The organism is Prosthecobacter sp., from assembly GCF_044232965.1.
In the GTDB taxonomy this organism is placed as follows: Bacteria; Verrucomicrobiota; Verrucomicrobiia; order Verrucomicrobiales; family Verrucomicrobiaceae; genus Prosthecobacter.
On the sequence record NZ_JBIIKX010000017.1, the window covers coordinates 1 to 57,461 of the forward strand.

Annotated in this window: 51 protein-coding genes and 1 tRNA gene (1 of these 52 running past the window's edge); 23 read left to right on the forward strand and 29 right to left on the reverse strand. The window is 60.4% G+C overall.

The window, feature by feature from the left end; translation table 11 throughout:
• Positions 1-104 precede the first annotated feature (104 nt).
• The 4 genes from ACILSI_RS09385 to ACILSI_RS09400 are packed head-to-tail and all read right to left on the reverse strand — an operon-like array spanning position 105 to position 2,876.
• Entirely contained in the window at positions 105-470 is a 366-nt protein-coding gene (locus tag ACILSI_RS09385) for a hypothetical protein (RefSeq protein WP_395721613.1), read from the reverse strand.
• Positions 467-1,960 (reverse strand): type I restriction-modification system subunit M, encoded by a 1,494-nt coding sequence (locus ACILSI_RS09390; protein WP_395721614.1) that lies wholly within the window; start codon positions 1,958-1,960, stop codon positions 467-469. Before ACILSI_RS09390 ends, ACILSI_RS09385 begins: the two co-directional genes overlap by 4 nt.
• Before the next feature lie 44 nt (positions 1,961-2,004).
• Positions 2,005-2,589 carry a hypothetical protein gene (locus ACILSI_RS09395; protein ID WP_395721615.1) on the reverse strand — a complete coding sequence of 195 codons (585 nt, stop codon included), beginning with the start codon at positions 2,587-2,589 and terminating at the stop codon, positions 2,005-2,007.
• The gene (locus ACILSI_RS09400) at positions 2,586-2,876 is read right to left on the reverse strand and encodes a DUF3892 domain-containing protein (protein WP_395721616.1); all 291 of its coding nucleotides are present in this window, start codon (positions 2,874-2,876) and stop codon (positions 2,586-2,588) included. Before ACILSI_RS09400 ends, ACILSI_RS09395 begins: the two co-directional genes overlap by 4 nt.
• A gap of 753 nt (positions 2,877-3,629) precedes the next feature.
• Here ACILSI_RS09400 and ACILSI_RS09405 point away from each other — a divergent pair.
• The 3 genes from ACILSI_RS09405 to ACILSI_RS09415 all read left to right on the forward strand — a co-directional run bounded on the left by ACILSI_RS09405 (position 3,630) and on the right by ACILSI_RS09415 (position 5,665).
• Positions 3,630-3,974, forward strand: coding sequence for a helix-turn-helix domain-containing protein (locus ACILSI_RS09405; RefSeq protein WP_395721617.1), 345 nt, complete (start codon positions 3,630-3,632; stop codon positions 3,972-3,974).
• A gap of 169 nt (positions 3,975-4,143) precedes the next feature.
• Complete coding sequence (locus ACILSI_RS09410; RefSeq protein WP_395721618.1) at positions 4,144-4,773, forward strand: fibronectin type III domain-containing protein; 630 nt, start codon at positions 4,144-4,146, stop codon at positions 4,771-4,773.
• A gap of 295 nt (positions 4,774-5,068) precedes the next feature.
• Positions 5,069-5,665 carry a hypothetical protein gene (locus ACILSI_RS09415; protein ID WP_395721619.1) on the forward strand — a complete coding sequence of 199 codons (597 nt, stop codon included), beginning with the start codon at positions 5,069-5,071 and terminating at the stop codon, positions 5,663-5,665.
• Positions 5,666-5,913: 248 nt separating this feature from the next.
• Here ACILSI_RS09415 and atpC read toward each other — a convergent pair whose 3' ends face one another.
• The 8 genes from atpC to atpB all read right to left on the reverse strand — a co-directional run bounded on the left by atpC (position 5,914) and on the right by atpB (position 12,703).
• Positions 5,914-6,330 carry an ATP synthase F1 subunit epsilon gene (gene atpC, locus ACILSI_RS09420; RefSeq protein WP_395721620.1) on the reverse strand — a complete coding sequence of 139 codons (417 nt, stop codon included), beginning with the start codon at positions 6,328-6,330 and terminating at the stop codon, positions 5,914-5,916.
• Positions 6,331-6,419: 89 nt separating this feature from the next.
• Positions 6,420-7,880, reverse strand: coding sequence for a F0F1 ATP synthase subunit beta (gene atpD / locus ACILSI_RS09425; RefSeq protein WP_395721621.1), 1,461 nt, complete (start codon positions 7,878-7,880; stop codon positions 6,420-6,422).
• A gap of 45 nt (positions 7,881-7,925) precedes the next feature.
• Entirely contained in the window at positions 7,926-8,807 is an 882-nt protein-coding gene (atpG, locus tag ACILSI_RS09430) for an ATP synthase F1 subunit gamma (protein WP_395721622.1), read from the reverse strand.
• Positions 8,808-8,857: 50 nt separating this feature from the next.
• Entirely contained in the window at positions 8,858-10,387 is a 1,530-nt protein-coding gene (atpA, locus tag ACILSI_RS09435; protein WP_395721623.1) for a F0F1 ATP synthase subunit alpha, read from the reverse strand.
• Between the two features lie 50 nt (positions 10,388-10,437).
• The gene (atpH, locus tag ACILSI_RS09440) at positions 10,438-10,833 is read right to left on the reverse strand and encodes an ATP synthase F1 subunit delta (protein WP_395721624.1); all 396 of its coding nucleotides are present in this window, start codon (positions 10,831-10,833) and stop codon (positions 10,438-10,440) included.
• A gap of 24 nt (positions 10,834-10,857) precedes the next feature.
• Positions 10,858-11,397, reverse strand: coding sequence for an ATP synthase F0 subunit B (locus tag ACILSI_RS09445; RefSeq protein WP_395721625.1), 540 nt, complete (start codon positions 11,395-11,397; stop codon positions 10,858-10,860).
• A gap of 94 nt (positions 11,398-11,491) precedes the next feature.
• Complete coding sequence (locus ACILSI_RS09450) at positions 11,492-11,743, reverse strand: ATPase (RefSeq protein ID WP_395721626.1); 252 nt, start codon at positions 11,741-11,743, stop codon at positions 11,492-11,494.
• A gap of 75 nt (positions 11,744-11,818) precedes the next feature.
• Positions 11,819-12,703: a F0F1 ATP synthase subunit A gene (gene atpB / locus ACILSI_RS09455; RefSeq protein WP_395721627.1), complete on the reverse strand. Its 885-nt coding sequence runs from the start codon at positions 12,701-12,703 to the stop codon at positions 11,819-11,821.
• A 265-nt stretch (positions 12,704-12,968) separates the two neighbouring features.
• On the opposite strand from atpB, the gene ACILSI_RS09460 reads away from it, so the two are divergent.
• The 7 genes from ACILSI_RS09460 to gyrA all read left to right on the forward strand — a co-directional run bounded on the left by ACILSI_RS09460 (position 12,969) and on the right by gyrA (position 23,701).
• Positions 12,969-14,960: a sulfatase gene (locus ACILSI_RS09460; RefSeq protein WP_395721628.1), complete on the forward strand. Its 1,992-nt coding sequence runs from the start codon at positions 12,969-12,971 to the stop codon at positions 14,958-14,960.
• 1 nt (position 14,961) lies between these two features.
• Positions 14,962-15,327 (forward strand): 6-carboxytetrahydropterin synthase QueD, encoded by a 366-nt coding sequence (queD, locus tag ACILSI_RS09465; RefSeq protein WP_322281404.1) that lies wholly within the window; start codon positions 14,962-14,964, stop codon positions 15,325-15,327.
• 33 nt (positions 15,328-15,360) lie between these two features.
• The gene (locus tag ACILSI_RS09470) at positions 15,361-17,139 is read left to right on the forward strand and encodes a GMC oxidoreductase (protein WP_395721629.1); all 1,779 of its coding nucleotides are present in this window, start codon (positions 15,361-15,363) and stop codon (positions 17,137-17,139) included.
• A gap of 12 nt (positions 17,140-17,151) precedes the next feature.
• Entirely contained in the window at positions 17,152-17,808 is a 657-nt protein-coding gene (locus tag ACILSI_RS09475; RefSeq protein WP_395721630.1) for a gluconate 2-dehydrogenase subunit 3 family protein, read from the forward strand.
• A 152-nt stretch (positions 17,809-17,960) separates the two neighbouring features.
• The gene (locus ACILSI_RS09480) at positions 17,961-20,510 is read left to right on the forward strand and encodes a DNA gyrase subunit B (protein WP_395721631.1); all 2,550 of its coding nucleotides are present in this window, start codon (positions 17,961-17,963) and stop codon (positions 20,508-20,510) included.
• A 47-nt stretch (positions 20,511-20,557) separates the two neighbouring features.
• Positions 20,558-21,010, forward strand: a complete 453-nt coding sequence (locus ACILSI_RS09485; protein WP_395721632.1) for a four helix bundle protein — start codon at positions 20,558-20,560, stop codon at positions 21,008-21,010.
• A 54-nt stretch (positions 21,011-21,064) separates the two neighbouring features.
• Positions 21,065-23,701, forward strand: a complete 2,637-nt coding sequence (gene gyrA / locus ACILSI_RS09490; RefSeq protein ID WP_395721633.1) for a DNA gyrase subunit A — start codon at positions 21,065-21,067, stop codon at positions 23,699-23,701.
• Here the strand turns inward: gyrA and ACILSI_RS09495 are convergent.
• From ACILSI_RS09495 to thiD, 3 genes are read right to left on the reverse strand one after another with little or no spacing between them, the layout of a single operon-like run.
• Positions 23,696-23,908, reverse strand: a complete 213-nt coding sequence (locus ACILSI_RS09495; RefSeq protein ID WP_395721634.1) for a hypothetical protein — start codon at positions 23,906-23,908, stop codon at positions 23,696-23,698. The genes gyrA and ACILSI_RS09495 overlap by 6 nt on opposite strands.
• Entirely contained in the window at positions 23,905-24,969 is a 1,065-nt protein-coding gene (locus tag ACILSI_RS09500; RefSeq protein WP_395721635.1) for a S41 family peptidase, read from the reverse strand. The genes ACILSI_RS09495 and ACILSI_RS09500 overlap by 4 nt, the downstream gene beginning before the upstream one ends.
• Positions 24,966-25,778: a bifunctional hydroxymethylpyrimidine kinase/phosphomethylpyrimidine kinase gene (thiD, locus tag ACILSI_RS09505; protein WP_395721636.1), complete on the reverse strand. Its 813-nt coding sequence runs from the start codon at positions 25,776-25,778 to the stop codon at positions 24,966-24,968. The genes ACILSI_RS09500 and thiD overlap by 4 nt, the downstream gene beginning before the upstream one ends.
• Positions 25,779-25,864: 86 nt before the next feature.
• On the opposite strand from thiD, the gene ACILSI_RS09510 reads away from it, so the two are divergent.
• Positions 25,865-26,245 carry an ApaG domain gene (locus ACILSI_RS09510; protein WP_395721637.1) on the forward strand — a complete coding sequence of 127 codons (381 nt, stop codon included), beginning with the start codon at positions 25,865-25,867 and terminating at the stop codon, positions 26,243-26,245.
• A gap of 11 nt (positions 26,246-26,256) precedes the next feature.
• Here ACILSI_RS09510 and ACILSI_RS09515 read toward each other — a convergent pair whose 3' ends face one another.
• Positions 26,257-27,477 (reverse strand): hypothetical protein, encoded by a 1,221-nt coding sequence (locus ACILSI_RS09515; RefSeq protein WP_395721638.1) that lies wholly within the window; start codon positions 27,475-27,477, stop codon positions 26,257-26,259.
• 114 nt (positions 27,478-27,591) lie between these two features.
• On the opposite strand from ACILSI_RS09515, the gene ACILSI_RS09520 reads away from it, so the two are divergent.
• The 6 genes from ACILSI_RS09520 to ACILSI_RS09545 all read left to right on the forward strand — a co-directional run bounded on the left by ACILSI_RS09520 (position 27,592) and on the right by ACILSI_RS09545 (position 36,048).
• Entirely contained in the window at positions 27,592-29,283 is a 1,692-nt protein-coding gene (locus ACILSI_RS09520; RefSeq protein WP_395721639.1) for a 4-alpha-glucanotransferase, read from the forward strand.
• Positions 29,284-29,495: 212 nt separating this feature from the next.
• Entirely contained in the window at positions 29,496-30,815 is a 1,320-nt protein-coding gene (locus tag ACILSI_RS09525) for a DUF1552 domain-containing protein (protein WP_395721640.1), read from the forward strand.
• Positions 30,816-30,856: 41 nt separating this feature from the next.
• Positions 30,857-31,288: a hotdog fold domain-containing protein gene (locus ACILSI_RS09530; RefSeq protein ID WP_395721641.1), complete on the forward strand. Its 432-nt coding sequence runs from the start codon at positions 30,857-30,859 to the stop codon at positions 31,286-31,288.
• Positions 31,289-31,291: 3 nt separating this feature from the next.
• Complete coding sequence (gene pdxA, locus ACILSI_RS09535; protein ID WP_395721642.1) at positions 31,292-32,290, forward strand: 4-hydroxythreonine-4-phosphate dehydrogenase PdxA; 999 nt, start codon at positions 31,292-31,294, stop codon at positions 32,288-32,290.
• An 84-nt stretch (positions 32,291-32,374) separates the two neighbouring features.
• Complete coding sequence (locus tag ACILSI_RS09540) at positions 32,375-33,646, forward strand: DUF1552 domain-containing protein (protein ID WP_395721643.1); 1,272 nt, start codon at positions 32,375-32,377, stop codon at positions 33,644-33,646.
• Between the two features lie 2 nt (positions 33,647-33,648).
• Positions 33,649-36,048 carry a DUF1592 domain-containing protein gene (locus ACILSI_RS09545; protein WP_395721644.1) on the forward strand — a complete coding sequence of 800 codons (2,400 nt, stop codon included), beginning with the start codon at positions 33,649-33,651 and terminating at the stop codon, positions 36,046-36,048.
• An 11-nt stretch (positions 36,049-36,059) separates the two neighbouring features.
• Here ACILSI_RS09545 and ACILSI_RS09550 read toward each other — a convergent pair whose 3' ends face one another.
• The 6 genes from ACILSI_RS09550 to ACILSI_RS09575 all read right to left on the reverse strand — a co-directional run bounded on the left by ACILSI_RS09550 (position 36,060) and on the right by ACILSI_RS09575 (position 41,302).
• On the reverse strand, positions 36,060-37,601 hold the full coding sequence (locus tag ACILSI_RS09550) for a hypothetical protein (protein WP_395721645.1): 1,542 nt from the start codon (positions 37,599-37,601) through the stop codon (positions 36,060-36,062).
• Positions 37,602-37,625: 24 nt separating this feature from the next.
• Positions 37,626-38,567: a hypothetical protein gene (locus ACILSI_RS09555; protein ID WP_395721646.1), complete on the reverse strand. Its 942-nt coding sequence runs from the start codon at positions 38,565-38,567 to the stop codon at positions 37,626-37,628.
• 30 nt (positions 38,568-38,597) lie between these two features.
• Positions 38,598-40,019, reverse strand: coding sequence for a MotA/TolQ/ExbB proton channel family protein (locus ACILSI_RS09560; protein ID WP_395721647.1), 1,422 nt, complete (start codon positions 40,017-40,019; stop codon positions 38,598-38,600).
• A 213-nt stretch (positions 40,020-40,232) separates the two neighbouring features.
• Positions 40,233-40,308: transfer RNA gene (locus ACILSI_RS09565), tRNA-Ala, on the reverse strand.
• A gap of 58 nt (positions 40,309-40,366) precedes the next feature.
• On the reverse strand, positions 40,367-40,927 hold the full coding sequence (locus ACILSI_RS09570; protein WP_395721648.1) for a hypothetical protein: 561 nt from the start codon (positions 40,925-40,927) through the stop codon (positions 40,367-40,369).
• Between the two features lie 6 nt (positions 40,928-40,933).
• Positions 40,934-41,302, reverse strand: coding sequence for a HesB/IscA family protein (locus tag ACILSI_RS09575; protein WP_395721649.1), 369 nt, complete (start codon positions 41,300-41,302; stop codon positions 40,934-40,936).
• Positions 41,303-41,444: 142 nt separating this feature from the next.
• On the opposite strand from ACILSI_RS09575, the gene ACILSI_RS09580 reads away from it, so the two are divergent.
• The 6 genes from ACILSI_RS09580 (at position 41,445) to ACILSI_RS09605 (ending at position 48,596) form a co-directional block, all read left to right on the forward strand.
• A complete protein-coding gene (locus ACILSI_RS09580) occupies positions 41,445-41,765 on the forward strand; it encodes a hypothetical protein (RefSeq protein WP_395721650.1) in 321 nt (106 codons plus the stop codon).
• Between the two features lie 6 nt (positions 41,766-41,771).
• Positions 41,772-42,254: a hypothetical protein gene (locus tag ACILSI_RS09585; protein ID WP_395721651.1), complete on the forward strand. Its 483-nt coding sequence runs from the start codon at positions 41,772-41,774 to the stop codon at positions 42,252-42,254.
• Between the two features lie 95 nt (positions 42,255-42,349).
• Positions 42,350-43,717, forward strand: a complete 1,368-nt coding sequence (locus ACILSI_RS09590) for a Gfo/Idh/MocA family protein (protein WP_395721652.1) — start codon at positions 42,350-42,352, stop codon at positions 43,715-43,717.
• A gap of 85 nt (positions 43,718-43,802) precedes the next feature.
• A complete protein-coding gene (locus ACILSI_RS09595; RefSeq protein WP_395721653.1) occupies positions 43,803-45,644 on the forward strand; it encodes a hypothetical protein in 1,842 nt (613 codons plus the stop codon).
• Positions 45,645-45,768: 124 nt separating this feature from the next.
• Entirely contained in the window at positions 45,769-48,039 is a 2,271-nt protein-coding gene (locus ACILSI_RS09600) for a hypothetical protein (protein ID WP_395721654.1), read from the forward strand.
• Positions 48,036-48,596: a hypothetical protein gene (locus ACILSI_RS09605; protein WP_395721655.1), complete on the forward strand. Its 561-nt coding sequence runs from the start codon at positions 48,036-48,038 to the stop codon at positions 48,594-48,596. The genes ACILSI_RS09600 and ACILSI_RS09605 overlap by 4 nt, the downstream gene beginning before the upstream one ends.
• A gap of 160 nt (positions 48,597-48,756) precedes the next feature.
• Here ACILSI_RS09605 and ACILSI_RS09610 read toward each other — a convergent pair whose 3' ends face one another.
• The 7 genes from ACILSI_RS09610 to ACILSI_RS09640 form a co-directional block, all read right to left on the reverse strand.
• Positions 48,757-49,203, reverse strand: coding sequence for a MarR family transcriptional regulator (locus ACILSI_RS09610; protein ID WP_395721656.1), 447 nt, complete (start codon positions 49,201-49,203; stop codon positions 48,757-48,759).
• Between the two features lie 234 nt (positions 49,204-49,437).
• Positions 49,438-50,979, reverse strand: coding sequence for an MFS transporter (locus tag ACILSI_RS09615; protein WP_395721657.1), 1,542 nt, complete (start codon positions 50,977-50,979; stop codon positions 49,438-49,440).
• 121 nt (positions 50,980-51,100) lie between these two features.
• A complete protein-coding gene (locus tag ACILSI_RS09620; RefSeq protein ID WP_395721658.1) occupies positions 51,101-52,825 on the reverse strand; it encodes an SUMF1/EgtB/PvdO family nonheme iron enzyme in 1,725 nt (574 codons plus the stop codon).
• Between the two features lie 70 nt (positions 52,826-52,895).
• Positions 52,896-53,873, reverse strand: a complete 978-nt coding sequence (locus ACILSI_RS09625) for a tRNA dihydrouridine synthase (protein WP_395721659.1) — start codon at positions 53,871-53,873, stop codon at positions 52,896-52,898.
• A 111-nt stretch (positions 53,874-53,984) separates the two neighbouring features.
• Complete coding sequence (locus ACILSI_RS09630; protein ID WP_395721660.1) at positions 53,985-55,103, reverse strand: iron-containing alcohol dehydrogenase; 1,119 nt, start codon at positions 55,101-55,103, stop codon at positions 53,985-53,987.
• A gap of 67 nt (positions 55,104-55,170) precedes the next feature.
• On the reverse strand, positions 55,171-56,601 hold the full coding sequence (locus tag ACILSI_RS09635) for an aldehyde dehydrogenase family protein (protein WP_395721661.1): 1,431 nt from the start codon (positions 56,599-56,601) through the stop codon (positions 55,171-55,173).
• Between the two features lie 84 nt (positions 56,602-56,685).
• On the reverse strand, positions 56,686-57,461 hold the 3' portion of the coding sequence (locus tag ACILSI_RS09640) for a lysophospholipid acyltransferase family protein (protein ID WP_395721662.1). The gene runs 274 nt beyond the window's last position; only the last 776 of its 1,050 coding nucleotides appear in the window; its start codon lies off the right edge, out of view; the stop codon is at positions 56,686-56,688.

Here is a 57,461-nt window from a genome sequence, read left to right on the forward strand (position 1 = left end):
AAGAAGCCCTGTCACGCAGGGCGGTTTGCAGACTCCGGGTCAGTTTGTTGAACATGGCTCCTTCTCAACTCCCGCCCATTCCAGCACCTTGCCAGAAAGGCGTTTTATTTGCGAAGACACCGCCTAGAGCCTACCAGTTCTTTAGGCACGCGGGCTGTAGTTCCGATGTGACCGGACTGAACAGTCAGTATGTCGTTTTCTTCGAGTCGAGACTTGGGATGCGCGCGATCAAATTCAGCACTGACGTAGCTTTCGTTAATCAGCTCTATGCGATTTGGTCGGACATTGAAGCCTTGAAGGTAGCGAACTTTGTTCGCTGCGACCATAGTTTGGTGCTCAAGCACCGGGCCTACGTATCCATTGGTCACACGAGAAGCAACTTGGTCAATTTTTGAGACATTCCAGCCGTCAGGAATGGTGCCGACGTTCAAAGGCGTAAGCCTTGTATCCGAGGTGCGGTTCGCATTCATACCCCAAGCTCCTCCAAGAAAGCCTGCATTTTGGCCCGCACGGTGGCGAGTTCGGATTCGAGGCGGGTGATGTCGGCCTTCACGGTGTCGAGGTCGATCTCGGCTTCTTCCTCGAAGGTATCGACGTAGCGGGGGATGTTGAGGTTGAAGTCGTTGTCGGCGATCTCCTGCGGGGTGGCACGGTAGGCGTATTTTTCCACGGTCTGGAAGGCCGCGTAGGTGCTGACAATCTTCTGCACGTGCTCGTCGGTGAGCAGGCTCTGGTTCTTGGCGTCCTTGTACTCGCGGGAGGCGTCGATGAAGAGGACATCGCCCGTGGTGCGGGCTTTGTTAAAGATGAGGATGGCGGCAGGGATGCCAGTGCCAAAGAAGAGATTCGCCGGCAGGCCGATGACGGCCTCCAGCAGATTCTCCTCGATGAGTTTCTGCCGGATCTTGCCCTCTGCCGCGCCGCGAAACAGCACGCCATGCGGGACGACGACGCCGACGCGGCCCGTGCCCTCGCGGGCGGTCTCGATCATGTGGGTAATGAAGGCCCAGTCCCCTTTCGACTTTGGTGGCAGGCCGCGATGGTAGCGGTTATAGGCATCGCCTTTAATCGCGTCTTCCTGTCCCCATTTGTCGAGGGAGAAGGGTGGATTGGCCACGACGACATCGAACTTCATGAGCTGGTCGTGCTCGGTGAGGCGGGGATTCCGCAGGGTGTCTCCCCACTCGATGCGGAAATTATCCATGCCGTGGAGGAACATGTTCATGCGGCAGAGGGCATGGGTGGTGCCATTCATCTCCTGCCCGAAGAGAGCGAAGTCCCGCTCGTCGGCCTGAAGGCCCACTTTGATCAGCAAGGAGCCGGAACCGCAGGAGGGATCGCAGATGGTCTGGCCTTTCTTCGGCGCGAGCAGCCGGGCGAGCAGGCTGGAGACCTGGCCGGGCGTGTAGAACTCGCCCGCTTTTTTCCCCGCATCGGAGGCGAAGCGCTCCAGCAGGTACTCATACACATTCCCGATGATGTCCTCCTCCCCGACGACGGAGGGCCGGAGGTCGAGCCGTGGATCGGCGAAGTCCTGGAGGAGCATCTTGAGCCGGGTATTGCGGTCGCGGGTCTGGCCGAGCTTGGACTCGGAATTGAAGTCCACCTCGCGGAAGACGCCTTCCAGCTTGGCCTTGTTCGCCTCCTCAATGCCGGCGAGGGCGACATTCATGCGCTCGCCGATGTCGGGCTCATTGCGCTGGGCGTAGAGGCTGAGGAAGTCGCAGCCGTCCGGGAGCTGGAAGCGCTCGCGGGCAAGGCGGCGCTTCACGCGCTCTTCGTCGTTGTTGTATTCCTTCAAGTAGGCGTCGCGGTGGTCGCGCCACACATCGGACATGTATTTCCAGAAGAGCATCACGAGGATGTAGTTCCGGTAGTTCTCAGCATCGACGACGCCCCGGAAGGTGTCGCAGGCACGCCAGGCGACGTCGTTGATTTCGGATTGGTTGACTTTGGGCATGTTGGTTGAAGAAGAGGAGGCTTTAAGACGGGGAGAAGAGGAGACTAAGCGCTGGCGGCGCTGTGCATGACGCGTTGCATGTAGGTGGCGCGTTTCAGGGCGAGTTCGATGGAGAGCTGGCGCTCCTGGATGACGAGGGCGTCGAGAGCGATGATGCTGTCCTGCTTGGCAAGGGGCGGCAGGGGCAGCTCCAGCTCCAGCACGTCCTTTCGCTGTACGGTCTGGACGAGGGTGCCCTTCCGCCGCAGGGCGAAGTGGCTGGCAGCGACCTCCGTGCGGAGGAACCACGCGAGGTAATCGGCACGGACTTTGCCCTCATTCGGACGGATGATGTAGAACTGCGCCCCGACGAGGACATTCGTGAGCGGCAGATCATAAACATAGGCCGTGCAACGGGTGCCACGATTCGGCAGGAGGATGTCTCCACGGCGGAGGAAGTAGTCAGGCTTGATGTCATCTCCCGGCTCGAACTGGAGGAGATCCCGTGTGGTGAGATGGCCGTCATCGGACAGGTCGCTGATGCGGATCATGAAGCAGGACCCTTGAGGGACGGGACGCGTGGCGTCCCGTCCCCGCAGGGTGACCCCCATGCGGACATCGGCGATGCTGCTGAGGGGTGTGGAGGTCATGGCGGGCACTCAGGAAGGCTGAGCAGGTTGTTCGGCTGATCGCCGTCGTTCTGCGTCTTGAGGTATTTATGCCCCGATGCGCTGGTGGCCACGATGACCCAGACGGTGTCGTTGTTGACGTTCACGTAGAAGCGCCATTTGCCCGACTCGATACCTTGGATGGCCTGATCGAGGCTGAGTTTCCAGCGGGTGTTGTTTGGGTTGATGCCGCCGATGAACTTGATGCGCTCGTGCGCGCTCATGCGGTCGGATTTATTGATGCATTGGATGCGGATGTTGTCTGCCATTGGCTTATGTGGTTTTGGGGTAAAAACCCTCCAGGCCAGCCGCTGGAGGGAAGTTGTTGCACCGCTGCCGCCCAAGAGCTAAAATCCAGTTCTTCACGCTGATCGTCGCTCTCGAGCGGCCTCGGTTCAAAAAGACCCCGAATCGCTGCTCGCAGTGGTTCGGGTTCTTTTTGGCTGACATCAGTACCTCTATCCCACAGGTTTGTGGATTCAAGTTATTTAATCTTCATACACGCCAATCGTGCAAAAAGTTTCCGGCTTTGGGGTCATCTCAAGGGTGCTTGGGGCCGTTTTTCGCGGCTTTTGGGGTCTGGAAGGCGATCTTTGAGCTCAAACGGTGGTGCCTTTGACCTCAAAGAGAGGTGTCTTTGAGCTCAAACGGCCGTGCATTTGAGCTCAAAGAGAGTGAATATTGACCTCAAACGGTGGGCTCTTTGAGCCCAAAGAGGGGTGCCTTTGACCTCAAACGGAGAGCTCTTCGATCTCAAAGAAGGGTGTCTTTGACCTCAAACGATGGGCTCTTTAGGCTCAAAGAGCGGGGCCTTTGACCTCAAAGGGTGGGTTCTTTAGGCTCAAAGACCGGGGTCTTTGACCTCAAAGGGTGGGGACTTTTAGACTCGATGCGGCGGTCTTTGAGGTCTGGAGAGTATTTTACAGGTTGCATAAATCCTGCGTTTTAGGGTATTCTCCGGCTGGTTGTTCACCGGAGTGCACGATCACCCGGGGCGATCCAACCACCAACCACGCCCTGCCATGGACCGCTCTTCCGACGAAGACTTGGCGCGTCTCGACGCGGAGGTGGAGCTTTGTTTGAAGCTGTTTGGCACCTGGGCGAACCGGCGGCGCAATGCGCTGCGCCTGAGCCAGCATGAGACGGCCAAGCGGGGCGGCTTTTCCCGAACGGAGATGAGCCATCTGGAGGCTGGACATACGAATCTGACTCTGAGCACCTTCTTCCGCGTGTGCCGCGCGCTGAAGCGGGGCATCGGCGAGACGGCATCGCACCTGGAGCATCTGCTGGATCACCCGGAAGACCGGCCTGCGGAGGGCCCGCGCCGGTCCCAGCGCGGCAAGAACACGAGACGTGCAGCCCATTGACCATGATCCACGGGGAGAGGTGTGGTTCCATCACCGCCGAACCGACGAAGCCGTCATGCCCCTCCGCTACGACTCCACTCCGCCGCTCCGCATGGATACCGGGAGTTTGAGATTCGATGCCGCAGGGCCGGTGCCGTCACCTTACCAACCCATCAGGAGGAACAAAGCCGTGACTAAATTCAAATTGGAACTCTTCAAAAAGAAGACCGCCGACAAACTGACACTGGGGGCCACGCACATCGCCGCGATGACGGGGAATACCAGCTATCCTGCCGCCACCCGCGTGCCGACGGATGCGCAGGTGCAGACCGCGCAGGACGACCTCGCCACCGCGCAAGCGGACGTGGACAACGCCGAGGTGATCTGGAAGCAGAAGATCCAGATCCGCGACCAGAAGGAGGAGGTGTGGGACACGGTGATCACGGCCCGCGCGAACAACTGCGAGGCGGTGACGCCGAACGATCTGGCGGCGCTGCAAAGCACCGGCTTCCCGCTGCGCAGCGCGGGTGCTCCCATCGGCGACCTGCCAGGTCCGGGCGACCTGCGCGCCCAGGCAACGGCAAAGGAGGGCGAGATCGACTTGCGCTGCAACACGGTGAAGGGGGCGAGCAGCTACGAGTGGGAATGCCGCCCGCATGACACGCCGAACGCGCCGTGGACGGCCATCAAGTCGAGCACGGCGGCGAAGATCCTCGTGTCCTCGTTGACCCCGGGCACGCTCTACGGCTTCCGCGTCCGCGCCGTGGGTGCCGCCGGCCCCGGTGCCTGGAGCGATGAAGCCACGGAGCGAGCGCCGTGAGCGCCGGAGGCGCGGAGGCTCGCTGCGCGAGCGTTGGCGGTGGTTGGCTGTTGTTGAGGGCGCTAACGCGCCGTTGACGGTGGTTTTGCCAGACAGGCGCTGCGCGTCACATCCTACTCGTCCTCCTACTCCTACTCGATTCTGCCGCTGCTCCAGCCCCCAGAAGCTCCGCGCCACACTCCACACGCCCTGACCGAGGACGAGTTCGAGTAGGAGGACGAGGACGAGCCAGAGAGCGGACTCACGTCCGCTGCTACCGCCAACCAGTGCCAACCATCGCCAACAACTGCCATCTATGTTCGATCCCAACTACCCAGCCACGAACGCCTTGATCGAGTCCGCGCCGATGCGTGACCAGTTCAACGGCCTCAAAGATCTCATCGACGCCATTCCTGCCGGGCCGCAGGGGCCGCCTGGACCGGAAGGTCCCCAAGGGCCTCCGGGTGATCCTGGAGGACCGCCAGGACCGCAAGGCCCGCCGGGTTCCAACGGCATCGACGGTGCTGCAGGGCCGCCCGGAAATGATGGCGCTCCCGGTCCCCATGGCCCACAGGGAAATGAAGGGCCGGCGGGTGCCCCAGGCCCCCAAGGGCCGCCCGGAAATGATGGTGCGCCTGGACCGCAAGGCCCGCCCGGAGCCGATGGACAGCCAGGAGGACCTCCTGGCCCGCAAGGAAATGAGGGACCTCAAGGGCCGCCTGGACCGGATGGCCCCCAAGGTCCGCCGGGGGAGGTGACGAATGCCACGCTGAGCGTCGCCATCGCCGGAACCAGCGCCATCAGCAACAGCGTGGCCTTGCTGGGGCTGGTGGTGAGTGATCCACCGACGCAGAGCGAGGTGCAGCAGATCGTCAGCAAGCTCGATGAGCTGATCAATGCGCTGAGGAGGTAGGACTTATGGAGGGCCGACGAGTCGTCGGCTTTGAGGTGGGATGGCGACGAGTCGTCGCCACTCCCGAGGCGGTGCGGAGATGCTCCCGGAACCGCCGAAAGGCGGGACTACAGAGCGAAGAGGCATGATCAATGCGCTGAGGAGGTAGGACTTATGGAGGGCCGACGAGTCGTCGGCTTTGAGGTGGGATGGCGACGAGTCGTCGCCACTCCCGAGGAGGTGCGGGTGCTTCCAGCGCTAGCCGCTGATCAAACCGTGCGACGCTTGCGCTTGATGTGCAGGTGGGCGGTGGCGCGCTGGATGGCGGCCATGGCGGCGGCGACTTCTTCCTGGTGCTCGCCGGGCTTGAGATCTTCGAGCGTTTTCTTGGCTCGAGCGATGGCTTCTTCGGCGGCTTTTTCGTCGATCTTGTCGGCGTCGAGCGCCACATCGGTGAGGATGCGGGTGACAGTGCCGGTGACTTCGACCAAGCCTTCGCCGACGGCCATTTCGGTGGTCTTGCCGCCTTTGACGATGCGCAGCTCGCCTGGGAGCAGGGTGGTCACGAGGTTGGCGTGCGCCGGGAGGACGCCCATTTCGCCTTCGTAACCCGGAAGCACGACAGAATCGACCTCATCGGAGAAGATGCGGGCTTCGGGGGTGACGATTTCGAGTTTGAGGGGCATTCGGGGAAAGTTTCAGGTTTTTAAGTTTCAGGTTTCAAGTCAGGCTGCATGGCAACTTGGAACTTGAGACTTTAAACTTCTAACTGGCTTTAGGCCTTCTTCACGCTGTCGATGCCGCCCTTCATGTAGAAGTTGGCTTCGGGGACGTCGTCGTGCTTGCCGTCGAGGATTTCGGCGAAGCCTTTGATGGTGTCGCTCACCTTGACGTATTCGCCGGGGGTGCCGGTGAAGATTTCAGCAACGGTGAAGGGCTGGGAGAGGAAGCGCTGGAGCTTACGGGCGCGGAAGACGGTGAGTTTGTCTTCTTCGCTGAGTTCGTCCATGCCGAGAATGGCGATGATGTCCTGAAGGTCTTTGTAACGCTGAAGCACGCGCTGGACGCCACGGGCGACGCGGTAGTGCTCCTCACCGACGATGTCGGGGGCGAGGGCCTTCGACACGGAGGAAAGGGGATCCACCGCAGGGTAGATGCCCAGCTCGGCGAGGGAACGCTCCAGCACGACGGTGGAGTCAAGGTGGGCGAAGGTGTTGGCCGGAGCAGGGTCGGTCAAGTCATCGGCAGGAACGTAAACGGCCTGGAAGGACGTGATGGAACCGGTCTTGGTGGAGGTGATTCGTTCCTGCATGGCGCCCATTTCGGCGGCGAGGGTAGGCTGGTAACCCACGGCGGAAGGTGTGCGTCCAAGAAGGGCGGAAACTTCGGAACCGGCCTGGGAGAAACGGAAGACGTTATCGACGAAGAAGAGCACGTCCTGGTTCTTCTCATCGCGGAAGTACTCGGCCATGGAGAGGGCGGAGAGCGCGACGCGGAGACGGGCACCTGGAGGCTCGTTCATCTGGCCGTACACCAGGGCCACTTTGGAGCCGGAGGCGAGGACCGGGCGGCCCTGCGGGTCTTTCTTGGGATGACCTTTTTCGTCCTTCTCGGTGGCGATAACGCCGGACTCGATCATTTCCCAGTAAAGGTCGTTACCTTCACGAGTACGCTCACCCACACCGGCGAACACGGAGAAACCACCGTGGCCTTTGGCGATGTTGTTGATGAGCTCCATGATGACGACGGTCTTGCCGACGCCCGCACCACCGAAGGCACCGACTTTACCGCCCTTGGTGAAGGGGCAGATGAGGTCGATCACTTTGATGCCGGTCTCAAGGATCTGCGCGGAAGGGTTCTGGTCGGTGAGGGCAGGGGCTTTGCGATGAATGCCGTAGCGCTTCTCGGTCTTCGGGGAGGGCTGGTCATCCACGGCGTCGCCGGTGACGTTGAAGATACGGCCGAGGACTTCCTCGCCGACGGGAACGGTGATCGGGCCGCCGGTGTCGGCGACGTCCATGCCGCGCTTGAGGCCGTCGGTGGAAATCATGGCGATGGAGCGAACCCAGCCGTCGCCCAGGTGGCTCTGCACTTCGCAGATGAGGCGGATGGGCTTGCCGCCCTGCTCATAGTTGATCTCCAGCGCATTGTAGATGGCCGGGAGATTGCCAGTGGCGGAGAAATCCACGTCCACCACGGGACCGATGACTTGAACGATTTTGCCGATGTTGCTCATAGTATTGAAAAGGGGGTCAGAGAAGGGTCAAGGGGTCAAGAGTCGCTATTCAAGAGCCATCTTGGCGGTGGTGATTTCGAGGAGTTCGTTGGTGATCGCGGCCTGGCGCAGCTTGTTGTACTCAAGACTGAGGTCCTTGATCATCTGCTTGGCGTTGTCGGTGGCGTTCTTCATAGCCACCATCCGGCTGGAGTGCTCGGAGGCGCGGGATTCGAGCACCATCTGATACACGGTGTCGTTCACATACTGCGGCAGCACGGTTTCAAAGACGACGGCGGCGCTTGGCTCGAAGGTGTACTCGGTGGAGGCCGTGGCGGCGGGAGTTTCGATGGCGTGGCCGAAGTCACGCTTGCCGCCGAGGGTCACCGGATTGACGGGCAGGAGCTGCTCGACGGTCGGGACGATGGTGACGGTGTTGATGAAGTTGTTGAAGACGACGAGCACCTTCTTGTAATCGCCGGTGCGGAACTTGTCCTGCACGAAGCGGCCCACGGCGCGAACTTCGGCAAACTTGGCGGGATCTTTGATGGGGAAGTCGGCGAGGAGGTTGCGGCGCAGGCGGTTGATGGCCTGCACGGCCTTCTTGCCGATGGTGACGTAATCGACGTGGCCGTCGATCTGCGTGGTGATGAGTTTCTTGAACAGGTTGGTGTTCAAGGCACCGCAGAGGCCTTTGTCGCTGGCGATGAGGAGAACGAGCGTCTTGTCGCCTTTGCCTTCGGAGAAGAAGGGGTGCACACCCTCTTCCGCCTGCTCCTTGAGGTTCACCAGAACCTTGTTGAGCATCTCAGCGTAGGCGCGGCCGTTGCTGGCCTGGTCCTGCGCCTTTTTCATCTTCGCAGCCGCGACGAGCTGCATGGCCTTGGTGATCTGGGCCGTGTTTTTGACCGATTTGATTCGGCGTCGGATGTCGCGGGTGGAGGGCATGGAAGCTGGGGACTAGATTCTGGATGCTAGATGGCGGAAGCTCGAACGAGTTACTTCCAGCTCGCTTTGAAGTCGTCGAGGGCGGTTTTGAGGCCGGCTTCGACATTGTCGAGGGTCTTCTCATTGGCGAGCTGTGCCATGAGGTCGCCTTTGCGGGTGGAGAGGTATTCTTCGAGCTTGGCCTGGAATTCCTTCACGCGATCGACGGAGACGGAATCGAAGTAGCCTTTCTGCATCGCGTAGAGGCTGCTGACCATGATCGGCAGGCTCTTCGGCTGATACTGTTGCTGCTTGAAGAGTTCCACGATGCGAGCACCGCGGTCGAGCTTGGCTTTCGTGCCAGCGTCAAGGTCGGAACCGAACTGCGCGAAGGCGGCGAGTTCGCGGAACTGGGCGAGATCGAGCTTCGTGGTGCCGGAGACCTTCTTGATGGCCTTGGTCTGCGCGGCGGAACCCACGCGGGAGACGGAAAGACCGACGGAGATGGCAGGGCGGATGCCTTGATAGAACAAGTCGGTTTCGAGGAAGATCTGGCCGTCGGTGATGGAGATCACGTTCGTCGGGATGTAAGCGGACACGTCACCGGCCTGCGTCTCGATGATCGGCAGCGCGGTCATGGAACCACCGCCGTAGTTTTCACCGACGCGGCAGGAACGCTCAAGCAGACGGGAGTGGAGATAGAACACGTCACCCGGATAAGCTTCACGACCGGAAGGACGCTTCAAGATGAGGGAAACCTGACGATAGGCGACGGCCTGCTTGGAAAGGTCATCAAACACGATCAGCACGTCCTGGCCCTGGTCCATGAACCACTCGCCGACGGCACAGCCGGTGTAAGGCGCGAGGTATTGATTCACCGCCGAGTCAGAAGCGGAGGCGCTGACGATGGTGGTGTATTCCATGGCACCGGCGTCTTCGAGGGTCTTGACGACGCGGGCGATGTTCGACTGCTTCTGGCCGATGGCGACGTAGATGCAATAGAGAGGCTTGTGACCGGCGAGCTTGCCCTGTTCGGCAGCTTTGTTCTGCTGGGCCTGGGAGATGATGGTGTCCACCGCGATGGTGGTCTTGCCGGTGGAACGGTCACCAATGATCAACTCGCGCTGACCACGGCCGATCGGGATCATGGCGTCGATGCTCATGATGCCGGTCTGCACGGGGACGGACACGGATTTACGGGCAATGATGCCAGGAGCGAGTTTTTCGACCGGATACTGAGCTTCACCTTTGATGTCGCCTTTGCCGTCGATGGCCTGACCGAGGGCGTTGACCACGCGGCCGAGGAGGCTCTTGCCCACTGGAACGGAAAGGAGGCGGCCGGTCGTTTTGACTTCGTCACCTGCCTTGATGCCTTCGCCAGAGCCGAGAAGCACGCAGCCGACTTCGGTTTCTTCGAGGTTGAGCGCGAGGCCGAACACACCGCCAGGGAACTCGATCATTTCGTTGAGCATGACATCGCTCAAGCCTTCAATCTTGGCGGCGCCGTCACCGATTTCACGGACGATGCCCACATTGGACTTCGTGACGGCGGTCTTGAGGCCGGCGATTTGGGATTCGATCTCCTGGAGGATGTTGCTCATGGTATTGCGGGTTTGAAAAAGCTAAGGGCTGAGGGCGAAGGGCAAAGAATTTAGGAAAGGGCGGTCTTGAGGGCTTCGAGGCGGGCTTTGACGCTGCCATCCCATACATCGGAGCCGACTTTCACGCGGATGCCGCCGAGCAGCTCGGGATTGGTGTGGAAGACGAGATTCAGCGTGCGTCCGTACTTCTTCGAGAGGCTGGCTTGCAGCTCGGCCTGGGTCGCGGGTGTCAAAGCGCTGGCGCTTTCGACAATGGCGCGCTGGCGGTCCACTTCGTTCGCCACGAGTCGAGAGAATCCATCCAGGATGCCGATGAAGCCGCGCGGCTTGCTTTTGGCCACGCTGCTGACCACGATGCGCACGCGCGACTCGTCGAGCTTTCCATCGGCCATGCAGGCGCGGAAAAGCTGGCGGGAGGTGCGGCGGGCTTCCTTGGTGATCTTCATGATGGCGAAGCGTGAGGAGGAAAATTAAGCGGAGACCTGGGTGGCGGTTTCCTGGTTGATGCGGGTCTGGTCGTCGTTGTTGAGCACCTTGCCAGTAACGCGGCTGGTGGCGTCGGAGACCATGCGGCCGAACTCGCGCTTGAGCTGGGACATGAGCTGCTCTTTTTCGAGCTCAGCGGCTTCACGGGCCTTGGCGATGATGGTGTTGGCGCTGGCGACGGCGTCCTGCTGGCGGCGTTCCTGGAGAGCCTTGGCAGCGTCGTCGGCTTCCTTCACGAGGCGGGCTGCGTCAGCCTCCGCCTTGTCGAGGATGGCCTGGGAGCTTTTCGCGGCCTCAGCGGCGTCGCGGGAGATTTTTTCGAGCTTCGCCTCGCCATCGGCGATGCGCTGACGGCGCTGCTCCAGCATCGCGAGGATGGGGCCGAAGGCGTATTTCTTGAGAATGGTGAAAACGACCCAGAAAATGATGACCTGGGCGATGAACTTGCCCCACGCGAGACCGAACTTCTCGACAATGGCGTCAACCTTGCCTGCGGCGATGATGATAGGCGTGGCAGAGATCATAAGCGGAATGTGGATGGTCTAAAAAGGAAGCGGGGAAGTTGAGAAGAGAGAAAGAGCGGCGGGCCGCAGGGCGACCCGCCGCAGAGAGGTCAAATTAGAAGCCGCCGAGGTAGGCGATGATGCCCAGACCTTCAGCGAGAGCCATGGCGATAATGCCAAGGGTCAGGATGTTGCCGAAAGCGCCAGGATTGCGGCCCACGGCTTCCACAGCCTTGGAGCCGACCATGCCCACGCCGATCGCAGCGCCAGCACCGCCGATTGCCATGGTGAGGTTGCCGGTGATGCCAGCGGCTTCAGGGGCGTGAGCGGCAGCAGCCTGCGCCATCGAGATAAGTTCAAGTGTCATAGTATTAGTCGTGTTTGTTGTGTTGTGTCACCGGCGTCCACGCGTTGCGCATGGTCCCGCCGGCAAATTCAGATCCTAGTGGTGCTCCTCCTCATGACCGTGATCGTCATGCGTGGTGGAGAGCTGGATGTAAACCGAGCAGAGCAGGGTGAAAACGATGGCCTGCAGCAGTCCGACCAGCAGTTCCATGAAGTAGAAGGGCAGCGGCAGGGCGATGCTGCCGAGGAAGCTGCCCACCGGGCCGGTGTTGGCCATCAGATCGCTCATGGTGTGCAGCACGTTCTCACCGGCGAAGATGTTACCGAACAGACGAATCGAGAGTGTCACCGGACGGATGATGATCGAGACGATTTCAATGGCGCCCACAAACAAGAACACCAAGCCGACCGCGATGCCCATGAGGCCTTTCAGGCCGCCCTTGGGGCCGAAGGTGTGGACGATGAAACCCCAGACACCGACTTCTTTGATGGTGAGAAACAGCCAGACGAGGAAAGCGGAGACAGACAGGCCGATGGTGGCGTTCAAGTCAGCCGTTGGCGGGCGCAGCAGCGGATCGTGAGCCGCCTTGATCGAGAGAAGACCGGTGGACTCGCCCCAGCCGATGGTGCCAACGCCTGGCAGCAGGCCGAACCAGTTGGAAACCAGGATGTAGATGAAGAGCGTGCCGAGCAGCGGGAAGGCCAGCTTGGCCTGCTTCGGTCCCACGATGCCTTCCACCTGGCCGTAAAGGAATTCGACGATGAACTCGAAGAAATTCTGCGCCTTGTGCGGCACGAGGGTCATGTTCTTGGTCGCCTTGCGCGCAAACCAGAGCACCAGACTCAGAACCACCAGCGCCACGAGCACCGAATTGGTGAAAAATCCCAACACGCTGTCCTTCGCGAACAACTCCGACGCGTAGCTATGCACGTTGGCCAGCACGGGCGAGAAAGAGTGTGATTGAAGTGTGAAAATCGACATGTGGATAGGGTCTGTCGGGGAGGAAAGGGATAGCGCCTGTTGGGGATGGCGGGCAGCTTTTCTAGCAACACGAGGGGAGGGGAGCAAGCCCTATTTGTGAAAAATTTCACAAAGTCCCCGACTGCTTGATTTTCCGGGCTTGGAACGCCGTTTGAGTCATGCTGCGCGGTGGTCTTGAAGGCTCATGCAGACAAACTGTTCATCACTTGTTGCCGCACGACACCCCAACTCGACATTCCCTCCGCCCCGTGCGAGCTTTTTAGCAATGCTGTTTATTTCACGTCTCATCTTCCTGGCTCTTGCTGTGGCGGTTTCCTCCAATGCCATCGCCGCGCCAAAATCCCGCTCCGCCTACGGCAAGCCGAACGTGCTGTTCATCATCGCCGACGATCTGCGTGACTACACCGGCTGGCTGGGCGGGCATCCGCAGTCCGTGACACCCAACATGGACCGCCTGGCAAAGCTGGGCATGCGTTTCACCAACGCGCATTGCAACTACGCGCTCTGCAATCCCTCACGTACCAGCCTGATGACGGGCATGCTGCCGTCTTCGAGCGGTGTGTTTGGCAATGAGCAGGACTGGCGGCGCAGCGTGCAGATCGCGGGCAAACCGACGCTGCCGGAGTACTTTAAACAACAGGGTTTCCTCATTGCGGCGGCTGGCAAGATCTTCCATGCGAACCACGGCGGGCCGGAGGGCCGTCTGACCGGCTGGCATGGCGGCAGGCGCGGGTTTGAGCAGGACACGGCCTGGGATCAGCGCTTTCCGAGCGCGGGCGTACAGATCCCTGATCTGCCGGTCCACACCGGGCAGAATTTCAACGGCCTCAACATTTGGCATTGGGACTGGAGTGGTATTCCTGTCGAGGACGACAAGACCGATGACGGTCAGGTCGTGGCCTTTGCGGCCGATTTCCTCGGCAAGAAGCAGAAGAAGCCTTTCTTCTTCGCCCTCGGCCTCTACCGTCCGCATTCACCTTGGTATGTGCCGCAGAAATACTTCGACGCGCTTCCGCTGGACTCGATCAAGCTGCCTGAGGTGAAGGCGGACGATCTCGATGACCTGCCCGCCATCGCGAAGCCCGGCAAAGACGGTCATCACGCGGAGATCGTGGCGAAAAACCTCTGGAAGGAAGCCGTGCGCGCCTACCTCGCCAACGTGGCCTTTTGCGATGCCATGCTCGGACGCGTCCTCGAAGCAGCGGAAAAAGGTCCGAACGCAAAAAACACCATCATCGTCTTCACCTCCGATCACGGCTGGTATCTCGGGGAGAAACAAATGTGGCACAAAGGCAAGCTCTGGGAACCAGCCACGCGTGTTCCGCTGAGTGTTTACGCTCCAGGCGTGACCCAGCCTGACAGCATGTCCGCGCAGCCGGTCGCGCTCATTGATTTGTACCCCACGCTCTGTGATCTCGTGAAGGTGTCGAAGCCAGAACACCTCGACGGCACCAGTTTGAAGCCCTTGCTGGCCGATCCTTCGACGAAGAGCGACAAACCGGCCATCACCTGCATGGGCGGTGGCAAAAACGCCGGTTATGCCGCGCGTGACGAGCGCTGGCGCTACATCCGCTACTCCGATGGCAGTGAGGAGCTTTACGATCATCAAAACGATCCGAACGAGTGGGCCAACCTTGCCGCCAAACCTGAGCACACCGCTGAAAAGACCCGTCTGGCCGCCTTTTTCCCGCAGGAATTCAAGAGCGCCGTGCGTCCGGCCTCCGAGGTTGTGGTGGCCGCGAGTCCCGCCGGTTCCGCCGACTTGGTGTTGAAGATCGGCGACGAGATCAGCGCCGCCGAGGCACCAAAGTTGCAGGGCAGGGGAGTGTTCATCAATGCCGCCTTCGAATTCGATCCCGCCATCGACCAGGACAGCACGCTTCTCGCTCATGGCGATGCGCAGTCCGGCTACGCGCTGCATCTCGTCGCCGCCAAACCGACACTCACGGTCTTTGCCAATGGCAAGGAGTCGGTCATTGCTGGCGCACCGCTGGAAAAGGGCCGCATCAACCTCCGGGCGTTGATCGATCTCGGTGGTGTCATCTCGATCGCCGTCCCTGGACACAGTGAGGTGTTCGGCGTGGCTCCGTTTGAGAAAGGATTTCCGCAAGAACCCAAATCAGGCATCGCAGCCGGACAAAGTTTCGGCATGCTAGAGACCGCCAAGTATCCCAATAGCACTCCTTTTGATGGCATCGTCCATCGCTTGAACCTCACCATTCTTCCTCCGCAGGAAATCACCGCCAAACCGAACTGACATGCGTGCCCGCATCATCAAAGACTTTCGCTTCGAAGCCGCCCAGACACTTCCCAATCTTCCCGGTGACCACAAATGCACCAAGATGCACGGCCATTCCTTCAAAGTGGAGATCGCCGTCGAGGGCGAGGTCAATCCGCAGATCGGCTGGGTCTATGATCATGCTGAAATTTCCCGCGCGATGAAACCCATCATGGACCGCCTCGATCACTCCTACTTGAACGAGATCGAAGGCCTGGAGAACCCGACCATCGAATACATGGCCGCCTGGCTTTGGAAAAAGCTCGCCCCGCAGCTCCCCGGTCTCTGCGAGATCGTGATCCACGAAACTCCGAACGCCCGCTGCGTGTTTCGCGGGGAGTTCTGACTTTTGGCACTACGTCCTTAACCCTCTGCTTCGATGCCGCTGCTCACCAACCGCAAAACGCAGCCTCAGTATGATGTCATTGTCGTCGGTTCCGGTGCCGGCGGTGGTATGGCAGCGATGATTCTCGCTTTGAACGGCGTGAAGGTGCTCATGATTGAGGCCGGGCGGAACTACGAGCCGGTGAAGGAGACGCCGATGTTCAACACGCCGGAGATGGCCCCGCTGCGTGGCGCGGCCACGCCGGATCGCTTCTTCGGTTTCTACGATTCGAACATTGGCGGCTGGCAGGTCGCGGGCGAGCCTTACACGAACAAACCCGGCACCGAAGGCGACTTCTGGTGGTGGCGTGCGCGCATGCTCGGTGGGCGCACGAATCATTGGGGTCGCATTTCGCTGCGTTTTGGCGAGTTCGACTTCAAACCGAAGTCGCGCGACGGTCTTGGCGTCGATTGGCCGATCAATTATGGCGACATCGCGCCCTGGTATGACCGCGTGGAGCAGTTGATCGGCGTCTATGGCGAGAACGACGGCATCGCCAACGCGCCCAATTCATCGCCCGGCGTGCTAATGCCGCCGCCGAAGCCGCGTGTGGGCGAGTTGTTGGCAAAAAAATCTGGAAGGAAACTCGGCGTGCCGGTGGTTGCCGCGCATCGCGCCGTGCTCAGCCAGCCGCTCGACTGGAAGAACCTGCCGAAGACGCTGTTCCCGAACAATCCGAAGGCGCAGGAGATTCTTGGCAAGGACATGATGTCACGCGCCGCCTGTTTCTGGGCGACCCACTGCGTTCGTGGCTGCAGCATCCGTGCGAACTTCCAGAGCACGACCGTCCTGCTGCCTCCCGCGCTCGCCACAGGTATTCTCGACATCATCACGGACGCGATGGTGCGCGAAGTCATTGTCGATGGCAGCGGCAAGGCCACCGGCGTGCATTACATCGACAAAATCACGCGCCGTGATGCCATTGCGAAGGCGCGTGTCGTCATTCTCGCTGCGAGCACCTGTGAAACCTCGCGCATCCTGCTGAACTCGAAATCGCGTGATTCCGCCGGTCTTGCCAACTCGTCTGGTCAGGTCGGCAAGAACCTCATGGACAGCGTCGGCACACGTCTGGGCGCGCACATTCCCGCCATGGAAGACCTGCCGCCGATGAATGAAGACGGTGCCGGTGGTCTGCACACCTATGTGCCTTGGTGGCTGGTGAATGATCACGCGAAACTTGGCTTCGCCCGTGGTTATCACATCGAGATGGGTGGTGGCCGCCAGATGCCGGAGACGAAAAGTTTTGGCTATCTCGATTCGACTTCGCCCGGCGTCTATGGCCGCAAACTCAAGGAAGACGCGCGTCGTTACTACGGTGCGCAGTTCAGCTTTGCCGGACGTGGTGAGATGATTCCAAACAAGGACTGTTACAGCGAACTCGACCCCAATGTCGTCGATCAATGGGGCATTCCTGTGCTGCGTTTCCACTGGAAGTGGAGCGATCACGAAATCAAGCAGGCCGAGCACATGCAGCAGACCTTTGCCGCCATGCTCGAAGGCATGGGTGGCAAGGCCAAGCCTCTCAGCGGTGCCGAAGCCATCCAGAGGCCCGGCGAGATCATCCACGAGGTGGGCACAGCTCGCATGGGCGACAAGGCCTCGGAGAGCGTGACGAATCAATACTGCCAGACCTGGGACGTGAAGAACCTCTTCCTCATGGACGGAGCCGTCCTGCCCAGCAATCCCGACAAAAACCCCACCCTGACCATCCTCGCCCTCGCCTGGCGTTCCAGCGAGTATCTGATGGAGGAGATGAAGCGGGGGAATATCTAACAGAGCTGCGCCATGTCCGATTCTTCTTTCATCTCTCGCCGCAACGCCCTCAAAGGCCTTCTCAGCGGTGCCGCTGGCGCTACTGCGGTTCCGGCCATCGCCGCGCCGAATCACACCGAGCCGGCTCCGGCGGTGTTTCCTTCGCGGCATGTCTTTCAAGACCCCGATTTCACTCAACCGGTGAAGTTTCCGTGGGAAAAACTGCTCTCAGCGGAGGAACTCGCCACCACGCAGGCCTTGGCAGATCTGATCCTGCCCAAGGACGACACCTCGCCTGCCGCTTCCGAGGTCGGCGTGCCGGATTTCATCAACGAATGGGTCAGCGCGGACTACCCGCAGCATCACGAGGACCGCGAAGTCATCCGTGGTGGCCTTGGCTGGCTCAATACCGAGAGTTTCAAGCGCTTCGCTAAACGCTTCGAGGAGCTGAATATCGATCAGCAGTCTCAGATCGCCGATGACATCTGCGATCCTGCCAAGGCAAAGCTCGAACACCACATCGGAGCCGCGTTCTTCAAACGCTTCCGCCAGCTCTGCCTCGGCGGCTACTACACCCATAGCCAGACGTGGAAAAGCCTCGGCTATGTGGGCAATATCAGCGTTGGCGGGCCTTATCCCGGTGTCCCGGCGGAGGTCATCGAGAGGCTGGGTTTGCAGGACGTGGTTTGAAAGTTTCTGAGGGCTGAAAAAAGACTGCTTTTCGAGGTAAAATTCCCTTTGCTCGCCCCCCCATCTCGCTAGTCTCAGCGGGTCATCATCGAGCACGTTTCCGGTAGCGGTTTCATGGACGGATTCAGTCGATGGTCAGCCCTTCAAATCCTATGTCCGAACAGTCTCCTGAGCAGAACGCTGCTTTTAATACCGGTGTGGCCGAAAACCAGGCCTACGGTGCCGATCAAATCCAGAAACTCGAAGGCCTCGAAGCCGTCCGCCTCCGTCCCGGCATGTACATCGGCGACCCCGATGAACGCGGCCTGCACCACTGCGTGTTTGAAGTCGTGGACAACTCCATCGATGAGCATCTCGCCGGTCATTGCAAAAACGTCTGGATCACGATCCACACCGACGGTTCCATCACCATTCAGGACGACGGACGCGGCATCCCGGTGGAAATGCATCCCAAGGCGGGCATTCCGACGGTGGAACTCGTGCTCACCAGCCTTCATGCCGGTGGTAAGTTCGGCGATGGCGCGTATGAATTCTCCGGCGGCCTCCACGGCGTCGGTGCGAAGTGTACGAATGCTCTGTCCGACTGGTTCAAGTGCGAGGTCTTCCGCGATGGCAAAATACACGCCATCGGCTTTGAGCGCGGCAAAACGACTGAGCCACTGACTGTTCTCGGCGATCTCGATGATCCGAAGACAACAGGGACGAAGATTTCCTTCTTCCCTGATGCCACGATCTTCACGATCACGACCGCTTATGTGTTTGATCGACTGCTGGTCCGCCTGCGTGAACTCGCTTTCCTCAATCCTGGCATCCGCATCACGCTCACCGACGAGCGTAGCGATCCACTGCGTCAGGAAGTGCTTTTCTATCAGGAAGGCGTGAAGCAGTTCGTGCGTGAGATGGGCGCGGACAAGGACAAGATCCATCCTGAGCCAGTGGCGCTCGCCGGTCGCCGTGAAGTGCCGATCGATGACAAGAAGAAGTTCATCCTCGTCGATTGCGTGCTGCAATGGAACAAGGGCCTCAATGAGCAGACACTCTGTTTTGCCAACGCCATTCCGAATCCCGATGGTGGTACGCATTACAGCGGCCTCAAGACCGCGCTCACCAAGGCGGTGAAGCAGTACATCAACGCCAACCCGAAGGCTTTCAAAGAAAAGCTGCCCGACATCGAAGGCGATGATTGCCGCGAAGGCATGATTTGCGTCTTGAGCGTGAAGCTGACGAATCCGCGCTTCAACTCGCAGACCAAGGTGAAGCTGGTAAACGGCGAAGTCGAAGGCGTGGTGAACTCCATCGTTTATGAAGGCCTGCTGCGCTTCTTTGACGAAAATCCAGACACCGCCGTCGAGATCATCAAGAACATCATCATCGCAGCGAAATCACGCGAAGCTGCACGCAAGGCTCGCGAAGCCATCCGCAAGGACGCGATGAGCAGCGGTGGTCTGCCCGGCAAGCTGGCCGACTGCTCCGAACGCGATCCGGCGAAGACCGAGCTGTTCATTGTCGAGGGTGACTCCGCCGGTGGCTCCGCCAAGATGGGCCGCAATCGCCACAATCAGGCGATTCTTCCGCTGCGAGGCAAACTCATCAACACCGAGAAGGCCCGCCTCGAAAAGGTGCTCCAGAACAAGGAAGTGCAGACCATGATCACCGCCATCGGCACCGGCATCGGCGGCGACAGCGAGGTGGAAGGCTCCTTCAACATCGAGAAGCTCCGCTACCACAAGATCGTCATCATGACCGATGCCGACGTCGATGGCAGCCACATCCGCACCCTGCTTTTGACCTTCTTCTTCCGCCAGATGCCGGAACTCATGAAAGGCGGCCACATCTATGTCGCGCAGCCGCCGCTTTACCAAGTCACGCGTAAAAAGCGCGAGGAATACGTGCAGAGCGATGCCGAAATGGACGCCATCCTGCTCGAACTCGGCTCCGGCGAGATCAGCCTGCGCAACATCGCCGATGGCAGCAAGCTCGCGGCCGACCGGCTCAAGGCCATCCTCGATCTCCTCGTGCCCGTCGCCAAATTCGCCGACATCGTGCGCCGTCATGGTGGTGACTTCGAGCATTACCTCCAGGCGCGTGACGAAGCCACCGGCAACCTGCCGCATCATATCGTCGTCATTCGCGAGGGCAATGAAGTCAGCCTTCACTACTTCGTCACCAACGAGCAACTCGCGGCCTTTGCCCGGGAAAACAACGACCTGCATCTCTTTGGCAATCCCGCCGCCGATACCAACGGTGTCGCTGCCCCCAAGGCTCACCGCCGCGCTCGCCTCATCGAAATCCATGAGGCGCACGGTATGAAGAAGCGCTTCCAGCAACTCGACGAGCTGGGCTTGCATGTCGATCACTTCAGCAGCCAGGACAAGCCGCTCTTTGAAGTCATCGAAGGCGATGGCGAAAACGCGAAAGTCCATCCCGTCTTCAGCATCCCCGGCATCCTCGACAAAGTCATGGAAATCGGCAAACGCGGCATGGAGATCAAGCGCTTCAAAGGTCTCGGTGAAATGAACGCCAAGCAGCTCTTCGAGACCACCATGGACCCGAACAAGCGCACCCTCCTCCAGGTCAAACTCGACGAAACCAACTCCCACGAAGCCGAACGCATGTTCACCATCTTGATGGGCGACGTGGTGGAACCACGAAAGCACTTCATCGAAGAAAACGCCCTCAACGTCCGCAACCTCGACGTGTAAGCAGCGGTCAAGAGGTCAAGGAGTTGTCAAGAATCGTCAAGATTGTTATGGGAACGGTCGATCTACATGAACTGAGAGTCTATCAGCTCGCGATGCGAGTCGGGGAAGACGTGTGGTCGCTGACAGTGGGTTGGGAGTGGTTGGCGAAGCAGACCGTTGGCCTTCAATGGATTCGTTCGGCTGATTCCATCGCCGCCAACATTTCCGAAGGCTACGGACGCTACTCCTTCAAAGAGAACGCTCGATTCTGCTACTATGCTCGCGGTTCCCTCCGTGAGACCCAGACGTGGCTTGAAAAAGCCATCTCACGAAACCTCGTCACCGAATCCATCGCTGACGAGCTCTCGCTGAAACTCGAGACGCTCCGTCGTCAGCTCGACAACTACATCCATTCCTTCGGCCGCACTCAATCCAACAACGTCCGAGAGTCCTCTACTGACGACTCCACCGACCTCCCACCCCTCGAAGAGTTCCTAGCCACCTTCGACTCCCCGCCTTGACCACTCCTTGACCTCTTGACGGCGCTCCACCGCCAACCTTGACCCTTTCCGCCCATGCAAGACCCCAACATCCGCCCCATCTCTGTCGCTGAAGAAGTGAAGAACTCCTTCCTCGACTACTCGATGTCCGTCATCATCGCTCGTGCGTTGCCGGACGTTCGCGATGGTTTGAAGCCCTCCCAGCGCCGCATCCTTTACGCGATGCACGAGCTGTCGCTCTACCCGCCGAAGAAGCACATGAAGTGCGCGAAGATCTGCGGTGACACCTCCGGTAACTACCATCCGCACGGTGAAGCGGTCATTTACCCGACGCTGGTTCACATGGGCCAGCCCTGGGCCATTCGGGAGCCGTTGATCGACCCGCAAGGGAACTTCGGTTCGGTGGAAGGCGATCCTCCGGCAGCTATGCGTTATACGGAAGCCCGCATGACGCACCTGGGCGGCACTTTGATGTCGGACATGGAGAAGGAGACGGTCGATTTCGTGCCAAACTACGATGAACGTCTCACTGAGCCGACCGTGTTCCCGGCAGCATTCCCGAATCTCATCGTCAATGGCGGCACCGGTATCGCCGTCGGCATGGCGACGAATATGCCGCCACATAATCTTGGCGAAGTCGTCGATGCCGTGTGTGCGCAGATCGACAATCCGCAGATCACTTGCGGCGAGCTTCAAGCGCACATCAAAGGCCCCGATTTCCCGACCGGTTGCGTCATCCTCGGCACCAACGGCATTCGTGAATACATGGAAACCGGCCATGGCAGCGTGCGCACGCGCGGCAAGGCGGAGATTGTTGAAAACGGCAACCGCGAGCAGATCATCATCACCGAAATTCCGTTTAACGTGAACCGCGCTGAGCTGGTGAAGCGCATCGCTGAACTCGCGAACGAAAAAATCATCACGGAAATCAGCGGCGTCCGCGATGAGTCGGACGAAAACACCCGCGTTGTCATTGACCTCAAGCGCGACGCTCGCGGCCAGGTCGTGCTGAACAATCTCTACAAGCACACCGCGCTCGAATCGAGCTTCTCGATCCACATGCTCGCCATCGACGGCGGCAAGCCGCGTGTGTTGAGCATGAAGGACGCCATCGCGTGCTACATCGAGCACCGCCGTGAGGTCATCATCCGCCGCACTCGTTTCCTGCTCAAGCAGGCCGAGATCAAGGCCGAAAAACTCGAAGCCCAGCTCCTTGCGCTCGGTCATCTCGACGATTTCATCAAGATCATCCGCGACAGCAAGAACCGCGACGAAGCGCGTGAGCGCCTCAAGGCCTACAGCTTCGCCGTTAGCACCGCCGAGCAGCTCGGCATCATGATTCGTGCCCAGGCAAGTATCGTGGGTGACAAATACATCTTCACCGACAAGCAGGTCGAAGACATCCTCGAACTCCGCCTCTATCAGCTCGTCGGGCTCGAGCGCGACAAGATCAAAGCCGACTACGACGACGTTTTGGTCAGCATTCGTGACTTCATGGACATCCTGGCCCGTGAAGCACGCGTGCTTCAGATCATCAAGGACGAATTGATGGCCATCCGTCTCAAGCACGCCACGCCGCGACTCACGAGCATCGAAGCCGCCGAGGGCGAGATCGAAAACATCGACCTCATCCCGAACGACCCGACCGTCGTCACCATGACGCACTTGGGCAGCATCAAGCGTACCTCCACAGCCGAATACCGTGTCCAGAATCGCGGTGGCAAGGGCCTCAAAGGCATGGAGGCTCGAGAGGCGCAGGGTGAGGAGGAAGCCAGCGACTTCGTCGAGCACCTCTTCAGCGCCCATTTGCACGACTTCCTGCTCTTCTTCACCAACACAGGCCGCATGTATGTGGAGCGCGTGCATCAGATCCCCGAAGCCGCACGCACCGGCAAGGGCCGCAGCATCAAGAACATGCTCAATCTGCGTTCCGAGGAGAAAATCGCCGCCGTGCTCATTCTGGAAGCCCAGGGTCAGGAGGACGAGGCCATGTGGGCGGCGGACAAGTATGTGCTGTTTGCCACCAAGGACGGCACGGTGAAGAAAACCGCTCTCGAAGAGTTTAAGAACTACCGCAAAGACGGTATCATCGCGATCAAGCTCGATGAGGGCAACGATCTCGTCGATGTTGTGCTCACGGACGGCAACAAGGAGATCTGCCTGGTCACCCACGAAGGCATGTGTGCCCGCTTCCATGAGACGGGCGATGATCCTGAATCACCAAACCTGCGTCCGATCGGCCGCAACACCGCCGGTGTGCGTGGCATCACGCTCGATGACGGCGACTTCCTCGTGAGCTGCATCACGAACGAACCCGACACCATGGTGCTCGTTGTCAGCGAAAACGGCCTCGGCAAGCGCACCGCCTTCGACGAATACCGTCTCCTCACGAATCGCGGCGGCAAAGGCGTCACCACGATGAACGTGACCGAGAAAACCGGCAAAGTCGTCGCGGCGAAAGCCGTGCATGACAAAGACGAGCTCATGCTCATGACCACCAAGGGCCAGAGCGTGCGCATTCGCGTCTGCGACATCCGCGAAACCGGCCGCAATGCCCAAGGCGTCAAACTCATGGGGCTCAAGGACGGCGAGACCATTCAAGATGTGGCCACCGTCGTCGCAGATGACGCCGAACCTGTTGCTGAAGCGATTGAAACCTCCGCCGCCGAAGCTGTCACGGAAGCGCCTTCAGAAACGCCGCCTGCCTCATAAGGCTTCGAGCATTTCGCCACGCGAGAAATCGGCCACGTCCATCTGAGTGAGAACTCTTCCTCCTTCTCGAAGGGGGAAGGCTTCCGCCTTCTTGGAGACAAAGCCGAAGATGATCTTGCCGTTGGGCAGGGCCGCGTGGCAGGTGCTCGGGCTGATCACCTCGCGGATCGTGACGACCGTTTCGATTTTGTCGGGGATTTCCATCATTTCGTCACGGGAATGTCTTTGCGCTTCCAGTCGATCTTGGCGGACTGAAAATGTGCGCGTGTGTTGATGAGATCGACGGCGCGTTGCAGCACGAGGTCGCTTGGTTTGGGCGTGTCCTCGGGCAAGGATTCACCCGCGGAGCGGCGGATGTAGGCGTCGAGTTCGGGATTGGCGTTGGCGACGAGAGCCGCCTCGTTGAAACGGGCGCGTGGCTGGTCGGTGATGGTGCTTTTGACCGTCTTATTGGTGCCAGCCTCGAAAACCTGCCGCTTAATCGTGGTGGGCAGATCCACCACAAAGTCTGGTTTCAGCCCTTTTTTGAAGACGGAGCTGTCATCCACCAGCAGCACCTCGGCACGGGCAAAGCGCAGCGACCATTCGGCGTCCACCGGCACGGTTTCATAGCGCACCGCGCCGCCGCGAGTGGGAGCGCCGATCAAGAGCGCCTGCTTACGCTGCCGCAGCACAGCAGCGATGGTCTCTCCCAGATTGTTGGTCTCATCATCGACGAGGACGAGCAATGAACCTGCCCAGAGCGGCTCCCGCATGTTGGTTTCGGTTTCGGACGCGGACTGGTCCATCTGCTTCATCTTGAACAGCACCTCGCCCTTGGGCAGAAACAGGCTGAGCAGCTCCGCCGCCTCATTGAAGTTGCCAGGAGGAGCCGGGGTGCGCAGGTCGAGGATCAGATGCGCGGGCTTGGCGGCGATGAACTTGCCAAGCTGCTGCTCAACCTCCTTCGTCTCACGTTCCGTGAAGGCTTGGGGCCGCAGGTAGGCGATCTGCGGCGTGATCAGCTCCGACCGCACACCTTGCTGCGCCTCGCGCACGGATTCGAGCTTCCGGGGAATGAGCTCTGCGCCGAAGTCGAGCCGTTCGAGCAGTCCGGCCAGCGCGGCGCGGTTCAGCTCGTCAAAGGTGAGGTCGCCGCTGCGGATGTACTCCTTTTGCAGAATGCGAAACGCGGTTTGGATGCCCGCTTGGCTGATGTCCTTCGACTCCGGGGCGCTGGCGGCGAACACGGTGGGCGCGAGGGCCAGGATGAATGCGAATCGTCTCATGCGCCGGTCTGTTGAAGATGGTTGAGAGCATGTACGATGCCCGCGCTGCTGCTTTGCCACGCAAAATGCTGCGCGATGGCCCGGCTGACGAACTGCTTCGCCTGCGCCACGGCCGCATGCAAATCCAAGCCATGCGCGAGACCGGTGGCGATCGACGCGGAGAAGGTGCAGCCCGTGCCATGCGTGTGAACGCCCGCTGTGCGCGGTGCGGTGTGCCAGGTGAGAGCATTGTCGTGGCAGAGCACGTCCGCTGCATCGCCTTGCAAGTGACCGCCTTTGACCAGCACGGCAGTGCCAAAGCGGGCACTCAAATCGCGGGCGCAGGCTTCCATGTCCGCAAGACTCGTCACTTCGCGATCCCACAGCACGCGGGCCTCGTCCATGTTCGGCGTGATCAGGGTGGCCAGGGGCAGCAGCTCGTCGATGAGCGTGCGCACGGCCTCGTCTTCGAGCAGGCGCCCACCGCTGGTGGCCACCATGACCGGATCGACCACGAGCGGGACACGACCGTGGGCGAGCTGTTTCCATGTCTCAACCACCGCCTGAACCTGCTCGCGCCCGCCGAGCATGCCGGTCTTTGCCGCCGCGATGGGAAAGCCGCCAAATAGCACACGCATCTGGTCCGCGATGAATTCGGCATCCAAAAGCCGCACCAGGGAGACGATGCCGGGTGTTTCAGATACCACGCTGGTCAGTGCATTCAATCCGTAGCCGCCGAGGGCCGAGATGGCCTTCAAATCCGCCTGCACTCCGGCCCCGCAGGAGGAGTCCGAGCCTGCGATGGTGAGAACGACGGGGGGAGGGGGCATGGTTGAAACGTGGGCGGATGGTAGGGGCCGGGCGCGTTTTTGCAAACCCCGGCTTGTGGCAAACCGGGCATGAACTAGACTCCGCCATGCAATTCGACACCCTGCCAGGACTGACCGTCACGGTGGACAGCATCGCCTACGACCCCACACGGCCTGCTCCGCCGGATCGGCCGCATCCGTTTGTGTACCATCTTTCCATCCACAACGCCTCGGAAGACACGGTGCGCATCTTCGGCCGGAAGTGGATCGTCAAGGACACGGACGGTGACACCATGGTGGTCGAGGGAGACGGCGTGGTCGGCCAGTTCCCGAATCTTTCCCCTGGAGAAACCTTCAGCTACAATTCCTACCACGTCATCAAAGCGGAAAGCACCGCCACCGGTTCCTTCTTCGGCACCACGCCGGACGGACGCCGCGTCTGCACCCGCATTCCCGCCTTTGACATGCAGCCGCCGCTGATGGCGTGAGAGTGTTTTGATCACCGCCACCACGCGGGCAGGTCGTTCATCGTCTCCTTGAGGATGCCACGGATCGCCAGTCGTTCGGCGGGGGAGAGGTGCGCGTGTTGCGCGTCGGGTTGTTCACGAAGGTAGAGCGCCATGTGGTAGTAGATGCGCTCCTTCAGATCCTTCGGCGCCTGTTTCCAGGTGTCGGTGTAGAGCATGTAGCTGCAGCGGTGCTTGAACATGCGCGTCTTCATGTCGAAGTCCTTCAAAGACAGCCCCGCCTTGGTGACCTTGCGGTCGCGGAGGAAAGCCTGCGCGTAGGCTGGATCGCCCGTGATACCCCGGCTCGGGAACTTCGCCTCGTCGGCAAACATGATGTAGCGCGCCAGCTCCTGGGCGCGCTCCTCGATCTCTGCCTTCGCGGCAGCGCCCAGCATGCCCCGGTTCTCATGCTTGAGTTGCCGGGTGGTGTAGATCGCGTAAACCAGTCGGTTTTCGAAGCCGATCTGGTGCTCGTGGATGAGGTGCGGCAGGATGTCGCTGGTGGGCAGCAGGTGCAGGCCGAGGTCGGAGAACTGGCCCGGCGGCACCGGGGTCTTTTCGATCTTCCCGTTCCGCGCCAGGCCCATCACGTTCGCCTTGTGGCTGGAGAGGTTGTGGTCGCCCGTGAGGTGCCAGCCGCCAAAGCGGTCCTCCAGCGGGATCTGATGCCCCTGCACATCGCGGCGGTAGGTTTCCAGGCTGGAACCAGCCTGCGAGACCAGCAGCGATTCGGCGATCAGGCCCGGCAGCCGCCGCGTGGCATTGCCCGCGTGGCAGTTCATGCACTTGGTGGAGCGCTGCACGCCAGGCACCGGTCCGCCGGGCCGCAGCCGGTCATAGACGTAAAAAATGGGGCCCATCTCAGGATCGGCGGCGATGATCTCCACCAGCCCGTTCGGCACCCAGCCGAGGTAGGTGTCCTCATTGAAGTAGAGCGAGCGCGGATTGCGCGGATTGATGATCTCGCTTTGCAGGGAGCTGGCTGAGAAGACCATGATCTGCGAGCTGATCGGGATGTTCAGCGCCTCCAGCAGGCTGGTCAGGAAGGCCTTGTCATTGCTCGTGTCCAGCTTCACCTCGCCCTTCTGCACCTTCTCCTGGAGTTCGGCAAAGCGGTCCTTCGGCTGCGCTTCCAGGTAGGAATGCGGCGCGGCTTTGAAATCAACCACCCGTGGCTCTTTCGTCTCCGCAGCCGGGGCGGCGGAGATCATCAAAAACAAGGGTAACGTCAGGAATCGGGAACGCATCGTGCTCTATACGCTTGCCAAGCTATCCAAATCGCACCAGACAACCACGAATCATTCGCACATCTTCACTTTTCTCCCATGCCCTCCATTCAACCCCGCCGCGCTGGCGTTCTTGTTCCTGTCTTTGCCATCCGCACGCCGGATGATCTCGGCATCGGCGACATCGGCGGTGTGCGGCAGCTCATCGACTGGGCGGCGGACACGGGACTCGGATTGGTGCAATTCCTGCCGATCAACGCCACTGGCAGCGACAGCAGCCCGTACAACGCGATCAGCTCCGTGGCGCTGGATTACCTGACGCTGGATCTCACGCCGCAGGCGGTGCCGGAGCTGGATGAGAAGTTTTACGCCACGACCACGGGCATCCTCCGCGCCGACCTGCTGCGGCAGGGTTCGGTGAACTACCCGAAGGTGCGCCGCCTGAAGAACACGCTGCTGCGCCGGGCTTTCAGCCAGATCGAGACGCAACCGGGGCGCATGGCCGAGTTTGAGGCGTTTTGTGAGCGGGAGGCGGTCTGGCTGGATGATTTCTGCCTCTTCAAGGTGCTGATGGAGGAGCACGGGCATGAGGACTGGACGAACTGGCGCGACGACCTGAACACCGCCGCCAAAGCGCGTGCCTGGCGCGATGCGAACGGCGACGCTATCGACGACCGCATCCTGTTTCATGCCTATGTGCAATGGCTGTGCTTCAGCCAGTGGGGTGAGCTGCGGGCCTACGCGAACGGGAAGGGGATCAAGCTCATGGGCGACATTCCGTTTGGCATCTCCTGGTGCAGCGCGGATGTGTTTTTCCAGCCGGAGCAGTTCGATCTCGACTGGTGCGGCGGTGCTCCGCCGGAGACGTATTTTAAAGACGATTACTTCGTGCAACGCTGGGGCCAGAACTGGGGCATCCCGCTGTACCGCTGGGATGTCATGGAGCGCGGCGGCTTCCAGTGGTGGCGGCAGCGCACGCAGAAGCTCACCGAGGTCTTCGACATCTTCCGCATCGACCACGTCCTGGGCTTCTACCGCATCTACAGCTTCCCCTGGCGGCCGGTGCGCAACGCGGAGTTCTGCTACCTCAGCGATGACGAGGCCAAGGCGCTCACCGGCGGCCGCCTGCCGCATTTCATCGAGAACGACGATGACACGCCCGAGCACAAGGCCGCCAATCTCGCCAACGGCGACAAATACCTGCGCATGATCCTCGCCGCCGCCGATGGCAAGGCCGAGGTGGTGGCCGAAGACCTCGGCACCGTGCCGGATTATGTGCGCCCGCATCTGCTGAGCCTGGATGTGCCCGGCTTCAAGGTCAGCCATTGGGAGGACAACGACCAGGGCCGCGTCGTCATGGGATCCGACTACGACAACTGCGCCTTCACCACCTACGCCACGCACGATCATGAGCCGATGAAGACGCACTGGGAGCACCGCCGTCGCGATGCGCACAGCGTCGAGGAGGCGGATCGTGCTCTTGCCGAAAAAGAACTCCGCGCCCTGGCGGATTTCTCCGGCCTGCGGTTCTCCGGTGACGGCTGGCCGGAATACGACACGCACATCCGTCGTGCCCTGCTCGAAGCCTTGCTCGCCAGCAACGCCCGCTTTGCCGCTTTCATGCTCACCGACCTGTTTGGCCTGGAGGACCGCTTCAACGTGCCGGGCATCGCCGCCGACAGCAATTGGAGCGCCCGACTGCCCATGACCGTGGCCGAACTCCGCCACGCCGCGCCGTGGAAAGAGGAATCCGAGTGGCTCAAGAAGGCGATCAAGCGGGCCGGGAGATGAACCGTGCCGTGACGTTCAGACCCCCAGCCAGAACCTCAAATTCGCGTTTATTCGCGCTCATTGGCGGCCATTCGTGTTGAAAAAACTCAGGCATTCAATTCTCAACGCGAATGACCGCGAATATCCGCGAATGAGCACAAATAGAGCTGCCCCTGAATAATCACCTTTGCTGGAAATCCGCCGCGCTGCGCAAGCGTATGCTCATCACCCCCATGAAACCCCTTCAACGTCGCCAATTCCTGCGCGATCTCGGCATCTCCGCCGGGGCGCTGCCTTTCCTGACCGGACTGCCCAGCCTCACCGGCGCGCCCGCGCCGCAGAAGCGTCAGCGGTTGGTCATCATGTTCTCGCCGAACGGCACGCTGCCGAATGAGTTCTGGCCGGACCAGGAAGGCGCAGATTTCAGCTTCAAGTCGATCTTGAAGCCGCTGGAGAGCTTCAAGGACCGCATGCTGATCTTGCATGGAGTCGCCAACAAAGTGCGCGGCGATGGCGACAGCCATATGCGCGGCATGAGCTGCCTGCTCACTTGCGACGAACTCCTCAAGGGCAACATCATGGGCGGCGGCGGCAATCCGGCCGGCTGGGCCAGCAACATCTCCATCGATCAAGAGATCAAGAACTTCCTCCAGAGCCGTGCGGAGACGAAAACGCGCTTTGGCTCCCTCGAATTTGGCGTTGCGGTGCCGGAGCGTGCCGATCCTTGGACGCGCATGAGTTATGCCGGAGGGAACCAGCCCATCGCCCCCATTGATGACCCGCATCAGGTGCTGAAGAAGGTCTATGGCAAGATGAAGGACAAGGAGAGCCTGGTGAGCATCCTTGATGACGTGCGCAACGATTTGAAGCGCGTCTCCTCGAAGCTCAGCGCCCGTGACAAGGCGCTGCTGGACCAGCACATGACCCTCGTGCGCGGTCTGGAGCAGGATTTGGCGGAAGCCGACAAGCAGGGCAAGCTCAGCCATCCCGTGCCGCAGGTCGATCCGAGCATCGAACTGGTGAACGACAACACGCCGCAGATCAGCCGCATCCAGATCGACCTTCTGGTCAATTCGCTTTCCAATGACATGGCCCGTGTGGCCACGCTGCAATACATGCGCAGCGTCGGCATGGCGCAGATGCGCTGGCTCGGTGTCGAGGAAGGCCATCACAGCCTCTCGCACGATCCTGACGACAAGAAGGACAGCTACGAGAAGCTGATGAAGATCAACACCTGGTTCGCCGGTGAGTTCGCTTACATGGCGAAGCGTCTCAGCGAAACGCCCGAGCCTTCCGGCGATGGCAGCATGCTGGACAACACGCTGCTCGTGTGGACCAATGAGCTGGGGAAGGGGAACAGCCACACACTCGACAACATCCCCTACGTCATGGTCGGCGGTGGTTTTGGCTTCAAGATGGGCCGCAGCCTCAAGTTTGACAAAGCCGCGCACAATCGCCTGTGGATGTCCGTCGCGCAGGCGATGGGCCACAACTTGCAGACCTTCGGGAAGAAGGAGCTGTGTGAGGGCGGGGCTTTGAAGCTGGCATCATAGGGCATGCAATCGTTCCCCGGTCATGCTTGGATCGGCGCACCATGCGAACTGTGCTCGATCTGCCCTTCAACCATTTCATCGGCCTCCAGCCAGTGGAGGAGCCCCATCTGCTCTCGCTGCCTGCGGGCGGGCAGTATTTGAACCATCTAGGCACCGTGCATGCCAGCGCTTTGCTTGCGCTCGCGGAGGCCAGCAGCGGCGAGTGGCTGCTGCAAAATCTCAAGGGCATGGAAGGCATCATTCCCGTCGTGCGGCGGATGGAATCGAAGTTCCGCAAACCTGCGGGCGGTGGCGTGAGATCCACGATGAGCATGAAGCCGGAGGCGATCATGACCCTGAAACACACGCTGGAGAGCAAAGGCCGTGCGTTGATCGAAATTCTGGTCGAATTGCATGACGATTCCGGCCAGCATGTGCTCTCTGCCACGGTGGAGTGGTTCATCACCCGCTCCGCTGCCAGTTCCATTTCCTGATTCATGTCCAAACCCATCATCGCCGTCACCATGGGCGACCCTGCCGGGGTCGGTCCCGAAATCTGCCTGCAACTCCTCGCCAACGACGACATCCGTGCCATCGCCACGCCCGTTGTTTTCGGCGATGCACGGCTGCTGACTCGTTGCGCCCGGCAAACCGGTCTGCCAGCTCCCAAACGCATCCTGAGCGAGATCGATTGGGCCGAAAAATGCGGCAGCATTGATGAACCTGCGGTTTTGGACCTCTTTGGCTTCGATGCTGAAGGCTTCGCGCCCGGCACGGTTAGCGCGAAGACCGGAGCGGCAGGTTATCGCTATGTCGAAAAGAGCATCGAGGCCGCGCTCGCTGGACAAGTCGCCGCAGTGGCCACCGCGCCGCTGAACAAGGAGGCGCTGCATGCCGCTGGCATCACCTATCCCGGCCATACCGAGATGTTTGCCGAGAAAATGGCCGCTGCGCGGTCCTGCATGACGTTTTTCTCAGCGGAGATGATTTGCAGCCTCGTCACCGTTCACATCGGCTATCAAGACGTGGTGCCCGCCCTCACCACCGCGCGCATTTTGGACGTGATCGAGCTCACCAACGAGGCCGTGCAACGTGTGCGAGGGAAGGCTCCCAAAATTGCCGTGTGTGGCCTCAATCCACACGCGGGCGAGCATGGACTGTTTGGACGTGGCGAGGAGGAACGCATCATCGCTCCAGCCATCGCCGCCGCGCGGGCCAAAGGCATTACCATCGAGGGACCGCTGCCGCCGGACACCGCCTTCATCGCCACCAAGCGCCGCAGCGTGGACGCCTACATCTGCATGTATCACGATCAGGCGCTCATTCCGCTCAAGGCTCTCGCCTTCGACACCGCCGTGAACACCACCCTCGGTCTGCCCGTGCCGCGCACGAGTGTCGATCACGGCACCGCGTGTGACATCGCGTGGCAGGGCAAGGCGAACGGCAGCAGCCTGGTCGAAGCTGTGAGACTTGCGGCAAAGATGGGCTTGAAATGACCGCTTCGGCCGCATGATCGAAGTGCCAAAGGCGAGATAGATCCAAGCAAGAGAGCAGGCCTGAAATCGTTAAAGCAACCCATCATGAACATCGCCACCAAACGCCATCTTGATCGCCGTGCCTTGCTGCGTGGGGCTGGAGCCACTCTATCGCTGCCTTTTTTAGAGGCCATGGTGCCAGCCTTTGCCACACGGGCTCAAGCTGCCGTCGGGCAGCCTCCTCCACGCTTTCTGGCGATGTGCGCCACGCTCGGCTTTCACACGCCGTTTTTGTTTCCGCAGGAAACTGGCGTGGACTACACGCTCACGCCGTATCTGGAGCCGTTGAAGGACTTGAAAGACGATTTCTCGGTGATCTCGGGCCTCCAACATGAAGAGCAGAATGGTGCCAACGGCCACACCTCGGAAATGACCTGGCTGACGTCTGCGAAGCATCCCGGGCTGGCAGGATTCAAAAACACGATCTCCATCGACCAGTTCATCGCTGAGAGCATCGGCACACAGACGCGGTTTCCGAGCCTCATTCTCGGCACCGGCAGCGAATCCATGTCATGGTCCGCCAGCGGCGTGCCGCTCCCGGCGGAGCCTTCGCCTTCCAAGGCCTTCCAGCAGCTCTTTGTCGATGGCACGCCAGCGGAGACTGCGGCGCAGGTGCGCGGCTTGAAGCGCGGACGCAGCATCCTCGACACCGTCACAGGTCAGGCGAAAAAACTGCATGGCGAACTCGGTAAACGCGACCAGGAGAAGCTCGACGAGTATTTCTCCGCCGTGCGTGATCTTGAAGGCCGCTTTGTGCAGAACGAGGAATGGGCGCAAAAGCCCAAACCCAAGATTGATTCGAAGCCGCCGACCGACATCCAGAGCCGGACCGATGCCATCGGCAAGATGAAGCTCATGCAGGACTTGATCGTCCTCGCGCTGCAAACCGATTCCACCCGCACCGTGACCTTGCGTCTCAGCGGCATGAACGCCGTGCCTGAGATCGAGGGTGTCAAAAATGACTGGCACAACCTTTCCCACCACGGCCAGGACCCCGCCAAGATCGAGGAACTGAAAGTCATCGAAAAAGCCGAGTTCACCGCCTTCGCCGACTTCCTCACCAAGCTCAAGACTGCTTCTTTGCTGGAGAGCACTGCCGTTATCTTCGGCTCCAACCTCGGCAACGCCAGCGCGCACAGCACCGCCAATCTCCCCCTCATCCTCGCAGGAGGCGGCTTCAAACACGGTCGCCACATCGCCATCGACAAGCAGAAGCACGTCTTCTCGAATCTCTTCGTCTCGCTCGCTCAGCGTATGGGCGTGGAAGCGGACAAGTTCGGTTTCAGCACCGGCGTGTTGGACATCAATCAAGCCTGAGCATGAAGTCTTGTTTCCTTGCGGCATTGCCGCTGTTTGCCCTGGCATCACAAGCCGCCATTCCGGCCATCGGGCCGTTCCTCGATCAGAACTGCATGGACTGTCATGACGCGGAGATGAAAAAGGGCGGTCTTGATCTGGCAGCGCTGTCCACCGACGGCTCGGATGCCGCGTCTTTGAAAAAGTGGGTGCGTGTCTTTGACCGTGTCGCCGCAGGCGAGATGCCGCCGCCGAAAAAGAAGCAGCCGTCGCTGGATGCCGTGCAGGATTTCATGGGGGCGCTCGGTGGTGATCTGGTGGCAAAATCGAACGCGCAAAAGGGCACGGTGCTGCGTCGGCTGAATCGTCGAGAATATCAGAACACCCTCAACGAGCTGCTCGGTGTGAAGGTGAATGTGATTGATTCATTGCCGGAGGACGGGCGTGCGCACGGCTTTGACAACATCGGCGAGGCGCTTTCGATCTCCGGCATTCAGATGCAGCGCTACATGGAGTCCGCCGAATTGGCGCTCAACACCGCGTTGAACCAGGAAAGCCGCCCAGAGACCATGCTTCAGCGCGCCACGCTCGAAAGCGACCGCAACAAGGACAACCTCGGCAAGCACTGGCTCAAACGTGACGACGGCTCCATCGTTGTCTTCAACAATGGTGGTTTCCCCAGCACGGTGATCCCCAATCTGCGCACCAAGCATTCGGGCACCTACAAGCTGCGTGTCACTGGCTATGGCTATCAGATTGAGGAGCCGGTCGTCTTTGCATTGATTACCGGCAGCTTCAATTTTCGCAACGCAGACAACGTGACGCACAGCTTTCATGAGCTGCCTGTCGGTCAATCAAGCACCGTGGAGATCACGCTGCATCTCGATGCGAACAAAGGCATCTGGATCAGTCCTCAGGGCCTGAACGGCCCGGATGGGCATTCCCCCATCAAAGACGGTCCGGCCAAATATCCCGGTGAAGGCATGGCGATTCAGGAGGTGACGCTCGAAGGCCCCTTCATCAACGCATGGCCGCCACGGGGTCAAAAACTGCTGCTCGGCGATTTGAAGCTGCGGCAACTTCCGCATGGACTGCCCCCTTCGCAGGCATGGAAAGCGAAGAATCCCGACTTCAAGCACAAGTACACCGCCGACAGCGCTGATCCGGCGGGTGATGCACGCAAACTCCTGCCCATCTTCATCTCTGCCGCGTTTCGTCGTCCGGCCACGGCGGCGGATGTGGAGCCTTATGTGAAGCTGTTCGACGCCGAATTTGCCGAGAGCCAGGATTTCCTCGCGGCCATGCGCACAGCGGCCATTGCAGTGCTGTGCTCGCCTGAGTTCTTGTTCTTGAAGGAGCCTGCGGGCAGGCTCAATGACCAGCAACTGGCCTCGCGCCTCGGCTACTTCCTCACACGCAGTGCTCCTGATGCCGAGCTTCTCACCGCGAAGCTCACACAGCCCGAGGTGCTGCGCGCTCAAACGGAGCGTTTGCTCAAAGCGGCCACGCTGGAGCGCTTCGTCATCGATTTCACCGATGGGTGGCTGAATTTGCGTGAGATCGACTTCACCACGCCGGACAAGCAGCTTTACCCGGAATACGACGAGCTGCTGCTCGACTCGATGCTGCGCGAGACGCGGAGCTTTGTCGCCGAACTCATTCAAAACAACCTGGGGGTCGCGAACATCGTGCAGAGTGACTTTGCGATGCTGAACTCACGCCTCGCGCAGCACTATGGCATCCCTGGCGTGAGCGGACTGGCCATGCAGAAGGTCAAACTGCCGCCGGACAGCCATCGTGGCGGTGTTTTGACCCAGGCGAGCGTTTTGAAGGTCAGCGCCAATGGCACAAACACATCGCCCGTCGTGCGCGGTGTCTTCGTGATGGATCGCATCCTCGGCATGGAGCCGCCACCGCCGCCGCCCGGTGTCCCTGGAGTGGAGCCTGACATTCGTGGTGCCACCACGCTGCGCGAGCTGCTGGACAAACATCGCAACATGGAAAGCTGCAACGGCTGCCACCGTGTTATCGACCCTCCCGGCTTCGCGCTGGAAAGCTACGATGTCATCGGCGGCTGGCGCGAGCGTTTCCGCAGCATTGATCAGGGGGAGCAGGTCAAGCTCACTGTTCAGGGGCGCAAGGTGCGCTACCGCCTTGGCCCGCCCGTCGATGCCGCAGGCGAGCTGAGTTCAGGAGCCAAGTTCGCGGATCTGTCCGAGTTCAAGACTCTGCTGCTCGCCGGTCAGGATCGCGTGGCCCGTTGCATGATCGAAAAACTGCTCACTTTCGCCACCGGTCGTGCCATGGGTTTCTCCGACCGCAGTGAGATCGACAAAATCGTGGCGCAGTCGAAGGCAAAGAACCACGCGATGCGTGATTTGATCCATGCCGTCGTGCAGAGCGAGATATTTCGCAGCAAGTAAGGCGGCAAACGTCAATCCAGGGAGCGCTTGGGCGGCCCGATACGAACGCGTCCTGCATCCGTGGGGGTGGGAGCCTGCGGCGGCGTGGGGGTCAGGCGCTGGATCTCGTAGCCCGGAATGGTCAGAGTCAGATCGAGTTTCGCGAGGAATTCCCAAGTGGCGGGAACTCCGACTTCATCGGCCAGGCGACGCGCCTCGTGGTAGGTCTCGAAAGCGTCTGGCATGACTTGGAAAATGGCGACGCCGCCTGGGTCTTCCTTGATGTCGCGCATGAGGCGGATGTAGGGCGAGTTGGGCTGCTTCATGGCCGCCACATTTTCACCACCGCCACCCTTGGGGGTCAGGACGAGCTGCACGTTGGTGGCTTGGGGTTTCGGCTCGAAGGCGTAGGAGCCGCTGATGAGCGGATTGGCCGCCGCGCGCTGGATCATGGCGGCGATGCGGGCTCCGTCATAAATGGTGCGGGCCTTGCTGGCGTCCTCAATGCCCTTGAGCTTGCCAAGATCGCGGAAGTAATCTCCCACATCCTTGGGCGTGGCCTTCACCTCCTGGGTGTTGGCTCCCCAGGAGAAAGAAATTTTACCACCGGCCGAGGTGGCCTTGAGCACAGGTTTGAGCGGATCACGCGAAGGGTCCAGCTTGAGCCAGGGATTGAGGTCTCCCTTTGCGGCGGCAGCGACGGCCTGGGCCACGACGGCCATGTTCTGGCGGGTGGGAACGGCGATGTCGGCGAGCGCTCCGAGCAGTTGTTTGTTGGCGACGATACCAGCCTCGGTGAGTGCTTTGTAAGCCAGAGCGGCATGTTCTACCTGCACATGTTCAATGAGAGGAGAGATTTCCACCCAGGCTTTTTGGGCGTTCGCAGGCGAGCCGAGGAGGGTGGTGAGCAGCTTCACGAAGGGCTGCGCCTCGGTTTTTTGGTAAACGAGCTGCGACTTGACCTTGTCGAGTCCATCGAGAATCGGCTGGAGGAATTTGGTCTGGCTGAAGGTGATCACACCCTGCTTGGCGACGAGAACCCGGGTTTCGACCGGTTTTTCGGGGTAGGGACGGGGATTGGGGAGGCGGATGTAAGTCGGGGGTGGTGGCTTGAACTCGGGCGTCTGGTCAAGCAGTGCCTTGAGGCGTTCGACTTCGGCGAGCAACTTGTCGGTTTCAGCCTTGCTGAGATCGCGGGCTTTTTTGCGTTCCTCGACCTGCTTTTTGAAGGCATCGAGATCCATGAATTTCATCTTGGCCTGCATTTCTGAAGTGTCGATGCTCTTGAGCTGTTCGACGGCCTTCTTCATGTCTTCCTCGGCCTTTTTTTGGTCTTCCTCGAGTTTCTTAGGGTCAGCAGGCGGTGGGGGAAGTTGTTTCACCTGTTCCACCACCTTCTTGTGTTCCTCCTCGGTGACCGGGGGGAGGTCAGAGAGGATCTTCTGAACGACGCGCGCGGTGTTGAGCGCCATGACGACAAAGACGATCATGAGCACGCCCACGACGTTTGTCACGGCGTCCATGAGGGAGTCGAGATTGAGCTCTTCGCCGCCGCCTGCTTTTTTCTTCGCCATGGTCGTGTGAAGTCGGTGGAGGGGTTACTTGGTCGCAGGCGGTGGGGTCGCGCCTGGTGTTGTTGTTGCCGGCGGTGTGGCTCCGGGTGCCGCTGGCGGCGTTGGTGCTACAGCCGGTGGCGGTGGAATGGTACCACGGTATTTTTCAAACAATGCGAGATCGAGCACACCACGGCCTGGGATGGGCAGCTTGCCGACGCGGATGCTGTAATCGGCTTCGGCACGGCCGGCACCGTTGTTGAAAGCACCCGCGCCATCATCACGCACGAGGAAGAGGATGAGAGACTTTGGGTTTTTGGCGATCTCAGCAAGGAAGTGATTGTACTTGGCGTCTGCCACAACGACTTCCGGTGTGGCGCTGAGGCGGTATTCTTCACCCCAGGCTCCAAGAATTTTCAGTGCACCTCCACCCGCTTCGACGAAGAAGACCTTGGTGTCCTCCGGCATGCCGCTGCCGGAAGGCTGGACGACCACAGGCGGGATTTTTTTATCCTCAGGCACATGGCGCTTCTTGATCTCGGCCATGAGGGTGACGATCTCTTTTTTGCTCTCCACCTGCTGCAGTTTGAGGCCCTCAATCTCGGTCAGAAGATCATCCAGCTCCTTCTGCATCTGCTGACTGATCTTCATGTTCGCCTCCTGGATGTCCTTGGAGGTGGTGAGCAGTTTGCGCAGCTTGACGAACTGCTGCTCCTTCTCGTTAACCTGCTTCTGCATCTCTTCGAGCGTGGCGAGCTTATCCTTGAGGACGACATCCAGCTTTTTGCGATCCTCTATCTCCTTCTTGAGCTTGATGTATTCCTGCGAACGGCGGATGTCCTCCGGGTCGCGTCCCTTGGCCTTGTCCATCTGGGCCATGACGAGCACCACGATCATGAACACGAGCGCGCCAATGAGACAGGCTAGGATGCTGAGGAAGGGGAAAAGGGAAACCTCTCCTCCTTCAGATTGGCGACGCTGGGCCATGAGGTTTGCGGATTAAACGATGGGGGTGGCTCAATCGCGGCTGAACCAGCCTTTTTTCTTCACCTGATGGATGAGGATTTGCTTGCCGCCGAGTTCGGAGAGCAGGGTGTTGAGGCTCTGGATGCCGCTGGAAAGGGCGCGGGTGTAGTCGGTGGTGGTCTTGACGCTGTCTTTGACCGCGTTGGTGAGGTCGTCACGCATGCGGTTGAGCGCGGTGGCGAACTCAGCGTCCACCCGCTGCTGATGGGAGGCGGCGCGTTTGTCCAGATTGTCGGCTTGCTCCTTGATCTGCTTGGAGAGGGAGTTTAGATCGACGAGGAATTCCTTCTGCGAGCTGGCCACGGCTTTGACGAGCGTGTCCATGAGGCCGTTGGAGTCGCCGCCGGCCACGCCACCGCCGTCATTCAGGCGTGGCAGGAGGATTTCATTGCAGAAGGCGTCGATGTTATTGAGATTGTCGTCCTCCGACTTGGAGACGGCGTTCATGGGGAAGTTCAGGAACATGGCGAGCACGAGGCCGAGCAGCGTCGTGTCGAACGCGGTTCCGAGGCCGCTGGTCACGCTGCCAAAGGATTTCATGACCTTCTCCATGTCCGTCATGTCGCTGAGATCGATGCTGCCGATGGCAACCGAAAGACCAAGCACGGTGCCGATGAACCCCAGGATCGGAATGGCCCAGAGGAAGACCTTCACAAGAGAGTAGCTGCCTCCGATACGCGAACCGTCGATATTGGACTGGGCGCTCATCATGTTGCTGACCTCGCCGTTGCTCTGGCGAACCTCGAAGAGTTCCAGGCCTTTGCGAATGCGGTTTACCATGAGGCTGTCACGCAGGCGAGCGGGTAATCCGTAGAGGTGGTCGATGAATTGGCCAACATTCTCACGGTTGATCTCGGAAGCGATTTCCGCAGGCAACACATCGAGCAGCATGGCATCTTTTTGGTGCCGCAGCTTCTGCCCCTTGAGGTAGAGCAATGCCACCGCCCAGAAGAAGAAAAACGTCTCCATGTAGTTCACCCAGGTGCGCTCCAGAAACAGGTCGTGCATGTAGTCCATGGTGTCCACCGGCGTAGTGCCGTATGCGCCTTTGCCGAAGGGGAACATGATGCCGAACCAAGCCAGCGAAGCCACTGCACCGATGGCAAGTGCAAGCCAGGGATTCGGATTCGCCGGGTCTGTTTCCTCCCAACCACCGCGTTCCTTGGGCTGGTAAGAGTATGACTGTTCCTCTGAGTGTTGAGGGGCTCCGTGTTCGTGCTCATGTTCAGCACCGAAAGAATCCTCAGGAGTGGAAGAAGGAGGTGTGACACCGCTGGGAGCTGGCAGGCCTGAAGGGGGGGGCAAACCTGAAGGAGGCGGTGCGGCGACGCTGGCGGGAATGCTGAGCTTGGTGTTACAGCCGGGGCAGCGGACGACTTTGCCTGCCATTTCGGGCTCGGCTTTGAGCTGCATGTCGCATGAGGGGCATTTGAACTTCACGGGTGATTTCCTCCAGGGTGAATGAAAAACGAAAAATAGGGAGCGGACTACTAGCGGCGGTCACACTCATCCGACAAGGATTTTCTTGGGTGAGGCGCGGAAGAAAGCATTTTTTTTATCTTCAACCTCCAGAGCAGGCTAGTTCAACTCCGTTCCAATGGCCGTGCCTGCTCGTGTTCGCTGTCGTGGTGGAGCTAAGGGGATTCGAACCCCTGACCTTCTCATTGCGAACGAGACGCTCTACCAACTGAGCTATAGCCCCCTGACAACGGGGCGGATTATGACCGTCAAAAATGCTGCGGCAATGAAAAAGAATGATCTCACATCAGACTCAGCAGCGATTCCCGGACCTGCGTCTGCCACTTGGCGAGATAAGCGAGCTTCGCCTGCATCGTCTGCAATTCGATGAGGATGGCGGTGTCTCCCGATCCCAGCCGGGAGTCGAGCGCGGGCAGTTCTGCGAGCAAGGCGGATCGTTGCGCCTCCAACTGCGTGCCTAGTTCCTCAAGCTGCTCACGCAGGCGCATTTCCTCAGGTGCCAGCAGGGCTTTGGCGAGCGCGGAGGCGGCTGACTGGCGTCGCTTGAGGCTGGCGGCGACGTTTTGCAGCAGCGGACCGAGCTGGCTGAAGATCGCCATCATCGAGTCGTCGATCGGAACAGCACGCCACGGTGCTTGATGCAGTTCAAGCAGATGCTTGAGGCGTTTCTCGGGGGATTGCAGCGTTTCGTGCGCGGCGTTGACCTCGGCGGCATGCGCGGCATCGCCCCCAGGCTGGTCGGGATGCGCGGCGCGGCTGGCGGCCAACCAGGCTTGCTGCAAGGCCTCGGGATCAAGCGCGGCGGCGCGTGGCAGGCCGAGGAGGGCGAAAGCGTTTGTCATCGGGCGTCAGGCAGAAAAGCTTTCGCCACAGGAGCAGGTGACGACGGCGTTGGGGTTTTTCACTTTGAATCCGCCGCTTTGCAGATCATCGCTGTAATCAAGTTCCGAGCCGGAGACGAAGAGGGCGCTTTTGGGGTCAATGACGACGCGCACCTCGCTGGAGGTGACCATGATATCGCGGTTGGCGGGGCCATCGACGAGGTCCATTTTGTATTGAAGGCCGGAGCAGCCGCCACCGACGACGGCCACGCGCAGGGCGCCGTTGTCGGCCCGGCCCTGCTTCTTGAGGAGGCCCAGGAGGCGGTTCGCGGCATTGGGCAGCACTTTGATGAGCTTTTCATTGCCGACTTTGAAGCTGGGGGCGGTTGCGGTCATGCGGAGTGATAGCACGAAGAGCGCACATGAAACAGGGGACTTTGAACCCGCTGCCTGAGGAGGCTTTTTTGAGGCAGCCGTGCTTTGTGCTTGCCTCGCGGGCGGTTTTTTGAGACGAACAGGCTGCAATCTGATTTTTCCCATGAGCGCCACCGATGTTCCGCCGCTGCCTTTGCAGTTGTTCACCCTCAAAGACGGCCTTGTGGCCAGTGACAGCGGCCAGGAGGCCGTGAACAATTACGCCGCTGATTTTCAGGGCCTGCGCCACTTCGGCCTGAAAATTGGCGACTGCCTGGATCTCGGCGCTCCTTGGACCGGCACGCTGCAAGAAGAGGACTTCACCCTGAACTTCGCCTACTTCGACGCGGGCACGGAAGCGCAAGACCCCGGTGCCGGGGCGCTCATCGGGGAGCGCATCCCAATGTTTGAGCTGCTCACACGCGTGAACTCGATGGAGGCATAAATCACCATGGCTGCCACGATCACTCCTTCTCTACGCTCCGCACTCGAACGCCTCAAGCACGGCGGCGCCGTCAACGGCCTGCTGCTTGGCTGGCGGCGTCAGATCCTCATCAACTTGCTGCCCTTTGAAGAATTCCGCGCCGAGCGTCTGCTTCAGGCCGTGCATGACGCGCACGCGCATTTCTCCAGCGGCGGCGACCGCGATGTGAAAAGCTTCTGGTTCGGCTATGAGGGCGTCTTTGTGCTGGCCCTGCTCCAGGGCGAGTGCCTGCTCATCACCCTTCACACGCATGCCTCGGAGGTGGATTTTCTACGCCGTGCAGGTCTGACCTTCCTCGATGACACTCAACTGCTGGTGGAGGCGCTGTTGCACCCCGCCCCAGACGATGAAAACAGCCGCGAGGCCACGCAACCGCTGGGTCAGCTCGACACCGGCGATCATCCGCCCGAGGCCAGTGGTCCGACCAAGGTCATCCCGCGCCATGCGTGAGTTGGCGGCCTCAGCGCTGTGATTCCAGTCTTTGCTTGAAAGGATTGCCATCTCCATGGCGAAATCTTGGCTCTCGTTTTCCCCAACCCACACTCATGTCTGATCCTGCCGTCACTCTCTTTTCACGCCGTCGCTTTCTCAATGCCAGCGGAGGCACGCTGCTCGCTCCCGCTGTCATCACCGCCGCCACCTCCTTGAGCGCCCAGCAGAAGGCGGATTCCAACGAGACGTTGAAGATCGGTCTCATCGGCTGCGGCGGACGCGGCACTGGCGCGGCAGCCCAGGCTCTCGGCGCGGATTACAACGCGAAAATCGTCGCGATGGCGGACGCGTTCGACACGCAGATCGAGAACAGCATCAAGAACCTCTCCACGCAGTTCCCAGACCGCGTGGATGTGAAGCCGGACAAGAAATTCACCGGCCTCGACGCCTATCAGAAGCTCATCGACAGCGGTGTGGACGTCGTCCTGCTCGCCAGCCCGCCCGGATACCGTCCGCAGCATCTCACCGCCGCCGTGGAGGCCGGAAAACACATCTTCTGTGAGAAGCCGATGGCCGTGGATGCCGCCGGTTATCGCGTGGCGCAGGCCGCGGTCGAAAAAGCGAAGCAAAAGAAGCTCAATCTCGTGGCCGGCTTCTGCTGGCGCTACTCCACCAGCCGTATCGAGTGCTACAAGCGCCTGCACGACGGCCAGATCGGCGACATCACCAGCATTGTGGCCACTTACTACGCCGGTCCGGTCAAACCCATGCCGCCAGCCGCAGGCCGTCCTGCGGGGATGGGCGATGTCGAGTGGCAGGTGCGCAACTGGTACAATTTTTCCTGGCTCAGCGGCGACAGCATCGTCGAGCAGGCCGTGCACAGCCTCGACAAGATCTGCTGGGCCATGAAGGATCAGCCACCGGTCAGCGTGATCGCCACCGGCGGCCGTCAGCGCCCTGCGGAAGACGGCAATATCTTCGATCATTTCCACTGCGCCTACGAGTGGGAGGGCGGTACCATCTGCCACCTCACGAACCGCCAGATCACCGGCTGCCACAACGAGGTCATTGACAATATCCTGGGCACCAAGGGCCGTCTCGTCATCGGCAAAGGCTCCGCGCCCTTCATCGAAGGCGAAAAGCGCTGGCGCTGGCGTGGCGAGGAGAAAAACATGTACGACCTTGAGCATCAGGCGCTCTTCAATGCCATCCGCAAAGGCGAGGTCGTCAACGACGGCGACCGCATGATGAGCAGCACGCTCATCGCGATCATGGGCCGTGAGGCTGCCTACACCGGCCAGAAACTCGCCTGGAAAGACGACTCGGCTCCTGCCGCTGGCGGCAAAGGCGAGCCGGCATCGCAGCGGGTCGCCCTGGCCATGATGTCCTCCAAACAGGATCTCGCGCCCGACAACCTCAAGTTCGGCGACAAGTTTAATCCGGGTCCGCTGCCACAGCCTGGCATCACGAAGTTTGCGTAAGTGTTGTGGGGCGCTGTTTGAGCCGCCCCACACTTCCCGCCCAAAGTACTTGGCCCTGCCTGCGTTCTGAGGTGTAATGACTGCCATGAGCACGTCCATCACCGCTGATGCCGCCTTCGCCCTCGTGGCGCGGAAGGTGCAGGTGTGGGTGGTGCTGCGGCGCTGGCTGGCGGTGCTGCGCATGACGCTGATTCCGGCCTCGCTGGTGCTGCTGCTTTTGGCTTTGGCTCTGCTCCGTGGTTCAGCCGCGCTCATGCCGTGGCTTGGGCTGCTGCTATGGCTGGCGGGAAGTCTGGCCTATGCGTGGTGGCAGCGTCCGGGAGAGTTCAGCGCGCTTGCGTTGTGGGATCAGGCCGCAGGCAGGCGCGAGGCTTTCGCCTCCGCGTGGTGGTTTGAGCAACGTCGCGAAGACGGAGACGCTGCTCGCGCGCACATCGCTGTGCAGCGTGAGATTTTGCCGCAGGCGCTGCCTGGGTTGCGGAAAGATCTGCCACTGCGGCCGGACCGCTGGCTCGCACTGCCGCTGGGCATCGCGATTCTCGGCAGCTTGGTGAGCATCGTCACCGCGCCACCTTCCGAAGCCATTCCGATGGACGCGGAAATGACCCGCAAGGCCGCCGAGGAAGCCAAAAAAATCACGCAGACCGACTGGGAGAAGAAGAAACTTGCTGGCCTGAAGGATGAGGAGCGCAAGCAGGTGGAAGACTTGAAGCAGAAAGTGCAAAAGACCGCCGAAGACCTCGCCAATGCCGCAGGCAAGGATGCTCGCAGCGTTTTGGCCGAACTTGAACGCCGTGCTCGTGATGCGGAAAAACTCGCCGACGAGCTTGGCAGCGGCAAGGAAGCCTGGGCGTCCGAAAAACTCATCGAAGAGCTGCGCAAGCATGCCGACACCGCCGACCTCGGCGATTCCGTGGCCGCCAAGAACACCCAGGCCGCCGCCAAAGCCGCTGAAACGCTCGCCAACCAGCTCAAATCACCGCAGCTCAGCAGCGAGACGAAGGAGCGCATGAATGAAACACTCAAGGACGTGAAGCAGCAGTCCGAGGAGGCGGATCGCAAACGCACTGTCGGTCAGAACGTCCTCGCCGCTGGTGATCAGATGCAGCAGGGCAACGCAGCAGGCGCTGGCGATGAATTCCAAAAGCTCGCCGAGAAACTGAACGATCTCGCCTTGCGGGAGCAAACCCGCGACGAACTGCAGCAACTCGCGCAGCAGTTGCGTGACTCCGGCAGCAGCATCGCCGGTCAAAACGATAGCGGGTCGATGCAGCAGATGAGCCAGGCGGGCCAGCAAGGACAAAACAGCCAGCAAGGGCAGCAGGGCAGCACGTCCCAGGTCGGACAGACGCAACAACCACAGCAGATGCTCACACCGCCCGGTCTGGGCCAGCAAGGTCAGCAGATGCAGCAGCAACAGCCGCAGCAAGGCAATGGACAGCCGCAACAAATGACGATGGGGCAGGGACAGCCCGGCCAGCCTGGTCAAAACAACCCGCAGCCGAACGGCCAGCCCATGCTTTTCGCGCCCGTGCCTGGGGCATCGAAACCTGACGACAAAGCACCCACCTTCATCATGCCTGGCGACTCTGACCAGCCACCCGGCGGCGCGAGCATTGCTATGCCGGGTTCAGGCCCAAAGCCCGGCGTCGGCAAGGCCGATCTCAACAACACTCCCACGCAGAAGCAGGATAGCGGCACACAAAGCGTCGTGCAGGCCCAGCAGAACAACGAGGGACGCAGCACCGTGCGCAGCGTCGAAGGCGGCCCACGCACCGAGCAAAGTACCCGCGCCGCCACCCAGACCGCCCTGGACGCCATTCAAGCCGAGGAATCTGCTCTCGATGAGGCTGCGCTGCCTCCCGCACGTCGTGAGCAGGTGCGCCGCTACTTCAATGAACTGCGGAAACGGTTTGAGCAGAAGTAGCGCGATGGAAAACGGACAGGGCGTCACATAGACTGATCATTTCGGGTATTCAGGAACGAAACGCTGGATTGAACCCCATAGGCATGGCAGGATTGATTCGCATCACCCTTCTCCCAGCGCCCCCATGTCGGAGCCGAGTCAATTCAGGCATTATCAAATCATCCAGGACGCCGACGGCAACAACGTCGAGCTGGTGCGCAATGCCGAGCAGGTGGCCGTGCTGGCCTTCGACGTGCAGCGACTCGAATACGTCCACTGCCATGTACTGCTGGAGCCGCTGGCCAACCGCGCTGCGTTCGAGGAGGCGTGCAAATCCCTGCAAAAGCGCGGCCATCCCACGCTGGCGCGGCTGATTGAGTTTGGCGAGGACGAGGGGAACCCGTTTTACATCACCAGCAACATCGACGGCGAGCCACTGCGGCCTTACTTGGCACGACAGCAGGAGATCCCCGGCTGGCTGGCCATCATGATCGCCTGCCGGGCGCTGGAGACGGCGGTGGCGGTGTGCGAGCGCGGGGAATACCTCACTGAGTCGCCCTTGGACAGCCTCCGCATCGTGCAAAACGCGCCGCAGGCGGTGCAGGTGCTGGCGGCGGACTTTCGCGTGCTGGACAACCCCGCCGCCAAGAAGCGAGCGTTGAAGACCAACTTTGAAAAGCAGGCCAAATTTCTCAGGAGCTTTCTCTCCGAGCAGGGCGGGGGACCGACGCTGCCGGACCAGTCGATGCCTGCGGCGGATTTCACCGAACTGCTCGGCTCCTGCCTTGCCAGCGCGGCCGTGGGCGTCATCGCTCCGATGCGGGAGTTGCGCAATGCCCTGCAAAAACTCGCGCCTGATCATCTCTCCGGTGAGATCCCGACCGCGCAGAAGCCGCGCGCCTTGCTGGCACCGCTGCTGGCCAGTTATCAGGAAGTCGCGCGCGGGCTGGTGAATCTCGTGCGCATTCAAAGTCAGCGCCTCGATATGGCGAATCCCTACAGCATGCGCGGCACGCTGACCAAGACGGGCCGCTCGGTGCTCATCGAGCAGGTGCCCTCTGCGCGTACTGCCTCCGCCCGTGTGAAGGAGGCTGATGATTCCGCCATCAAGATCACCAAGCAGCGGGACAACTCCGGTCTCGTCACCCTGGCGCTTGTCAACGAGGCCGAGGACATCACCTGCCTGGCCGAGGAGATCGTCGAGGGCATCAGCCTGGCCGATTTGATGCGCGAGCGCCGCTGCCTGGAGGTTCAGGAGGCTTATCTGGTGCTTGCTGGGCTCGATTCCGCGCTCACACAGCTCGAAAACTCCACCTTGCCGGTCAGCAAACTGCGGCTGGAGGATATTTTTCTGCTGACCGGTTTTGCGCGTGAGGATTCGCGCAGCACAAAACTCCTCGTGTCAAAGCTGAACGAATGGCCCGCCTTCAACATCATCGTGCGGGCGCACCCAACGCTGGCCTCGATGTCAGGACGAGGCACCGACCCCGCCGTGCTGCTGCCACCGGCCAAGTCCAACGCCCCAACCACATGGCATGCCGGCTGGCTCGCTGGCCTGTGCAAATTTCTGCTCGGCCTCGAATCGCCCGCCGGTCTTATTGTGGAGCCGGAAGGCGGGGCGCGTGAGCGCGAGACCGTCGAGCGCCTGCTTAACGACGAGATCGCGAAGGTGGCGGAGTCAAAGCCTGCGCTGCGAGGCGATTTTCTGGCCCGTTACGCCCGCATCATTCAACATTATGACTTGGTGAAGACGGCGCCTGAACCTGCCATGCGGAAGAGCGGCACGGAACTTGCGCCTGAGATAGGCTTGAAGCCTCGCTCCAAAACGCTTCCAGTCACCCAGCCGTCGCCTGTGAAGCGTGAGTTTTCCGCATCGCTGGCGGGGCAGAAGGCGGTGGTGCCGCTCACCACCGGTGGCGCGGCACGCGCCACGGAAGAGGCCAACATCGGTTTTGCCGAACTGCTGTTTAAAAACGCGGGAGGCGAACCCACGCCGCCTGATGCGCCTGACTGGGCGCGCGCCGCCGCCAGCGCGCCGCCAACCTCGGCTGAATATCTCATGCCGCGTGAGGATGTGCCGATGTGGCTGAAGGCTGCTGTTTTCATCGGCGGATCAATGATCATCGGAGCCATGAGCGCCCATCTCTCCGGCTCCGCTCTTTGGCAGAAGAAACGCACCAGTGTTCCAATTGAGGCCGCCAAGATCAAATCGTCCGCAGTCGTCCCCGCACCCGCTGCGGCACCTGAAAAAAACGTGCCCAAGGCCATTCCCATCATCAAGTCGCCGCCGGTCGTGACCGCGCCTGCCGAGAGCGCTCCTCCAACCCGTGGTGTCACGCTTTCGCCGCCTTCCGGCGCTGGCACCTTGCGCGAGCAACTGGCCCCGGAGGCGAATCCGCCCAAACCCCCGCCATGAACACCCCGTTTCTTCGATTCTGCGCCTGCGGACTGCTTGCCTGCCTCTTGAGCGGCTGCCCCGAGACCACGGTGAGTGAAGATTTCGGCCTAAAACCTTTGGAATTGAAGTCAGATGACTGGAGCGGCCTTTGGATGCCTTTGGATGACGATGGCAAGGTTCAATTCACGGTAACCGATGCGGCGAAGGGTGTTCTTAAAATGACCGAGCCGGATGAGAAGAAAGACAAGCCCATGAGCTTCCAAATGCGTCGTGCCAGCGATGACAACAAGGTAAAACTCTGCTTCGCTCTCGTGGGTGAAGCGAACGACAAAGAGGGTAAACCACAGGTCATCCTCATGCGCTTGCCTGAAGAGGGCGTGATCCTGGCCTGGATGATCAATGACTTGGCCGTCGAAAAAGCCATCAAGGCCGGCCAGCTCAAAGGCACCACCCAGCGCGTCAAAGACGATCCGCACAACCACATCGACTCCGCTTCCTCCAATTACGAGCGGTTGCTGGAGCCGCAGTTCTGGAACTGGTCGGAGCCTTCGGTCCTGAAACGCACGCAGCCATAGGCCGCTGCGGAATCTGACGTCCCATTTGGATCAGGCCCGCGTTTCACCTTCAAGGCGTGCTGTTTTGCCGGATGTTGGGAAAGGAAGTGCTGTTCGACCCAACAAAAAGGCACGCGGATGAAGCCGCGTGCCTTTTCGTTGGGCAAAAACTATGGCTGACTTATCTCGCCACCGAGGTGTCCAGCGTGCGATAGGAGGTCATGAAGCTGGCGGCGTCCTCGGAGGACGTTTCGCTCATCGCAGCGGCCACCTGGTTTTGCAGCTCGTCACGCAGACGGCTCACAAGCTCAAGTCCGCGGGAAGTGATGCGAACGAGCACCTTGCGGCGGTCGTCGATGGCGTGGGTGCGCTCCATGTAGCCGAGTTTTTCCAAGCGGTCCACGAGGCCCGTGGCAGCAGCTGTGGAGTGGCCCATTTTACGAGCGATGTCCGTCATGGTCAGCTCCTTCGATGTGGCGAGGTAACCGAGCAGGAAGAACTGAGCGAAAGAGATATTATCCCGATTCAGCTCGCGGGAGAGATTCAGCAGGAACTCACGCTGACTGAACAGAATGAAATCTGCCAGTTTGGCGTGGTCTTTGGCTGGGGTGGTGGTTCCGGTGATCATGAAGTTGGTTCCTTAGAGCTATGGGTTCCGAGAAAGTCTCGAACTATGGGTAATGTAACGAATACCAAAGATAGGATCAAGATAAATTCATAGAATCCATAAATTTATACTGATTCGGGGTGGAGTTGTTCTTATTTGTGAGAGGTTAATATGCCTGAATTATTATCCTCGAAAGGTCTGGATGGCAAGAAATTTCATTTCAGCCGACTGCTGCCCTTTTGGAGCTTCCCGCCCCTATTGCAGCGAGCGCCCCTTGGTTTCCGGTGCAAGCCAGATGACCACCATCCCGACGAGGTAAACGCAGGATAGGATCGAGTAGGCGTTTGCCGCCGCCTGCACGGTGCTGACTTTGTCACTGGCGAAAATGCTCATCAGGTTGCCAAGCTGCAAGGCACCGATGGCGGCGATCAGACGGCCGAAATTGAAGCAAAAGCCTTGGCCCGTGGCACGCACGCTGGTGGGGAACAGTTCCGGGAAATAGAGCGGGAAGAAGCCGTAGAACGAGGCGGTGATGCCGCCCAGCAGGAACGAGCTGATCAGCAGGCTCGATGGGATGCTGTTACCCAAAAAGGGCACGTTGATTCTGAAAAAGCCGAGCGAGGCGGCCAGGCTGGCAACGCAGAGCAGGGTGTAGGTGACGCGGCGGCCGAGCTTGTCTGCCACCAGCGGCGTGATGAGCGTGACTAGGATGGCACCCAGCGCGGTGGCAATGACGACGTAGTCGATGATCGGCAGCGTGCTGCCCTTGGGCGCCAAGTCGGAGGCCCAACGTGCTGCCTGCTGCGCGGAACCCCAGGTTCCCAGCAGTGCCACGGCCGCCAAACTCGCGCCAACCAGGAGATTCCGCATGATCGTGCCGTGCTCGGCGGCATCCGTGCTGCCCGCCGCCATGGAGCGGCTCATGTATTGACGCACCGGGTGCAAATAACCCCACAGGGCGATCCCCAGACCGGCGACAGTCACGATGGCAGCGATCCAACCGCCCCACGAGCACATCGGCGACCACACATAGATGATGCCCAGCGCCGCCACGCAGGCGATCAGCACGCCCAGCAGGTCCATCGTGGCCCAATGAGACGTTCCACCCGATTTTTTCTCCGCCTCCCATTTGTGGGACTCCGGCACGAAGATCAGGATGAAGAAGTTGATGAGCGCTGGCAAAGCGCTGCTGACAGCGATGAAACGCCATGCGCGGTTGTGGAGCAGGTATTCCGTGTTTTCCGGGGACAGGCCAAAGGCGTGAATCCAGCCCGTGACGATGTCCAGGCTGGCGTTGAGCTGCCAACTGATGAGACCGGTCAGCAGGAAGCCAATGTTGGACGCCGCGCCGATCATGCCGGCAATCCAGGCGCGGTTCTTACCGCCCCAGATCTCATTCACCAGCGCCACGCCGAGCGCCCACTCGCCGCCCATGCCGAGCGAGGCGATAAAGCGCAGACCGGCGAAGTGCCAGGCCTCTGTGACGAAGGCGCAAAGGCCGCTGAAGATGGCATAGGTGAAAATGGCCAGCGTCATGGCCTTCACGCGGCCCAGTTTGTCCCCCAGCCAGCCGAAAAGCACGCCGCCCGTCGCCGCACCGACGAGGAACACCGCGATGATCACTGTGAACCACTGCCCCTGCACCAGCACCGACTCTTTTGGCAGCAGATCCTGCAGCGCCGGTTTGCCGATCAGCGGGAACAGCCCCATTTCAAAACCATCAAAGAGCCAGCCGAGAAACGCGGCGATCAGGGCGGCGACAGCGCCTTTGGGAGCAGGGGAGGAGGGAGTGGACATGGTGAAAAAGAAGTCGAAGCAAACGGCAGCATGAGCGCACTTCTACAATGATGGCGAGCAAAAAAACGGGCCGCTGAAAATCAGCGGCCCGCAGAGAGTCTAAAGTGGGATGACTAACGAGTTATTCCTTTGCCACGCCGTTGTTCCAAGCGGCGAACATTTCTTCCACGGTCGGAATCTCCAGCGGACGCACGATGCGGAAGCCCAGCCACGTCGCGTCGGTCAGGTACCAGATGCTTTTCGGCAACTGCGGGTCTTGCTGCTTCCACAGAGCGTCCGAGGCCTTGCGGGCGGAGCTGCGGCAGAGCTCAGGATCATCATCGTAGGTGCCACCACGAGCCACATGAGGGTAGGGGGTCTTCGAGGGCACCCAGGCGTTGCCGAGGATCGCGGCGGCGGGTGTTGTCGGCGTGTATTGGTCCAGGCACCACTCACACACGTTGCCGTAGATGTCGTAAAGCCCCCAAGGGTTCGGCTTCTTCGCACCCACCTTCGAATACTGGAAGTTCGGCGCGTTGTCGAAATACCACGCATATTCTTTGAGCTGTGCGGGATCATCACCAAAGAAATACGCGGTCTTCGTGCCGGCGCGGGCGGCATACTCCCATTCCGCCTCAGTCGGCAGGCGATAAAAATGCCCGGTCTGGGCGCTGAGCCACTGGCAGTACTTGTTCGCTGCGTGCTGCGTCATGCAGATGGCAGGCATGTGCTCGCGGCCCATGCCGAAATCCATCGGCTGATACGGCGGCGTCGGCTGGGAGATCAGATCTTCCGGCTTGTCGGTCGGTTTCCACACCTGGCGGGAGCCGTCCTTGTTGCGGCCGATGCTGGTGAGCTGGAAGGGCTCATACTCATCCCACGTCACCTCATACTTGCCCATCCAGAACGGCTTGAGCGTCTTTTTCACCTGCGGGCCTTCGTCATCGCCACGATTTGCCTCGCTGTCTGGGCTGCCCATCAGGAACTCACCGCCCTTGATCGCCACCATGCTGAAAGGAATGCCCGTCTTTGGAATTTTCGAGTCGTAGGGTTTCATGTCGGCCTCGGCCTTCTCTTTCGAGGTCTGCACGATGAACGCGTGGATCTTCTTCACCAACTCCAGGTTGTCCGGGTTGTTCGTCCCTGGGGCTTTCTTCTCCTTGGCCGTCAGTTTCAGATCATCCGGCCACGGTGCGCCTTGCTGAATCCACAGCTTGAGGAAGTTGATGTCTTCCTTGCTCAAGGGGCCGCCGCTCTTCTTCGGCGGCATCAGATCATCTTCGTCCGCCGCCAATGCGGTCAGATGATAAATCGCGCTCTGCTTCAAATCGAAGGGCACGATGTTGGGTGCGTTCTCGCCGCTCTCGAAGGCTTCCTTCTTGGTCGTGATGATCCAGTCGCCCTTGGCCTTCTCCTTGTTGTGACAGGACACGCAGTTCATCTCCAGGATTGGCTGGATGTGCTTCTCAAACTTGATGCGCGGCGTCTGCTCCAGCACCACGCCGGCAGGCCAGTCGGCACCTTGCTCGATCCAATTTTTGAGCACCTCGATCTGGCTCTTCTCCAGCAGGCCTTCCTTCTTCGGTGGCATGACCATGTCATCTTCCGCATCCAGCAGCAGCGTCGCGTAAATCGCGCTTTTCTTCAAATCTCCGGGGACAAGGCCCGGACCGTTCTCGTTGCCCTTTTTGATGTCTTCCAGCGTGTGCATGCGGAAGTCACCTTTGTCTTCTTTGGCACCGTGGCAGTGCGTGCAGGCGCCTTCGAGCAAAGGCTTCACCTGCTTGTTGAAATCAATCTTCTCCGCAGCGCAAAGCAGCGCGGGAGCCAGAGCGAGGACGGAAACGAGGGTTCGGGCGGGAAACATGGGGCGTGCGGATAGCATAAGCTGGCGAAGATGTCCAATGCGAGGTCAGGGTCGTCAAATGACGGTTCATTCAGACCTTCAAGAATCGTGAACAAACCTCCAGCAGTCCGGATCGGGTCGTGCACCGCCGCATCTCATTCAGAAACCCCTCTGAATCCTCCAGCCCAGGGCTGAAGAAGTTGAGGTGCTTCTTGAGGCGGTTCACCTGGTCGAGTTCACGCGTGTTTGGAAGGGTGACGGTCTCGTACAGTTCCTCAACGTACGCCAGTTTGTCAGCGGCGCTGGGCTGGAAGACGGGCTCGCCGCGAACGTGCTGGCGGATCTGATCAAACAGCCACGGATTTCGAATGGCCCCGCGCCCGAGCATGTGTCCGCGTACGCCCGTCTGCCGCGTGACGGCCTCCGCATCGAGATGGGAGCCGATGTTGCCATTGGCAAGCACGGGGCAGGGGAGATTCGCCGTGGCGGTGCCGATCAAGTCGTAGCGCACGCCGTCGCGATACATCTGTGTGACCGTGCGGCCATGGATGGTGACGAGATCGACGCCGTGCTTTGCAAACAACGGCACCAGCGCGTCGATGGTCTCGGTGTCATCAAAGCCGAGGCGGGTTTTCACCGTGAACTTCACCGTCACCGCCTCCCGCAGCGCGCCGAGGATGCCCTCGATGCGCGGCACATCACGCAGCAGGCCGCCCCCGGCGCATTTTTTGTACACGATGGGTGCGGGGCAGCCGAGATTCAGATCCACCGCTGCGATCTCGTGATGTTGCAGCTCTTTGGCACTGCGCACCAGGGAAGGGATGTCATTCCCGATCATCTGCGCCACCACCGGCCTGCCCGTGGGATTCTGCGTGATGGAAGCGAGGATCGGCTTGTCGAGATGCGAGTCGGGATGCACGCGAAAGTACTCCGTGTAATACACATCCGCACCGCCATAGCGTGCCATCAGCCGCCAGAAGGCCAGATCGGTCACATCCTGCATCGGTGCCAGCGCCAGCAGGGGCTCCGGCCGGGCCAGCAGTTGATCGAGATGTTCGGTGGGAGTCACAGCCGTCTCTTAACCATGAATCCGTATTTCAACAGGAGATAACAAAGGTAACGGAGGATTTCTGAGACTCCGTTCTCTTCGTTATCTCCTGTTCCATTCCTTCTGCTGGATTCACAACGCCGCTCGATATAGCCCCACGAAATCCTCCACGCTCGGCTCACGCGGATTGAACTGCGCGGTCCATTGCTTGGCGGCCATTTCGGCGAGATCGAGAAGGTGTTCTTCCTTCACTCCATACTCGGAGATCTGGCGCGGCATTTTCGCTTCCCACAGCAGTTCGCTTACGCGGTCCGCGAGGTCGCCGTCGAAGTAGCTTTCATACACGGCGGCGATTTCGGGCAGGTTGGAGTTAAAACGGATGACGTGGGGTAGCATCACGCCCACGGCCTCGCCATGGACGACGTGGAACTTGGCCGTCAGCGGATTGGCGCAGGAGTGCGCGGCACCGAGCATGCTGTTCTCAATGGCCACGCCTGCGTAGGCTGCGCCCAGCAGCATCATGCCGCGCGCTTCGAGGTCTTTCGGATCACGCAGCACCCGGCTGAAGCCGCTGTGGCACAACCGGAAGCCTTCACGCGAGTAGAGCGATGAAAAGGCATTGCGCTTGTTTGTTACCGCCGTTTCGAGCGCATGCGAGAGCGCATCCATGCCGGTGCAAACCGTCACGCGCTGCGGCTGTGACACGGTGAGTTCAGGATCGAGGATGGCGACCTTCGCGGCGGCTTTGGGATCACCGCAGGCCATTTTGACATGGGTTTCGGCATCGGAGATGAGCGCGAAGCTCTGGCACTCGCTGCCGGTGCCGGAGGTGGTCGGAATCGCGATGAGTGGCAGCATCGGTTTCGTGGCCTTGCCCACGCCCCAGTAGTCGTGCATGCGCCCGCCATTGGTGAGGATGAAATTACAGCCTTTGGCGGTGTCCATGCTGCTGCCGCCGCCGAGGCCGATGATGAAGTCGGCTTTGAACTCGCGGGCCACGGCCAAACAGCGGTCCACATCTTCCGTGCTGGGATTCTCCCGCACTTCGCCGAACACGCGGGTCTCCAATCCAGCATCGACGAGAAAACTGACCGCACGCACCACATAGCCCGCTTTGACGATGCCGGGATCGCTCACGATCAGCACCCGGCTGCCACCGAGATCGCGGGCGAGTTCACCGACACGCGCCAGCGTGCCGTTGCCATAGATGAGGCGCGTGCGCGGCTGGTGATCGAAGGGGGCGAGTGACATGGATTGGGTTTTGTAGTACCGCCTTCAGGCGGAATGTTCTGACCGCCTAAAGGCGGAACTACGAACCTCACGCGCAGTCAATCGAGCGGCGCTTGTAGAGGAACTCGAACATGTTGCCCTCGTGTGGCTGATCCCAACTGATCTTCATCGTGCTGATCGGCCCGATGTTGAGGCGGTCGATGTCACCGCATTCGAGCAGGTCGTTGATGAAGGCCGCGTCTTGCGTGATGGCGGTGACGATGAGCGAGTAGCCGATGCGGCCGAGCACCTCGCCCTGCGGCACTTCGAGCACGCTGGCGTAGGGGCAGAGGAATTCGCGGTTGGCGAGCGGGTGCTTGTTGTCGGAGCACCAGATGATCGTGGGGCGTAGGAAGGTGCCGCCCTGGAACTCGGTCTTGCGCGGTCCGTTGCGGAACTGTGCGGTCACGTCTTCGGCACCGGGTGTCTTGAGATCGTTGTCGATGGCGCTGTCGATGTAGTCGGCCATTTTCACGTTCGCAAAGCCAGCGAGGCGGGCGTTTTCGTCGTCGGAAGTCGTCGGCATCACCGGGCCGAGGCGTTCGGCGAGCGCGGTGGCGATTTCCTTGCCGTATTTCGGCACGATGACCGCAGAAGCGTTGATGCAGGAGCGTCCGCCGTTGTCGCTGATGGAGGCGACCATGACGTCGAGGTAGTCTTTCCAGTTCTCGATCTTGTCCTCGCCAATGATGATCTTGCTCCAGCCGGGGCCGTGTACCTGCACGGAGGGGTTGCCTTCATACATCTTCGCCATCGCCACATCGCCAAAGACGAGGTTGCGACCGCTGAGTTTGACGACTTCGCCGCTGCCTTCGTGATCGGTGGGATAGAAACCAAACGCTTCGGGAGGTGCTCCGGCGGCGATGAAGGCCTGGATGAGGCGATACGGCGTCCACGGCTCTTCACGACCGGGTTTGATGACGACGGGAATCTTCAACGCGATGGCTGGCAGCCAGAGTGAGTTCACGGCAGGCGAATTGCTCGGCATCACGAGGCCCAGGGACTTCGTGGTGGGGAAATAGGACACGGGGCAACCGGACTGCGTGCCGAAGCCGCGATCAATGACGCTGAGATCCAGGCCGCGAGTGAGGCCGTTGAGGATCATCTTCATGTTCGTCAGCGCAAAGTGCAGCTTGGCCATGTTGCGCTTCACCATCACATGCGGCAGGCCGCTGGTACGAGAAAGCGTGGCGATGTATTCCTGCGGCGTCTGCGTGTGGCCTTTGTCGCCGAGGGGCAGCGTGCCATTCAGGAACAACTCGCCTGCTTTCGCCGTGATCTCGATGAGTTGCTCGACCGTGAACTTCTTCAGCGCCGCCCGTGCTTCACCGATCTTCGCCAGATCTTTGCGCACGATGCCAGCGTTCACCTGGCTGATTTCGGCGCAAACCTCGCCGGATTTGTGATCTTTGACCTGGGCTTTGTCGAGTGACTCATAAGGGCGGCCTTTGCGGAGAGCGGGAAGATGGGGGATGGACATTGGGCTGGTTTTTTTGAAGTCGGAAGGTTTACGAGCGGCGGACTCGACGGGCAATGAAAAAACTGGCTCGCGCGGCCAACTCTTTCAGGGTGCTGCGGCACAGTTGGGCGGCACGCTGTCTTGCGGTCGCAGATCGGGCGGAATCATGTCGATCAGGGCGTTCGAAAGATTGGAGTAGTATGGGTAATCAGGATGCGGGGCGCTCAACTCACCGACCGGACGATAACGCCAGTGCTTGTACATCCACAGCCAGCATTCCGGGTGCTCACGGATCGCTTTCTCGAAGTGATTCCACACCCGCTGGGTGAGTTCACGGGTGTCCTCGTCCGGGCCGGGCTTGATGGCCTCGTAAATGTGAACCTCGTATTTGCCATCGGGCAGGGGGCGGCAGACGCCGGTCATGATGGAGAGTCCAAGCCGCTTCGCCAATTCGACATGCAGCGTCGGCACGCAGGTCCAAAGGCCGAAGCATTGAATCGCCGCCGACGCCTTGCCGGGCTCGATGTTCAGGTCGGTCAGCAAACCCGCGTGCCCCTGGCGCTTGAGCGCCTTCATCAGCTTGAGCATGGCGTTTTCCTGCGGGATCACGTCGTGGCCGGAATGCTCACGCAGACGCTTGAAGACGTTGGTGATCGTTGGGTTTTTAAAGTCCTGGGCCACCACGGTGAATTTGAAGCCGCGAAAGCCCCAGACCATGCTCACAAGCTCGAAGTTGCCGAAGTGCGGCGTCACCCACACAGCACCGGTCTGCCGCGCCTGCTCCTCGTCCTCCAGCTTCGGCAGATGAAGGGTGAAAAACTGCTGCCAGGTCTCCGCCGTGAGCCTAGCGGACCAGAACAGGTCGAGAAAGGTGCGGGCGA

Coding starts and splice junctions, on each gene's coding strand:
- ACILSI_RS09520 (WP_395721639.1), top strand. CDS start 27,592: ATGCCCTCCATTCAACCCCGCCGCGCTGGCGTTCTTGTTCCTGTCTTT.
- ACILSI_RS09515 (WP_395721638.1), bottom strand. CDS start 27,477: ATGATCTCCGCCGCCCCGGCTGCGGAGACGAAAGAGCCACGGGTGGTT.
- atpB (WP_395721627.1), bottom strand. CDS start 12,703: ATGTCGATTTTCACACTTCAATCACACTCTTTCTCGCCCGTGCTGGCC.
- pdxA (WP_395721642.1), top strand. CDS start 31,292: ATGTCCAAACCCATCATCGCCGTCACCATGGGCGACCCTGCCGGGGTC.
- ACILSI_RS09510 (WP_395721637.1), top strand. CDS start 25,865: ATGCAATTCGACACCCTGCCAGGACTGACCGTCACGGTGGACAGCATC.
- ACILSI_RS09460 (WP_395721628.1), top strand. CDS start 12,969: ATGCTGTTTATTTCACGTCTCATCTTCCTGGCTCTTGCTGTGGCGGTT.
- ACILSI_RS09445 (WP_395721625.1), bottom strand. CDS start 11,397: ATGATCTCTGCCACGCCTATCATCATCGCCGCAGGCAAGGTTGACGCC.
- thiD (WP_395721636.1), bottom strand. CDS start 25,778: ATGCCCCCTCCCCCCGTCGTTCTCACCATCGCAGGCTCGGACTCCTCC.
- atpG (WP_395721622.1), bottom strand. CDS start 8,807: ATGCCCTCCACCCGCGACATCCGACGCCGAATCAAATCGGTCAAAAAC.
- atpA (WP_395721623.1), bottom strand. CDS start 10,387: ATGAGCAACATCCTCCAGGAGATCGAATCCCAAATCGCCGGCCTCAAG.
- ACILSI_RS09495 (WP_395721634.1), bottom strand. CDS start 23,908: ATGATGGAAATCCCCGACAAAATCGAAACGGTCGTCACGATCCGCGAG.
- gyrA (WP_395721633.1), top strand. CDS start 21,065: ATGCAAGACCCCAACATCCGCCCCATCTCTGTCGCTGAAGAAGTGAAG.
- ACILSI_RS09485 (WP_395721632.1), top strand. CDS start 20,558: ATGGGAACGGTCGATCTACATGAACTGAGAGTCTATCAGCTCGCGATG.
- ACILSI_RS09555 (WP_395721646.1), bottom strand. CDS start 38,567: ATGGCCCAGCGTCGCCAATCTGAAGGAGGAGAGGTTTCCCTTTTCCCC.
- ACILSI_RS09540 (WP_395721643.1), top strand. CDS start 32,375: ATGAACATCGCCACCAAACGCCATCTTGATCGCCGTGCCTTGCTGCGT.
- ACILSI_RS09635 (WP_395721661.1), bottom strand. CDS start 56,601: ATGTCCATCCCCCATCTTCCCGCTCTCCGCAAAGGCCGCCCTTATGAG.
- ACILSI_RS09595 (WP_395721653.1), top strand. CDS start 43,803: ATGAGCACGTCCATCACCGCTGATGCCGCCTTCGCCCTCGTGGCGCGG.
- ACILSI_RS09530 (WP_395721641.1), top strand. CDS start 30,857: ATGCGAACTGTGCTCGATCTGCCCTTCAACCATTTCATCGGCCTCCAG.
- ACILSI_RS09610 (WP_395721656.1), bottom strand. CDS start 49,203: ATGATCACCGGAACCACCACCCCAGCCAAAGACCACGCCAAACTGGCA.
- ACILSI_RS09545 (WP_395721644.1), top strand. CDS start 33,649: ATGAAGTCTTGTTTCCTTGCGGCATTGCCGCTGTTTGCCCTGGCATCA.
- ACILSI_RS09470 (WP_395721629.1), top strand. CDS start 15,361: ATGCCGCTGCTCACCAACCGCAAAACGCAGCCTCAGTATGATGTCATT.
- ACILSI_RS09525 (WP_395721640.1), top strand. CDS start 29,496: ATGAAACCCCTTCAACGTCGCCAATTCCTGCGCGATCTCGGCATCTCC.
- ACILSI_RS09405 (WP_395721617.1), top strand. CDS start 3,630: ATGGACCGCTCTTCCGACGAAGACTTGGCGCGTCTCGACGCGGAGGTG.
- atpC (WP_395721620.1), bottom strand. CDS start 6,330: ATGCCCCTCAAACTCGAAATCGTCACCCCCGAAGCCCGCATCTTCTCC.
- ACILSI_RS09450 (WP_395721626.1), bottom strand. CDS start 11,743: ATGACACTTGAACTTATCTCGATGGCGCAGGCTGCTGCCGCTCACGCC.
- ACILSI_RS09590 (WP_395721652.1), top strand. CDS start 42,350: ATGTCTGATCCTGCCGTCACTCTCTTTTCACGCCGTCGCTTTCTCAAT.
- ACILSI_RS09395 (WP_395721615.1), bottom strand. CDS start 2,589: ATGACCTCCACACCCCTCAGCAGCATCGCCGATGTCCGCATGGGGGTC.
- ACILSI_RS09570 (WP_395721648.1), bottom strand. CDS start 40,927: ATGACAAACGCTTTCGCCCTCCTCGGCCTGCCACGCGCCGCCGCGCTT.
- ACILSI_RS09475 (WP_395721630.1), top strand. CDS start 17,152: ATGTCCGATTCTTCTTTCATCTCTCGCCGCAACGCCCTCAAAGGCCTT.
- ACILSI_RS09500 (WP_395721635.1), bottom strand. CDS start 24,969: ATGAGACGATTCGCATTCATCCTGGCCCTCGCGCCCACCGTGTTCGCC.
- ACILSI_RS09550 (WP_395721645.1), bottom strand. CDS start 37,601: ATGGCGAAGAAAAAAGCAGGCGGCGGCGAAGAGCTCAATCTCGACTCC.
- ACILSI_RS09600 (WP_395721654.1), top strand. CDS start 45,769: ATGTCGGAGCCGAGTCAATTCAGGCATTATCAAATCATCCAGGACGCC.
- atpH (WP_395721624.1), bottom strand. CDS start 10,833: ATGAAGATCACCAAGGAAGCCCGCCGCACCTCCCGCCAGCTTTTCCGC.
- atpD (WP_395721621.1), bottom strand. CDS start 7,880: ATGAGCAACATCGGCAAAATCGTTCAAGTCATCGGTCCCGTGGTGGAC.
- ACILSI_RS09480 (WP_395721631.1), top strand. CDS start 17,961: ATGTCCGAACAGTCTCCTGAGCAGAACGCTGCTTTTAATACCGGTGTG.
- ACILSI_RS09580 (WP_395721650.1), top strand. CDS start 41,445: ATGAGCGCCACCGATGTTCCGCCGCTGCCTTTGCAGTTGTTCACCCTC.
- queD (WP_322281404.1), top strand. CDS start 14,962: ATGCGTGCCCGCATCATCAAAGACTTTCGCTTCGAAGCCGCCCAGACA.
- ACILSI_RS09385 (WP_395721613.1), bottom strand. CDS start 470: ATGAATGCGAACCGCACCTCGGATACAAGGCTTACGCCTTTGAACGTC.
- ACILSI_RS09615 (WP_395721657.1), bottom strand. CDS start 50,979: ATGTCCACTCCCTCCTCCCCTGCTCCCAAAGGCGCTGTCGCCGCCCTG.
- ACILSI_RS09620 (WP_395721658.1), bottom strand. CDS start 52,825: ATGTTTCCCGCCCGAACCCTCGTTTCCGTCCTCGCTCTGGCTCCCGCG.
- ACILSI_RS09415 (WP_395721619.1), top strand. CDS start 5,069: ATGTTCGATCCCAACTACCCAGCCACGAACGCCTTGATCGAGTCCGCG.
- ACILSI_RS09575 (WP_395721649.1), bottom strand. CDS start 41,302: ATGACCGCAACCGCCCCCAGCTTCAAAGTCGGCAATGAAAAGCTCATC.
- ACILSI_RS09390 (WP_395721614.1), bottom strand. CDS start 1,960: ATGCCCAAAGTCAACCAATCCGAAATCAACGACGTCGCCTGGCGTGCC.
- ACILSI_RS09605 (WP_395721655.1), top strand. CDS start 48,036: ATGAACACCCCGTTTCTTCGATTCTGCGCCTGCGGACTGCTTGCCTGC.
- ACILSI_RS09560 (WP_395721647.1), bottom strand. CDS start 40,019: ATGCAGCTCAAAGCCGAGCCCGAAATGGCAGGCAAAGTCGTCCGCTGC.
- ACILSI_RS09585 (WP_395721651.1), top strand. CDS start 41,772: ATGGCTGCCACGATCACTCCTTCTCTACGCTCCGCACTCGAACGCCTC.
- ACILSI_RS09630 (WP_395721660.1), bottom strand. CDS start 55,103: ATGTCACTCGCCCCCTTCGATCACCAGCCGCGCACGCGCCTCATCTAT.
- ACILSI_RS09400 (WP_395721616.1), bottom strand. CDS start 2,876: ATGGCAGACAACATCCGCATCCAATGCATCAATAAATCCGACCGCATG.